The organism is Mariniphaga sediminis (assembly GCF_003573545.1).
GTDB lineage: Bacteria > Bacteroidota > Bacteroidia > Bacteroidales > Prolixibacteraceae > Mariniphaga > Mariniphaga sediminis.
The window spans coordinates 1-57,671 of record NZ_QWET01000013.1; the positions used below are offsets into that span (position 1 = coordinate 1).

Below are 57,671 nucleotides of genomic sequence, written 5' to 3' on the forward strand. Positions count from 1 at the left end.
AAGTGACCTAATCAGTTAAGGACAAAAGAGTATTGCCTGGAGCATGAACATGAAAATTTCAATAACCTAACTGATTGAATTAAAATATTGATTATTAAACTTTATAGATAGATATATTAACATGAAACTAACTCTTTATCAGGCCGACGCTTTTACGGAAAAGGTTTTCAGTGGGAACCCGGCTGCAGTTGTACCGTTACAGGAATGGCTCCCGGATCAAACCATGCAAAACATTGCGGAAGAAAACAACCTTTCGGAAACCGCCTTTTTTATTCCGGACAACCAAGATTTTCACATTCGGTGGTTCACCCCAACCACTGAGGTAAACCTCTGTGGGCACGCTACATTAGCATCGGCACATGTTCTTTTTAATCATTTGGGTTACCCGGAGCCGCAAATCAGGTTTCAGTCGAAAAGCGGCCTGTTAAAAGTTAAAAAGGCGGGCGACCTCCTTGTACTCGATTTCCCTGTCTCTGAATTAAAGGAAACTGACCTTCCTGAGAAAACACTAAAAGCGTTCAACATCAAACCGAAAAAATGTTATAAAGGCCGCGAAGACTTGCTTTTCGTTTACCACGAGGAAAAAGAAATCCAATCCCTCCAACCGGATTTCCTTTCTCTGAAAACTCTGGGTTCGCGGGGTGTTATAGCCACCGCGCCGGCTTCAAACTCAGCGTTTGATTTTGTATCCCGTTTTTTTGCCCCCGGAGCAGGAATTGACGAAGACCCTGTTACCGGATCGGCACACACCATGTTAATTCCCTATTGGGCTAAAAAACTTGGAAAAAATGAAATGGTGGCCAGGCAAATTTCAAAACGGGGCGGCATTATTTATTGTAAGAATTTAGGACAACGGGTAGAAATTGGAGGAAAAGCTGTAACGTTTCTGAAAGGAGAAATTGTAATCTGAGGTATTCTTAAAAAACCTTCAAGGTTTGACCCAAATTGTGAAATACAAAAACAGATAGGACTCCCTTCGGAATCCTATTCTCTATCACGACCAGCGCCAAAATGGCGAAGGCTGTCTCTCCCCACTGTTCGTTGTTATACTTATATAATTTTTCTGAAAATCAGCACATAACCATTTAGTGAAGATAATTTTCAGAAAATGTTGTTTTAACACGTTCTCAAAAAAAAGCAAAAAAACTAACCTAACTCTGATGCAATTTCCTTCTCCAAAAACTTTTTGGTTTTAACGCCTACGTAACGATTTACTTCTTTTCCGTCGCGAAACATAATGAGTGTAGGGATGTTACGCACTTTAAACCTTTGTGCCAGTTGCTGTTGCTGATCTACATTTACTTTAGCTATGGTTACACGATCTTCTGCTTCAGCAATTTCGTTCAAAACGGGCGCTACCATTTTACAAGGGGCACACCACGGCGCCCAGAAATCCACCAGGGTAATTCCCCGGCGGATAACAGGCTTGAAATTTTTATTTCCCAACACTTTTATTTTGTTACTGTCGGCCACTGGTTTCATGTTTTTCATGCGGTAATAATTGAACGTTATTAACCCGACCAGCGCCGCCAGAGATGCAAGAATAATGATTAAGGTAGTTGACATACTTTCTAGTTTTCAATGATTCTAATTTCGGAAGTGAGTCCAATTGCTTTGCGGTACATCGCGCTCACTCCACAATAACGTTCTTCTGAAAGGGTTACTGCTTTTTGGATTTTTTCCACCGGGAGGTTTTTTCCTTTAAATTCATAAATCACATGCATTTGGGTAAATTGTTTGGGATGCTCTTCGGTAAGATCACCTTCAACATATACGTTGAAACCATCTACATCCACCCGCATTTTTTTCAGGATTGAAACCACGTCCATGCCCGTGCAACCCGCCAGTGCTGTTAGCATAAGCGGTTTCGGGCGCGGGCCACGATTCTCGCCACCCACATTTTCTGTGGCATCCAATATAATTTTATGTCCGTTCACCTCGGCTGAAAAAGCCATATTTTCCAGCCAGTTTATTTTAACTTGTTGTTTTGCCATAATACTTTCTTTTTTGGATTAACGTTAATATCTTCCCGACAACGCCGGGATTAACAATCGGATTTCTCAATTTCTTAAATACTCTGCTGCGCTTAACGCTGCAACGGTTCCCTCTGCCACGGCAGTAGTAACCTGGCGGTAGCGCTTGGCAATGCAGTCACCCGCAGCAAAAATACCATCCACATTGGTTTTCATGGCAGTGTCTACTGCAATTTCATTCCGCTCATTCAATTGTATCAACCCTTTCAGGTTTTCGGTGTTGGGCTGGTAACCCACAAAAATAAATGTTCCGTCGGTTTTTAACTCGCTTCTCTTTCCGGTAGGTAAATGTTCAATTTCCACTTTTTGCAAGACACCGTTTCCGGAAAAACCGCGCAATTCCGATTCCATAATAAAATTGATTTTGGGATTCCCCTGCGCTTCTTCCACCGCATGTTTAAATGCCTGAAAATGATCGAACTGGTGCACAATAGTCACTTTGGTTGCATATTGTGTTAAAGCTATCGCCTCTTCCAAAGCCGAATTTCCACCTCCTACCACAACTACTTCTTTCCCGGTAAAAAAATCACCGTCGCAGGTAGCGCAGTACGAAATCCCCTTTCCTTTAAACTGCTCTTCTCCTTCAACATTCAAAGAACGTGGCCTTCCTCCGGGAGTGAGGATTACCGTTTTTGCCCGGAAACTCCTGCCATCTTCCAACTCTACCGTTTTTACTTTTCCTTCAAACTGGTAGCGGGCTATTTTTATATTCGACTTTATTTTACACCCGAAACTTTTGGCCTGCTGTTTCATGGTGTTGGCCAGCATGTATCCTTTTGTGGCAGGCACTCCGGGATAATTAGCTATTTCTTCGGTAAGCACCATTTGCCCTCCAACTGCCCCTTCGTTTAAAATGAGCGTGGAGAGTTTGGCGCGCGAGGCGTAAATGCCGGCTGTTAAGCCGGCCGCCCCCGCGCCAATCACCATTACATCAAACACATCCTCCATTTACTTATACTTTTTCTGCAAACTGTTCGTCTAAAATAGCAGATACCTGCTGCATATTCTGGATGCTACTGGTTGCGTGGGCCACTTTTCCACCTTTGTAGTACATGGTGAACGGTAATCCCATAAAACCGCTGCATTCCGGCGCATTGCGAATAACGGCTGCCTCCGGATTATCAAATGCCATAACCGCAAATTTGATATTGGAGCGTTCTTCCTCCAGCTCTTCCATTACATCGTAAACCGGCATACACATGGGGCCCATCCGCCCGCAACATACCATCACATTCTCGTTTTCTTCTATCATCTTTTTCAGCTCGGAAGCTGTTTCAATTTCCTGGAGATTTGTTTGTAACAATTTCATAATTAATTTATTAAAATTTTAACAATAAGATTAAACATCTATTTTTTTTGTTGAATACGTAATTTCCCTAATAATTTTTTCATCCGATTCCAGTTTTCCCTGCAGGTACTCTTCAATTAACACTTCAGGTGAATTCACGGGCACTCCCACAAAAAGATTCACTTTTTTGGAAGCGAAAAGATGTATAATTTTCGGGTTTACCCTGAATGTAATTACATCGGTAATCCCCATCTCTTCCAACCACCCGGGAAGTTCGGAGGTAGTAGTCCCGGCAGGAAGACTCATTCTTTCCCTGTCGACGATTTTCCCGTCGATTCCGAAAATTTCGTAGTGATTGCACTCTCCGAAAAATTCGCTTAACTGTTCATTTGTCACCGGAATGGCTACCCGTTTTTTCATACTATTAAAGTTGTTTGTTTTCAAAAGTATTGTATGCCTGCCCGGCTTTGGCGGTCAGACGGGAAACTTGCATGTATTTTATCATGCTCCTGGACGTAAATATTTTACATGCTCGTTTCATATTCAAAACTTTTCGACAAAAATAGTCCGGACCTCCTTTCAGGGCAAGAAAAGCGCACTGGCTTATAAAAGGACAGGAACTGAAATATTTCAGTTTTTTTCCTGTCGCCAGACAGATTGGATTGTTTTTATACATTTGTAATGATTTCAGAAAGCGAAAGATGAATAACGAACAATCACAAAAAACAGGGCAACCGGGAGCAATCGAGGGGCTTTTTCAACACCTCCCGGAGGCATTGGCCCAGCTGGCCCAAAACAAAACCCGGATTACTTACCTGAAAGGGGAAACTATTTTCAAACAGGGAGCCTTTGCCCCTTACGTACTTTTTGTGGTGCGTGGTCTGGTAAAAGTTTACCTTCAAACCGGGTTTGAAAAACAGGTAAATATCAGCCTGGAAAAAACCGGCAATTTCCTGGCGTTCTCTTCCATTTTTGGAGAAAACATTCACACCTATTCCACACAGGCGCTGAAAGATTCTGAAATTTGTATGATTGAAAAGGAAAGCCTGAAAGAAGTTCTGCTTGAAAATCCACAGTTTGCGCTGGAAGTCACCTCTAAAAACTACCGAAACGAACGCCACTTACTGGAAATCATAAAAAACCTTTCGTACAAGCAAATGCGTGGAAAGTTGGCTTCCAGCCTGCTCTACCTTTCGCAGGAAGATTTTTTGAAAGAGAATGTATTTGAATTTCTCACCCGGCAGGAAATTGCCGATTTTGCTTCTGTTTCTACCGAAAGTGCTATTAAATTCCTGAAAGAATTTGAGAAGGAAAAAATTATCCGACTCAAAGGAAAAGACATTCTTATTACTGACAGGAAAAAGCTGGAGATAATCAGTAAAACCAGTTAAGAATTTATGATACTTTCCGACTCAAAAAAAGAAAAGCTTTTAACCGAAGTGCAGGTTTCAGCCAGCAGGAGTAGCGGGCCGGGCGGACAGAATGTAAACAAGGTAAATACAAAGATTGAGTTGCGGTTCCCAGTCAGTAAATCGGAAGTATTGAATGAAACCGAAAAAAGGCTTATTCTTTCAAAACTAAACAGCAGAATCAATCTCCAGGGTGAACTTTTGATAACAGCCAGCTCGGAACGCAGCCAATGGCAAAACAGGGAACAAGCCACCCAAAAATTTTTTGAACTCATTGAAAAAGCGCTGACCAGACCGCGCAAAAGAAAAAAAACACAGCCCACTATAGCCTCCCGGCTAAAACGGCTGGAAAGTAAAAAGAAGCGGGGACAAAAAAAACAGTTACGTAAACCACCCGATCTATAGCAAATTGGATATTTCGGATGAATATTGTTTCTTTGCTGTAATTAGGGATAAGTTCAATTTATGAGGAATATTTTACATTTTTTTCGTGTACTCATTATCCGGGTTGTTGACAGCTTTTACTTTCCTTTTCTGAGGTTTGTCCCCATCGAGATTTTCAGGTATGGAGTTACGGGAGGCGCCAATACGGCTTTCGATATTTTTCTCTATTTTATTTTTTACAGGTATATTCTCGACCGTCAAATTCTCGATCTCGGTTTTGTTGCTATCAGCCCGCATATAGCGGCATTCTTAATGGTTTTTCCCATTACCTTTATTACAGGTTTTATTTTGGCCAAATATGTTACTTTCACTGCCTCTGAGCTGCGCGGGCGCATTCAGCTATTTCGCTACGGAGTTACCGTACTGGCATCAATTCTGCTCAATTATGTTTTTTTGAAATTTTTTGTGGAATATGTGGGTCTTTACGCCACTTTATCAAAAATGCTGACTACTGTTATCGTCGTTGCATTTAGTTACCTTTCGCAACGCTATTTCTCTTTCAAAACGGCCACAATTTACAAGACTACTTAACCAAAAAAATGTTTATCTTGTATTGAATATTTGGAGCATGCAGCTATTGAAGCAAACATATTATCCAACCATTATGCAGGCCATTCACCTGCTGATTCTTTATCTGTTTATTCAAACGGTTGTTGATTTCCCCCTGGCTCTGATCGATTATTACCATGGCACCGATTATCTCTACAATCCCGTAAAAAAAATTATTTTAAATACAGGTTCCACATTATTTATCCTTCTGTACGGTTTCCGCAAATCGAAGTCGCCATTGAAGGAAGTTTTTCCTCTCAAGTTTTTTAACCCCCTTGTTTTGATTCCCCTAATTACTTTTTTCTGGGGCGCCCATAATTTACTGGATGAGTTAAACCTAGTCATTGAAAAGGTACTCCCCGCCCCTCCCTGGTTTTGGGAACTGTTTGGCAAAATTTTCGACAGCGATTTTGGCTGGTGGGGTGCTTTTATGAAAGTAGCGGTTATTGCTCCGGTTGTAGAAGAACTGATTTTCAGGGGACTTATCCTGCACGGACTCCGGAAAAACTACCATGCGTTTACGGCAGTTTTTATGTCAGCCCTGCTGTTTTCGTTATTTCATTTAAACCCCTGGCAAATGCCCGCAACCTTTGTTTTGGGCTTGTTGCTGGGCTGGATTATGATTCGTACCCGAAGCATCTTGCTTGCCATACTTGGCCATTCAATTAACAACCTAATGGTTTTGCTTACCATTACCTATTGGCAACAAATTAATACTTATGCACTTTTTCTGATGGAGAAAAATGAAAAGCTCATGGTAAGCAGCCTGCTCGTTCTCCTCTCTTTAATCCTGATTTACTTCTCTTCCTTATGGCCTTCAGGAAAGAAGAAAACAAAATAATCCATTTTGATAAACATTCCGGTTGTTCCTCTGTTATTTTTCTTATATTGACCAAAGCTTTTATTTGAACTTATTCTCATAAAAAAACGTTTAGACAATAAAAAAATAAATTCAATAACAATTTAAATTACTAAAATCATGGAAGAAGAAAAAGTAATGACAATGCCACGTATTGGCGACAAAGCACCTGACTTTAGTGCCAACACCACTTGGGGACCTATTCAGTTTTCAGAATATAACAAAGGAAGTTGGGTGGTTTTATTTTCTCACCCAGCCGACTTTACACCCGTATGTACTACAGAGATGAGTGGTTTTGCCGTTCGCAGCAAAGAGTTTGAAGAAAAAAATACCAAACTCATGGGATTAAGTATCGACAGTATTCATGCGCACGTTGCCTGGGTAAACAATGTTAAGAAAAACACAGGCGTGCTGTTTAACTTCCCGATTATTGCCGACATTGACATGAAGGTTTCAAAATTATATGGAATGTTGCAGCCCAACGAAAGTGAAACTGCCGCTGTAAGAGCCGTATTTTTTATTGACCCACAAGGGAAAATCAGACTGATTATGTACTACCCGCTGAATGTGGGAAGGAATATGGATGAAATCATCAGGGTGTTGACTGCTTTGCAGACAGCCGACAAACACAGCGTTGCCCTGCCACTTGACTGGAAGCCAGGCGAAAAAGTGATCGTACCTCCGCCAAAAACGGTTGCCGAGATGGAAGAACGTGAAAAGAGCGACTATGAAATGGTGGACTTTTATCTCGCCAAAAAAAGTTTATAACGCAAATAATTTCCTGGAAAGGGTTGCAGCAATGCAGCCCTTTTTATTTTGCCCAAACAGAGCCATGTCCAGGAACTATCGTTCCATAAAACAATCCCAGAAAAAACAACTACTCCCTCTACAATTCATTTTTCAGCCTCTTGAAATTACGCTAAACTACCATTGACAGAATATTTCTTTCTTCGCTAAAATTCATCTAAATAGAAGCTATTATTGGTCAAAATCAATTACATTGCAGAAACTAAACTGCATGTATGAAAGAAATAACACATAAACTTAAGTTGCTTTTATACGATTCGAAAAAAGGTATTTTTGAAAATAAAGTCTTTAGTATTGTTACCCTTGTGGGAGCAATCACCTGTTTCGTCACATTCGTCATCAACATAAATATTCTTACCGAAAATTATCTCCTGATAAATTGGGTGATTGCCTTATTAGGAATTACACTAAGTATTTTTTTCTATTTATCTGCTTTTAAGGGCATAACCCAACCTTTGATCTTCCCATTTCAAATATTGGTTTCTCTCATTCTGGTATTCAGTTGGTTCTATTTTCAGGGAATAGAAGGATCAGCTCCCCTGTTTTTCTTTTTAGCCATATTTCTGCTCATCTACAGCGATAACAGAAAAAGATATTGGACTATATCAGTCAGTTTCATTTTTCTTGCCGTTGTGTTAGTCGGCTTATACTTTATTAAGCATGAATGGTTTTTGGATTACATTGATGATGAATCGCGAATAATTGACTTATCTACCAGCTTTATTATTTCCTTTACTGCTTTTAGCTTTACCGTTGTCTGGCTCAAAAAGAAGTTTGATCTCGAACGGGCAAGAACTCAACAAAAAAATATTGAATTAAAAAAATCTAAAACTGAACTTCAGGAACTCATTGCCACTAAAGACAAATTCTTCTCCATCATTTCACACGATCTAAAAATTCCGTTTAGCGGGGTAATCGGTTTTAGCGAGCTTTTGATAGAAAAGGTTCAGGAAAAGAACTATGAAAAAATTGAAAGCTATGCCCGAAACATATACAACTCTTCGCAACAGGCAATGGAGTTGCTTTTAAACCTGCTCGACTGGTCGCGTTCGCAAACCGGAAAAATAAAATTTACCCCAATACCTTTTGAAATGGCCGGGCTGATTGATGAAGTTACTGAGTTGTTTACCGAAACAGCCAAATACAAGTCGATAACCATTTCGAAGGAATTACCGGAAAACACAAACTGCGTGGCCGACCGGGTAATGATTGCCACGGTGCTGCGAAATCTTATTTCAAATGCCATTAAATTTACCTGGCCCGGGGGAAAAATTGTTATTTCGGCCCAACCGAACGATGGCGGGCTGGAAATTTCAGTATCAGATAACGGAGTGGGAATGAAAAGCAGCGATATAGAGAAACTATTCCGGATTGAAGAAAATTTCTCTACTCCGGGAACTCGGGATGAAGGAGGAACCGGACTGGGACTACTGATTTCCAAAGAATTTATATCGAAACACCGAACAAATATCCGGATCGAAAGCCAGCCCGGAAAAGGAAGCAAATTTTATTTTACGGTACCTGTTCGCTAAAAATACGGATAGAGCTGAAATAATCTGCGACAAAGAAAAATAGGCAGATTGCCCATTAATCATCCATTCCCCACCGTTTTGCAGCACAAACTTCCCCGGTAAATCTACCCTATTTTAATTACGTCGATTTTCAAAATCCTCCCCAGCTTTTCAATTTTATTGGCAATATGCCCCACTCCAATAGCGCAATGATGTGCCGGTCCTTGTTTCGACCATTGATTCATAAATTCTTTTGCGCTTAATGCGAATTTATACCTGCTGTTGGTATTTCCAATCTGAAGAATCGGTCCCGCGACTGATTCCCCTTCGGCCACCAATAAAAAAATACCATCTTTCCCCTCAACCACTGAAAGTAACGTAACAGGTCCCTGTTTTACATTCATCTGAATGGAAAGGCCTTTGCCGGGTTTCCCGTGGTAAACAGACAAAGGAACCAGTTTTACTCGCTCTTCGGAAATGGCAAAATGAGCAGGGCCGTCGTGTCCCAGATAAACCACATCATCGGTAAAATCCATCAGGTAAAATTCAGAAAACGATCCTCCGGCGCCAAATTCAGCCATTATTTTCATTGCCTGTGCATTTTTCACTTCACACTCCCCTGCTACCGGAATATCTTTCCCTGTAAGCAGCGTATTTCCTGCAATTACAGAAGTTACAATATGTTCGTAATCATTGCCCGGTTCACCTTCATAATAATAAGCCATGGCGCCCAGGTTGTGGGCTTCTATTAATTTATCAAGCGCGACTGATGTTCGTGCAGCCCGTTCCAACTCTGCCCGTTCACATTCGGGAGACACCTCAAATGTGCTGTTAAACTCTTCTATTTTTGCTACCACTTCGGACTCCTTTATCTCATCCCGGTATCTTTTTAATTCACACATTTCCAGCAATTCAATGTGCGTTCCAAATACGGCGGATTGTTTGGTAATGTCCGTATAAACATCCAGCATTCCGTTATAAAAGTGCCCCAAAATTCCCAACCGGTTATTTCGCATAGCTGCGGCAACTGTTGCTGCTTCCGTCCAGGCTTTAATGTCGGCCCAGGCATCATCGTCCTGCAGGTATCCGGTTACAACATCGTACGGGATTCCCGAACGGTTAAACACACTTGCAATTTCTGGAACTGAACATGCCTGACAATGCTCCAGCCACACTCCGGTCATTTTTCCGCGGTCGCCCAGTTGATTAAAAGCTTCATAATCCAATTGAGCCACCGGCTGAAGATTTAATAATACAATGGGAACTTTTACCTTTTGAGCCACCGGCAAAACGGTTGAAGACAGTGCATAAGTTGAAACATACAGAAATACAATTTCAACATCTTCTGACTTTAAATAATCAGCCGCTTCCCGCGCTTTCACCGGATTATCCACCACTCCGGCATCAACCACATCCACACCAAACCCACCCATTCTGTTTTTAATCTGGCGTTGGTATCCTTCCAGGTTGTTGAGCAACCCTTCAAACTGAGGCCAGTAGGTATCAAGGCCTATTCCAAATAATCCAACTTTAGTCATAGTACGCACTTTACTTAATCGGGTAGTTTTTTAGAATTTCTTTCAAACAATCACCGGAGGCAGGGGCACAATCTGAGGTGCCTTATATTTTTATGCACTGTTAATTCCTCAAGAGTTTAAAAGGTTCCATCAATCCGTAATCATCTATAAAATATTTATCGAAAGTAGGTTGATGCTCCGGCGCATTGTTCCAGCCATGAGGCCCGTAAATCCAGTTTTTATCTTTGCGATAAAATTCGCCGAAGGTATTTTTCAGGCTTCCGACAACCCGGACCGAAATTTCGTTCTCCCCTTCTTTTAACAGCTCTGTTACATTCAGTTCATCGGGCGCCCAGGCAATAATTCCCGCCTTTTTATTATTTACCAGCACCTCGGCCACAGTTCCTTGCCAGTTATTGAGTTTTACCTTAAAATCGGCTGTTCCTTTTTCGATATTGAATTTTTGCGAATAAGACACTTTGTCTGAATAAAAAATATACCCGGAATCTTTCCACGATCCCAGACCGCTGAGGGTTCCGTTTATTATCTCGAAACCTGCTTCCCGCGGCTGAACCTTAAAGTTGCCAAGAATATAAACCGGCATCAGCTCGGCAAATACCGACATACGATTTGCTTTGAGCGAGAGGGTATTTTTACCTGGTTTTAAATGGTTTCCCACTCGAAATACAGGAAAATCTTTGTCAATCCAATATTCTCCGTCCTCCTTTTCAACAGCAGTCCCGTTAATGTGAACCGACCAAAGTTCAGGACGTTCAACCACTGCCTGAACCTCTGAAAACCCGGAAACATCAGCCCCATCTGCCATGTAAAAATGATAGTCAACGGTAAACCCCGAACTCTCCGGGAACTGGTCGAGATCCAGGTAATTCTTTTTGTACTGAATTTTATGCTGCCACGGGTTCCCAAACTCTACACCGTTTTCCTGAAACAGGGAAATCAGTGCAGTCATAAAATAAGTATTCTCCCTGGTTGTTTGAGCGGTTTTCAAATCCAGGTAGTTCAGCACCAAAATATTTTTGGATTCAGCATGTACCTTCATTTCGCCTGCTGCTTCAACCAGCTTCCAATCTGATTTTTCAATAATCGCTTCCGGTTCCTCTTCTTCTTTTTCTGAAACAAAATACAACGCACTTCCTACCGGCTCAAGCTGCAAATCAAAAATAACATGGCCCTTCTCCCTGGTAGACGGAACCAGATGCGTTTGCCCGTTTTCCAAATTCATTTTTACCACACTTTTCCCGGAAGCAGAAATGGTAGCGGCTGCTGCATCTTGTTCATCCGAATTTACAAAAAACAACAACTGGCCGTCCTGTAAAATCCGGCGTTGAAAATACAATTCGCCTGCTTCATCCTTTTCGTCAACTGAAAAATCATTTGTAAAAAACAACGACCGGCATTGCGCGTCATCCATATTTTCAGCCACAATCCATTGCTCCGGATAATCCTGCTGCAACCTGGCGCATGCATCGCTTTCACTTCCATCCACTCTTACAATTTCTTTTCTGAAAGACAATACTTCTCCACCGGAATGTAAAAACGCTTTTAGCAGGTTGAATGTACTGGCATCAATATTCTCCATGGTTTCCGGAATAACCACCAATGTGTAGGCCCTCTCCCCCACAATTAAATTTCCACCGGAAACACTTCCCAGTGTTTTCAATACATTCTCCGATCCCAAATCATATTCCACATGCCTCCTTTCCAGCTGATACACAAAATCCTTAAAGCGGTACTTAATTGTGTCCAGCACCGGATGTTTTTTGGTGCGCGAAAAGTACATCCAGGCTGTGGTGTTGGGCTGAAGAACCAACGTGGAATTAATTTGCTCTCCCGACGACATTGCCAGACTAACACGTCCGATGTAATCGCCCATTTTTGAATAATTTTTCCACCAGGGTTCGTGATACGAAAATGAAGGAGGATAGTCAAATTTCCGGACCCCTTTTAATGTATAATAAGAAAGATGCTGGTTTACAAAATTAACCCCCAAAACGCACTGCCAGTCAACAAGCTGTTTGTATTTTTCAAAATCCATATTCCAGCCTCCGCCGCCATATGTTTCGCTTAATGTTCTGTTACGTCCGGCCTGATTTGCAGCGCTCCTTAATTCACGTACGGCACGGGTATTTCCGAATTGCCCGCCCTGTCCATCATCCACAAACTCGTTGCCCAACATATCAACCCCCGGCATTTGATGCCAGATGTAAAATGCAGATTCATCCATCCCGTCGGTTGGAACAGGCCACCCATGCTCCCAATAATGTCCGGTCCATACCAGATTTTTTTCTTCGCAATATTCCGACCATGGTTTTGCCCACCGTTCAACAAAAAGCTCAACCAGGGTTTCATAATAATCGTGTCGTACTTTTTTCCAGTCTCCTGTTTCTTCTACCAGGGAAGGCAGGTTCACCTTTAAATCATACCCCCAGCGCTGCTCAAAAACGTCCCATAAATCAGGGGTCCAGCGTAAATGTGTACCTCTTGACATGGCTGCTTCCAAATTCGGCTCGTCGGTAAAAATGCCCGGAAGTGTTTTTCCAAAATCAGCACTGTTTCTTTCATACCCTTTGGTCATGGTAAGCTCCATAAACTTTTCGGTTACCCCTTTGTGCAATAAATCAACATAGGTATATCCGCCATACCAAAGCGACCTCGCAGGATAGGTCTTCCTGAATATATAATAGGTTCCCTTTTCTGTTTCTTCCTGCCCCAGCCGGGCGGTAATATTAGTAAACCCGGAATCGGTTTTCTTTAAAACGACAGCAATAGTATCAGAAGGAACAATGTTCAGTTCCTGGCTGATTTCCATTTTTAAACCCGTTCCATTTTGGTAAGAATCGGGCATTTCTGCCGGAACATGTCCCCCTGCAAAACCCGAAGGATACGAATTTTCATCATAAATCCATACTTTCATTCCCAGCTCTTTCCCTTTCTGAACTGTATAATCGAACAAATGAAACCAATCCTCCGAGAGGTATTCAGTAACCAGTCCGGGACGCGGATGCACAAAAACACCCCCAATACCCGCCTTTTTAAACTCTTCCATCTGAAATGAAATTCCTTCTTCCGTAATTAAATCATTCCAATCCCAAAGCGGAGCGCTGCGGTATTCCGGGGGAGGATTAACAAAAAGACTTTTAAGCTGGGAGTAATTGCTGACTGAAGATACTGTTTCTCCTTCGTTAAAAGATGTACAACGTACAAAAAGGAGAGGTAAGATAACCGCTATCAAAAAAATTTTCATCCGGATGTAAGTTTATGGTTTATAATTATTTTTTATCGTAATGCCCTGGTTAAAATTCCCTGGTAACGAGGAGTAACAGAAGAAAACAAGCATTATAATTCCACGCCAACATCAAAAATCATAGCCAAACCAAAATTTTACGTCAATACTATTTGATTTATATTTTTTATAATTTTGAAAACAAATCTACACTACTAATCAATGCATTTAAATAGAGAAAGTGACAAATTCATTGCACAAAATGACATATCAAAAGCCAACTTTAAAAAATACCTTATTATTTCAGAACTGGACCAAAAATGGGGTTTTATTGTCAATGATGCAGGGTACACTATAATACCCAAAGGGTCAGAATATCCTCCCAAAGGACATCCGGGAACCCATATGTTCTCCTGGAAAACCGGGCGCATTATCAACGAATTTCACCTTGTTCTTATTTCTGAAGGAGAAGGACTATTTGAAAGCAAAACGGCAGGAAAACAGAAGATACACGGAGGAGATGCATTTTTAGTATTCCCGGGAGAATGGCATCGTTACAAGCCCAATAAAAAAACAGGATGGACAGAACACTGGGTAGGTTTTTCGGGAGAAATTGCCCATTTAATGATAAAGGAATACTTTTTTAAAAAAGAGAATCCAGTTGCAGGTAAATTTAATAACCAGTTGGTGACAAAACTCTTCCGCTCCATTCACCAGCTCATTAAAGAAGAGCCTTTTGGTTTTCAGCGAATAGCCTCCGGGGTTTGCATGCAACTGATGGCAGAATTTTGTAACACACAACATGGTTCAGGCTTGAAAAATGAATCGCCTGTTTCACGGGCAAAACATATTATGAATGAAAAGATTGGCGAAGACATTAACTTTAAAACACTGGCCCAAAACCTTGGGGTAAGCTACTCAAAATTCAGAAGTGATTTTAAACGCCAAACAGGGCTGCCACCATTACAGTACTTTCTGCTTTTAAAAATAGAAAAAGCAAAAAACCTGCTACTAAATTCGAATACTAACTCTCAACAAATTGCCTACGAACTGGGCTTTGAATCCGATTTTTACTTTTGTCGGTTGTTCAAAATGAAAACAGGTTTTTCGCCTCAAACATTTCGAAAAAATGAATGGGCAAAATTAAATAAGCTGAAATAATAATATAAAAGTTGATGATTCAGGTAGATCCTGAGTCTCCTAAACTTCCCGGTAATCTTATCCGCAGGCATAAAAAGAAAATGTTAAACAAGCAAACGTCCGGCTACTTAAATTTGGACTAACTTTGCAAACAAGAAAAATACGTTACCATGCAGATATTCTATATGCCCGTTGTTTTGGGTAATGAAATTACGCTAGACGAAACGGAATCAAAACATGTTGTAAAATCGATGCGCCTCGGCAAAGGCGACAAGGTACAGGTAGTAGACGGGAAAGGTGGTTTTTATACGGCAGAAATAACAGAGCCCCTTCCCAAAAAATGTAGGCTCACCGTATTGGAAGCACAACAGGAATTTAACAAAAGGGATTTTTGGTTGCATATTGCCATCGCCCCCACCAAAAATATCGATCGGTTGGAATGGTTTTTAGAAAAAGCAACGGAAATAGGAATCGATGAAATTACGCCATTCCTGAGTGAGCACAGCGAACGGAAAACCATAAAACCGGAACGTCTGGAAAAAATAGTAATTTCAGCCATGAAACAATCGGTCAAAGCTTATCTTCCCAAATTAAACCCCCTAACCTCATTTAATGCACTCATTCAAAAAGAAATAGCTTCTCAAAAATTTATTGCTCATTGTCAACAGGGCGAAAAACCGCATTTAAAGGAAGAAATAGAAAGGAAAAACAGCACGTTGATTTTAATCGGGCCTGAAGGTGATTTCAGCCCGGGAGAAGTAGAGCAGGCAAAAGCGCACAACTTCAAAGAAATATCGCTTGGAAATTCGCGTTTGCGCACCGAAACGGCAGGAGTCGTTGCCTGTCATATTGTAAACCTGGCCAACGAATAATGTAAGCTCTGGCCTGTTTAATTTTTTCAATTCCCCGCGGAATTGTATTTTCGCCATAATTGTTGCCATGAAATGACCATAAATAAAAAATATTCATACAAAAGTTTGATGAATCCCGGTAGCTATCAGAAACCGGGAGTTCCCTGTCTTACGACACCGCGCAGACAGGCATCTGTTGCCATTCAAAAAAAGAACAATTTTAATTATATAAAATTCTTTTTATTCTTTTTCATGTTGCTGGCAGGCTGGACCAATGCCCGGTCGCAATCCGTAAAAATTGCACTGCTTAAATACGGTGGCGGTGGCGACTGGTATGCCGATCCGACGGCCCTGCCTAACTTAATTGCCTATTGCAATCAAGAATTGCACACCAACATCCACCCCGAACCATCCACCGTAGAAATTGGCAGCACCGAAATCTTCCACTTTCCGTTTGTACATCTCACCGGTCACGGCAACATTGTGCTTTCGGAAAACGAAGCCCTCAACCTGAAAACTTACCTGGAAGCCGGTGGCTTTTTGCATGTGGACGACAACTACGGGTTAGATGAATTTTTCCGCCGGGAAATCAAAAAAGTATTCCCCAATAGAGAATTAGTGGAATTGCCTCCTTCCCACCCGCTCTTTCATAAAAAATATAATTTCAGCGAAGGATTACCAAAAATTCATGAGCACGCCAATAAACAACCGCAGGCATTCGGAATTTTTATCGAAGAACGTATGGTATGTCTTTACACCTATGAATCAGACCTTGGAGATGGATGGGAGGATCCGGCCGTGCATAACGACCCGCCCGAGGTCCGGGAGAGGGCATTAAAAATGGGAGCGAATATTATTTCCTATGTTTTCAGCCAGTAGTTAAATCCCGTCCTCCCAATAAATATTACAACTAAATTTGCATTTTAAACGTTATAAACGAACACTAGTATTAATTAAAAACAGAAAATGATGAAAAAAGTATTTCTTGCATCCACACTATTTCTTCTTGTTGTGTTGTCAGCCAATGCGCAGGATTATAACACAGGGATTGGTGTAAGGGGTGGCTTGTCAAATGGATTAACCGTTAAACATTTTATCGAAAGCGACAGGGCCATTGAAGGCTTGTTGTCAAGCCGCTGGCGGGGCTTTAACATTACAGGTCTGTATGAAATCCATGCCCAGGCCTTTGACACACCCAGACTGAACTGGTATTATGGTTTTGGTGGTCACATCGGCTTTTGGGATGGATATGATGATCACCCCTGGTTTGATGATAATGACAATTATACCGTTGTCGGTATCGATGGAATTATCGGTATTGAATACAACATTGAACCCATTCCGTTCAACATCAGTCTGGATTGGAAACCGGGATTTAATATTATCGGCTATACCGGCTTCTGGGGCGATGAAATAGCCCTGTCAGTACGTTTTATCTGGTAAATAAAGAATTACAAATACAAAAGCCTTTCTGTTATTATGCAGAAGGGCTTTTTTTATTGAAAAATATCCCCTGCCATTCGGGCATTTAAAACCCGGCAGCCTGACCGTCCTTTCTTGACTCCGAGGCGCCATAATATACTTTATTCTTACTATCCCAAAGAATAGCCTGATACCCGCCATAAGCCCCATAGCCAAAACCAATCCGGTGCCCTTTCTGCATCAGTTTACGAATGCTTTGGTATGAAAAACCTGATTCCAAAGTCACATTTCCGCCATCTGTCATTTTACTGCCCGTGGGCTTACTGGAACCGGTGTGCTGAATCCTGGGGGCATCGCCTGCTTCCTGCAGGTTCATCCCAAAGTCTATGATATTACAAATTATCTGAACATGTCCCTGCGGTTGCATATCACCTCCCATAACACCAAAACTGATAAACGGCTTGCCGTCCTGAGTTATAAATGCCGGAATAATGGTATGGAACGGACGTTTGTGTGGCTCATACACATTAAAGTGCCCTTCCTCTAAAGAAAACAGTTCGCCCCGATCCTGCAAAATAAACCCCAGCTTCCCGGGAGTCATTCCGGAACCCAACCCCCTAAAATTACTTTGAATGAGCGAAACCATGTTTCCTTCCTTATCGGCCGTAGTCAGGTAAATGGTATTCCCGCGCTCCATTTCCCATGCCGGGTACGTGTTGGCCGCCCGGTCCGGGTTAATCATCCCGGCTTGTTTTTTTCCATATTCTTTGGAAATAAGTTCTTCGATGGGCAAATTGTTAAAATCCGGGTCGGAATAATATTTGGCGCGATCTTCAAACGCCAGTTTTTTCGCCTCTATAAAAAGATGCATATATTCCGGCGACCCAAACCCCATTTCTGCAATGTCATAATTTTCAAGAATGTTAAGCATTTGCAGCACCGCAGTTCCCTGGCCGTTGGGTGGAAGCTCCCACACATCGTATCCGCGGTAGTTTACCGAAACTGGGTCCACCCACTCAGAAGTGTGATCTTCAAAGTCTTTCATACTCAGAAAGCCACCCTGCTCCTGCACATATTTTACGATCTTTTGTGCTATTTCGCCCTTATAAAAAACATCACGACCTTCGCGGGCAATATGCTCCAAAGTACCTGCCAGAAAAGGATTTTTGAAAATTTCTCCTTTCCCCGGAGCTTTTCCGCCGGGCATAAAAACTTCGGCAAAGCCAGGGTATTCCTTCAGTATCTCAGCATTCCTCTGCCAGGCGTAGGCAATCACCTCTGAAAGCGGGAAGCCATCACGGGCGTACTGAATGGCAGGTGAAAAAATTTTTTCCATCGGAAGGGTTCCAAATTTAGTGTGCAACTCAAACCACCCGTCCACACAACCAGGCACCGACACAGGAAGCGGTCCAAATGCAGGAATTTTCTCGTAGTTATTTTCCTTAAAATACTCAAGTGTAAGATCGTATGGCGATCGTCCGCTGGCATTCAGCCCATACAACCTTTGGGTTTTGGCATCCCACACAATAGCAAACAAGTCGCCGCCCATTCCACAGCCGGTGGGCTCAACAAGCCCCAGCACAGCATTAGCTGCAATGGCAGCATCAACAGCATTCCCGCCTGACTTTAAAATATCGATTGCAACCTGGGTAGCTAATGGCTGACTGGTGCAGGCCATTCCGTTTTGGGCAATTACTTCGCTGCGGGTGGCAAAATCCCTACCTGTAACCCGATCCTGTGCAACAAGCTGGAAAGTTGTCCAAAACAAAACCATAACAGAAACGGAAATTCTTTTCATCAGATTTGATTTAGATTATTTCCTCTAAAATACGAAAACAGCTTCTTCCATCAAAAACGATGGTGTCCATTTAGATCAACAAAAACAAAATCCGGTCGGTATTTATCTCTTCTTTTATTAAATATTTAGAAGAGAAAGTTCATTGGTTGCTGCGTCTATCTATCATATTGATAATAAAATTTCAAAATGACAAAAAAAATGCCCGCACATGGCAGGCATTTTCTTAATGGTTGGGTTTGTATTTTATATTTAAAGAATTTTAAATCCGACAGTAATCATGAAGGTCTGGTTTTTCCCGTCGATATCCAGCGTGGGATGTTTATACAGTTCCCCTCCATGTTCCATACGGGCATCGATGAAAAAATTTGACACATCCACACCGATACCGTACTGGTAACCAAAATAATTATCTTCATAATACTGTTTATTTAAAAGATCGTTACCATCAATTTTATTCGAAGTCATGACGCTGAACACCGGTCCGGCCATCACCCTGACATTGGCCATTCCTCCATTAATCACCTTCACACCCAGCAATACCGGAATATCAATGTTGTTATAATCGAACCGCCCGGCTCTTTCAGAAGGGGTGCCCTCTTCAAATACCTCGCCTCCTTTGGAACTAAAATAAGCTTCAGGCTGCACATAAATCCTTCCCCAGCCAAGGCGGCCAAAGGCGCCAAAATGCGCTTTTACTATCGACTCAGAGTTATACTCACTTGCCCTAAACGTAACTTTTGAATTGTTTATCCCGGCTTTGATACCTAAATCAAATGTTGGCTGGGCTACCAAAACAACCGAAGACATTAAAAAAAACGTGATAATAATTAACTGTTTCATGGCATAAAATTTTATTCTAAACGTTCACATTATCTATCTAAGTATAATTTCCCGGCATTTTTTCTGCCTGCGTGAAACGTTCTCTGTTTTACTGCCCGTAACCCAATTATTATGCCAACCCGTTTTTCTTCTGCTCGTAACAGGCCTTAAATGAAGCCTTACTTTTGCATCACTGAAAAGAGTATGTCTCCTCCTGGTTAAAAGGTTTGGAAAAAATATGTTTCCTTCCAAAATATATAATAACATGCAGGCATTACCCCAAAATATTGAAAGTTTATAAGGCTGGTTTGCAAAGCAATAATTTGTATATTGGCAGGAATAAAAAACCACAGAAATGGAAAGAAGATCGTTTTTGAAAAAATCGGCAGCATTTGCAGGAACGGCAGTTGTATCAAGCAATTTAAGCGCCCGTAATATTCCTGCTGAAGAAAAAAACCTGTATGAACTGAAGGTGTATCAATTCGCCCGGAGAGGCGGAATCAGTCAGTTGAAAGAGTATTACACACAGGCTGTGATTCCTTTCCTTAACAGCAGAGGGGCAACAGTTGGCGCCTTTGGTGAATACAGCATGGAAGAGCCTCCACGGGTATACATTCTACACATCCACAAAAGCCCTTCCGATTACTGGAATACCGTTCAGGAAATGAAAACCAGCAAAACCTACCTCGAAGCGGCAAAGAGTTATTTCGATCTTCCTGCCAACCAACCGGTTTTTGAACGGCATGAAACTTTTTTAATGGATGCATTCAAGAGCATTCCCCAATTTAAAATGCCGGCCAAAAACCGGGGGTTGTTCGAGCTACGCACCTATGAAAGTTATAACGAAGATGCATTCAGGCGAAAAGTGAAAATGTTCGATACAGAAGAACTGCCGCTTTTTGAAAAAGTAGGACTGCATCCCGTATTCTTTGGAGAAATTCTGGCCGGAAGATTTATGCCGGCACTCATGTACATGCTGTGGTTTAAAGGCATGGAAGAGCGGGATGCCAACTGGGATAAATTCCGTGAAAGCGACGAATGGAATGTTATGCGGGTAAAAGAGGAATACGCAGACACCGTGAGTAAAGTAAAAAAGATATTTCTTACCCCTCTGGAATTTAGCCAGGTTTAAACTTTTACCAGCGAGGCAAATTAAGTATTGAAGAGGGTTTTCTTATTTATAGTATTTTTTAGTTTGGCAGCCAGCCTATTGGCGCAGGATGATCTTTGCCGTAAATCAACAGAAGGCACGGAGTTTTGGTTCGGCTTCATGGAAAGCAGGAACTACCATAATCAGCATTTTGTTGAAATTACGGTAACAGCGCGTGAAACCACAAATTTCCAGGTTTTTACTGGGAAAGATGAAACGCAGTTTAACGGAACATATACTGTTCAGGCAAATAACAGAGTCCGTATTGAAATCCCCTGGCAACTGGTTGAAGCGACCGGCTCTGAGGAGATACAAGACAAAGGAATTCGACTGGTTTCGGAAAAGTCGGTAAATGTATATGCACTGAACTGGGATCGAAACTCAGCAGACGTTGCAGTGATCTACCCGGTAGCTTCGCTGGGCAACGAATACTTTGCAATATGCTATGAACCGCACATTCATGAAAATAATGGTAATTACGGCAATGGAAGAAACAGCCAGTTTCTGATTGTTGCCACAACCGACTTAACTAAGGTGCTGATTGTTCCTTCCAAAGTGACAGATAAACAGGTAAGCGCTGGCGACACCATTGAAGTTGTACTGAATAAAGGGGAAGTATTTCAGGTGCAATCTATGAACCGCGACAACCTTCCTGGGCAGGGAGACTTAACCGGAAGTTACATTCTAGCTGATAAACCGGTGGCATTTTATTCCGGTTCTCTTGCAACTACGGTTCCTGCACAGACAGGGGTTTCGGCATGGGATCATTTGTATGAACAAATTCCCCCCATCCATTCCTGGGGCCGGGAATACTATGTTGTTCCCCTAAAATCGCGTGAGCAGGATCTATACCGCATCATGGCCGCACACGACAATACGATTGTTTATATTGATGGGCTTTCCCCTTTTGAATTAAACCGCGGAGAGTTTAAGGAACTGGTTCTTTATCACAATCAGCCCAAAAGAATATTCTCCGAAAAACCGCTTCTGGTGGTTCAATACAGTCAGTCACAATCGGTTGACAAAGAATACACTGGAGGTAACGGAGACCCGTTTATGATTGTTCTGAGTTCTGTTACGCAGTCAAAAAATGATGTCACTTTTGTTGCATACGACTCGGATCAGATTCAAAAATACTATGTAAATATTGTTACACTAACCGAAGAAACCGGCAATATTTTATTTGACGGAGACCACATCCAAAACGAGTTTACACCATTTTCCGGAAGTAATTATTCATGGGCACAACTTTCGATCGGACCGGGAACTTACCGGATTTTCAATACGAAGGAAGATCGTGGTTTCCTTGCCTATGTTTACGGATTTGGAGGGGTTGAGTCGTATGGCTATGGGGTTGGATTCAATCTCAATCTGGTACTTGATCTTGGTAAAAGTATCGATTTCAACGGAGACACCCTCCTACTCTGCCACGGCGATTCACGGACACTTGACGCAGGCCCTTATTTCGACACGTACACCTGGAATACAGGAGATTCCGGACAAACATTAACCGTAAACCAACCCGGAAGGTATCGTGTAAAAGTGACGACTATAGACGGGTGCGAACTGGAAGATTCCATATACCTTTATGTCAGCCACCCGGAAACAGAGCTGGGTATTGAAACCGATCAAGGGTGCGAACCTTACTCCGTAGAACTTGATGCCAACGATGGGTTTACCGGTTACCTGTGGCAAAATGAACAGGGCGATACCCTTTCTACCTTCCAAAAATTTACCGCGGCGCAAACGGGTGAATTCCGCGTTACCGTTTGGGATCAGTACGGCTGTCCTGCCCGGGACACCATGCAGATGGAGGTTTTTCCGGTTCCCGGCACAGAAATATCCGGCCCGGCGCTGGTGTGCGGAGAAAAATCAGCACACCTTTCAGTTTCAATTTCCGGAGCTCCTAAATCTGTATGGAATTACCCAGGCAGTTTTGAATGGAATACAGACAAAGCTTCACCCCTTATATTTTCCAATGAATCCCACACTTCTGTAAATATTGAAGCAAAAGAATGGGGCAGTTACAAAGTATACTACCAGCTTAAAACAACTGACGGATGTATAAAAAGAGACACCTTTTTTATCCGGTTCCATCCGCAACCCAATTCTGATTTTACTTTTGAAAACGATGAAAAATGTGAAGGTTACAGTAAAAAGCTGCGCTTTAGCGGAGCGGCAACTGACAGTGCCACTTTTTTCTGGGATTTGGATGGCTGTCGGTTCGTTGACACCTTGGGGTGGCAGAATTACCAGGTTTCATTGGGAGCCTTTCTCGAAAATCCACCTCACATCAGTCTTTTTATTAACGACAACGGCTGTTACAGCGACACGACAATAAAACCATTGGGAGCCAAACCCAACTTTACAATGATGGCAAGTCCAACCCGTGGTTGCGATGAGCTGACCGTCGGGTTCTCGGGCAAACTCCTGGTAGAAGACAACGTTGAATTCAACTGGGAATTTGACGACGGCACATCCTCGCAAAACCAGAATGTAACAAAATATTATACGGAAACCGGATTTTACAGCGCAAGCCTGACCATCACCAATCCTGTCACGCAGTGTCAGAACAGCTTTACTATCGACAGTATGGTGAAGGTATTCCCAACACCTGTTGCCACAATATCTGCCGACCCCAGGTTTTGTTATACCGATTCCATCCTCATTTATTATCCGCAAAATACCGACTCTTCCTTTTGTTCCTGGGAATTTGACGGCATGTACCAAACCGGTACGGGAAACGATTCCATCAACGTAATCATTGAAAAACCAGTTGGTACAGTCAGGCTGGTAGTAAACGAATTCGGGTGCCTGAGCAATCCGCTGGAAATGCAACTGAAACGGAAACCACATTTCGATTTTTCCGCAGAGCATTTAGAAGATTGCCAGCCTTTTGTCACAGAAGTTTTTGCTGATCCTGAAGATGAGCACCTTGATTTTTATTGGATTGCCGACAGTATCTCCTCTGCCACCGGACAATCAGGCCTCATTGTTTTTCCTGATTCAGGAAGATTTGATGTGGGTTTAATTACCATTTCTTCAGAAACCGGATGCACCGACACACTCATCAAAGAGGACTGGATTTGGGTTCATCCCAAACCTGAAGCCGTCTTTGATGTGGACTATCCTGTTGCCTTAATAGAAAATGCCCGTATTACATTTACCAATCAATCAGAAAGCGCCGATATTTTCTTCTGGAATTTTGGCGATGGGAACTCGTCCTCAGGTCGGGATGCTGTCCATACCTACACCGAATTGGGCGAATACACCTCATCCCTTTTCGCAGAATCGGAATATGGCTGTAAAGACACTACCGCCACACTGATCACAATACTCCCCTTTTCCGTTTATACTCCCAATGCATTTCGTCCGGACAGTCCCATCGAAAAAAACCGGACCTTCATGCCGGTTGGCGCCGGTGCCGACCTTTCGCGCTTCAAGCTGGAAATTTTTGACCGAAACGGGCACCGGGTATTTCAAACCCATTCGCCCGAAGAAGCATGGGATGGAACCACACCCAACGGAAGCCCCGCCCCCATGGGAAATTACGTGTGGATTTCCCGCTATTTCGACATCCAGGGTTTTAAACACGAACAAAAAGGACAGGTTCTTTTAATCCGGTAAGTTAGAAAAATCACTGAAACCCGAATTTGTCGTCATGAACCTGGTGAAAAGGAAGGTAGCTCCCCAGATCAATCTCTTTAAATAGAAAAACCAGGCTGATTTCACTTGTACCACCTGCTTCTCCGTAAACTCCGGAAACAGCCATATCGTAAGTATAAGTTAACTGCCAGTTCTTTTTCATGAACCCCGCAAGGAGAATCAAGGCATCGTACTTCAGCCCAAAATTTTGCCGGAACCATGTACCGGTTGTAACCCCCCATTTCGAAACCAAAAGCCCGTAATTCATCTGTCCTGAATTTCCCTGATATTGCATAATCATTTGCGGGGAAATATCAAATTTTTTCCGATGCTGCCCATTAAGGTAAACCGGAAGCCGGGCTCCCAGATGAGCAGTATATTTACGATAGAGTTTATTACTATCGTCCTCTTTGCTGGTGTAAAACGACTGGCGCGGTTCTGCCAGATGGTGTGCCGCAACGCCTCCAAAAAATCGTTGACTGTAGAGCAAAACTCCGGTAGAAAAGTCGGCAAAGGAAAAACCGGCATCGGAAAAATATTCCAGCTCTCCCGAAATTCCATGGTTCCCAAAACTGGGGTCCACATTATCCGGAAAAACCAACTTGTTAACATCGAGGGAATGGCGCTTAAAGCCCGCCTGGATTCCCCCATGCATACGAAACCTTTCACTTAACTTTATAAAAACCGAGTAAACTGCGCTGGCCTCAATCGATCGGTAACTGTTACCGGCCTGCGCATCATTCAAAAGAAAAAAACCAACGCCTCCCTTCAATTTTTTCACCGGAAAATCAGCGGCAGCGCTATAAGTGTTGAACGCATTGCTGAAACTGTGCCACTGGTTACGATACTGAAGCGCTATTCTTGGAACCTCCATCGAACCGGCAAAGGCAGGATTTAAATAAAGCGGGTTGGTATAAAATTGAGAAAAAGACACATCCTGCCCGTGTGCACACAACACAGAAATCAGTAATAAGATTACAAACCTTATACGGACGGCAGACTTTTGGCTTTTCATACGGTTTTTTGACAACGCGTAAATATAACATTATACTGAAAGGCACATTCCCGTTTATTAACATTATTTTTGTATGAATTGAGACCGAAAAAACAGAATAATGAAAGCGCTTGTACTGGACGAATACAACCAATTGAATTACCGTGATTTTCCCGAACCGGAAATACATTCCGGAGAGGTTTTAATAGAAATTAAAGCATGCGGAATATGTGGCAGTGACGTGCATGGAATGGATGGCAGCACCGGGCGCCGGAAACCACCGCTGGTAATGGGACATGAAGCGTCAGGTGTGATTATTGAAACGGGAAGTGATGTAAAAAACTGGAAAACCGGTGATCGTGTAACCTTTGACTCCACTGTTTACCCGCTCAACGACTGGTTCACACTGAAAGGGCATTATAACCTGAGCAACAACCGGCAGGTACTGGGAGTCTCGCCCGGAGAATACCGCCGTCACGGGGCTTTTGCTGAAAGGCTGGCCGTACCCCAACATATTCTTCATCGCATTCCGGAGAATGTTTCGTTTGTGGAGGCTGCCATGGTTGAACCCATTGCAGTGGCTGCCCATGCCGTGAATGTTTCCGGGCTGAAACCCGGCAACAGTGCGATGGTTGCCGGCGCAGGAATGGTAGGGGTTTTTGTGGTCCAACTGCTCAAACTTTTTGGCGCCAACCCGGTGGTTGTTATCGATATCGACCATAAAAAACTCAAGCTGGCACATGAATTCGGTGCCGATTTTACTTTCAACCCAAAAGAAAAAGATATAGATGAACGTATCCTGCAACTTACCAAAAGCCGTGGTTTCGATCTGACTTTTGAGGTAGTAGGAATTACAGAAACCGTTCAAACCTGCATTACAAATACACGCAAAGGGGGTACTGTCGTTCTTGTTGGGAACCTCTCCCCGGAAATTCAGTTTCCGCTTCAAAAAGTGGTTACAAGTGAAATTACAGTGCAGGGAAGCTGCGCCATTAAAGGAGAATACGAGCTGGCGCTCGACTTGCTGGCAGCAAAAAAAGTGGACGTTTCAAAACTGGTTTCTGCTGTAGCCCCGCTCTCCGAAGGAGCTGAATGGTTTAAGCGGCTTTACGAAAAAGAACCTGGCCTCAATAAAGTGATACTTATCCCGGACAAATAGCCAAAAAATGCCGTATTTATTCGTTTATAAAATTACAAGGAATGTTCCCTTTCGTTTTGAAAACAAAATAAAAACGGCCATTTTTACCAAAGAATAATTTTCAGGAATGAGACAACTCTTCTATTTTACAGTTTTATTGATAATAACCGCTTGTTCTGGTCAGTCATCCCAAAAAGAAAAATCTACCGGAGGAGAGCAACAAAATGCTACACGGGTTCAAACGGAGACTGCGCCAAAAAAAAATAAAGAGATAGTTACCGGGGAAAAAAAAGTTTCGGAAAGTGAAATGATATTTTTGGAAGGTGGAACTTTTATGATGGGGTCGGAAGACGGACTGCCCAACGAGCGGCCTGTTCATGAGAAAAAAGTTGACCCTTTTTATATGGACAAATCGCCGGTTACTGCGGCACAATTCCGTGAATTTATTGAAGCTACCGGACATAAAACAGAGGCAGAGAAATTTGGAGACTCGGGTGTTTTCAACCTCGACAAGCAGGCCTGGGAGCTTCTGCCCGGGGCTACCTGGCAAAAACCATTTGGTCCGGCAGGCCCTATGGCAGAAGATAGTCATCCGGTTACGCATGTTAGCTGGAACGATGCCATGGCCTATGCAAGTTGGGCCGGCAAGCGGCTGCCTACCGAAGCAGAATGGGAGTTTGCCGCCCGGAGTGGAAAAAACAGCGGACAAAAATTTAGCTGGGGGAACGAAATTTCGGTAAACGGCCAATACTTTGCCAATACATGGCAGGGCCCCATCAATGCTCCGGAGACGAAGGACGGATACCTGTTTACCTCACCGGTGGGAGCATTCGGAGAAAACGAAGCCGGATTAACGGATATGGGAGGGAATGTGTGGCAATGGTGTGCCGACATTTACAAACCCTACCCCGGAAGCAGTGAATCTTACCCTGTTCAATCAAACGTGAAAGTGATTCGCGGCGGATCGTTCTTTTTTGATCAAAATGGAGAAGATAGTTTTTCTGTAAGCGGACGTTCAATGAACTCGCATGAAACTTCGCTATTCAACACCGGTTTCAGATGTACTAAAGATGTAAAATAACTATAAACCAATTAAAGAGTGAATAAAATGAATCGTAGAAATTTTATTGGAAAAGCAGCCGCAGGCGCTGCTGCTGTTACCATTATCCCGAGGCACGTGATGGGAGGAAATGGTTTTGTTGCTGCCAACGACCGGATTAATCTGGGATACATTGGCGTTGGGAAACAGGTTACTACCTTGCTGAAAGGCATTGGTAAATGTGAAGGAACTGCAGTGGTTGCAGCCTGTGATGTATTCAAAAACAAACTTGATTTGTTTGTTGAAAAGGCCAATAAAAACAATTCCGGTAATGGCCTGAATGTAAAAGTGGACGGATACCATTTTTACCGTGAGTTACTCGAACGCAGTGACATCGATGCGGTAGTAATAGCTTCTCCCGACCACTGGCACGCTCAAATGGTAGTTGACGCGGCCAAAGCCGGTAAAGATATTTATTGCGAAAAACCATTATCGCTTACCGTTGCCGAAGGACGGGCTATGGTTGATGCCACCCGAAAATACGACCGTGTATTTCAAACCGGCAATATGCAGCGTTCGTGGCGCGATTTCCGCCATGCTGTGGAACTGGCCCGAAATGGTTACATCGGCGAAATCAAGGAGATTAACGTGAGCGTAGGCGAGCCGGTAAAACAATGCGACCTGCCCACCCAACCGGTACCGGAAGGTCTCGACTGGAACGAATGGATAGGCCCTTCGCTTTACCGGGGCTACAACGAAATACTGGCACCGCCTGATGTAAACGGTCCCTGGGCATGGTGGCGCGGATACCGCGATTTTGGCGGCGGCCTTATTACCGACTGGGGAGCCCACATGTTTGATATAGCACAATGGGCTTTGAACATGGACGAATCAGGGCCGGTACAGTTTCTTCCACCCGAAGAGCCAGCTCAGACGCATGGTTTAACAATGATTTATGAAAATGGGGTGCGCCTGAACCATAAACTTTGGGGAGGAGAAGATGATGGAAATGGTGTACAGATAATTGGAACGGAAGGAAGAATTGAAGTAAGTAGAAGTTTTCTGCGTACCTATCCCAATGAAAAACTGGCCCAAACCGATCTGAAAGAAACCGACAAACGGGTTTATGTCAGCGACAATCATTACCAGGATTGGATTGACGCCATGAGAAACCGTACCAAACCGGTTTCAGATGTAGAAACAGGGCACCGGACCGCTTCGGTTTGTAACCTTACCAACATTGCTTACGAATTACAGCGCCCGTTGCTATGGGACCCGGCAGCCGAAAAATTTAAAGGCGACGATTACGCCAACCTGATGGTAGGCCGTCCTTACCGCGGTAAGTGGGATTATACCGATTTTTAATCCACCTTTTTAATTTAAACCTGACAGGATTTAAATCCTGTCAGGTTTAACCATCCTTTAACCACAGCCTGACTTTATACTTCATTTCACTTTTCAGACTCCCCCACCCAACTGTCCAGGTCCCAATACAAGCGGATTACATAAGAATACAAAAACACCTTTCAGGAAAATCAGCCACCATAAAGTAATTATTGTGAATCTTGTCCTACCTATGGAATTAAATTAATTCTCCATTATTACAGTACAACGTGAAAATAACAGAACCCGAATTCAGGAAAGCATACTTTAAATACTTCAAAGCGCTTTGCCTTGTTTCTTACCGGTGTTTAAATAACATGGATGATGCAGAGGACGTGGTGCAACAGGTATTTCTGGAGCTTTATGAACACCTTGATACAAAATCGATTCAGGGAGATGTATACCCCTATCTAAAGAAAGCGGTCTACTACAAAAGTATTGATCTCATAAAAAAAGAAAAGTCGCAAAAAAAATACATTGAGTCGCTGACAACAGCAGACCAGACTGGTCAGATGGAAAACCTGTTTGATCGCACGGAGCTTGAAAAAACAATATATGAAATTGTTGACACCTTGCCCGGGCAATGCCGGCATATTTTTATAAAAAGCCGGAATGAAGGTAAATCAAATAAAGAAATTGCAGCAGAGCTTAATATTTCTGTCAGAACAGTAGAAGCCCATATTTTCAAGGCTTTAAAGAAGTTAAAGACCGCTTTAAAAGACCACCTGCTACACATTCTATTTTCGTTTTTGTAAAAAAAATCATTTCGCAGGTAAGTAGTACCTGCATTTAATCCGACTAATAATTGAAAGCATGAACAAAAATCATTTAAATATTAGCGATCGTCAGTTATTTAACTATTTAAATAACACAGCTGATGAAAATGAAATCCGTCAGGTAGAAAAATGGATTCAGGAAAGTAACGAACACAGATCTTACTTCAGGAAATTCAAAAAAGCATTCGAAGCTGCCGATTCATACCCGTTATACAACTCTATTGATGTAGAAAAAAAATGGGAAGAATTGAAGTCATCCGGCAAAAAACAACCGGCCAAAGCCACCGTCTTTTTGCGGATGCAACCCCTGGTAAAAATTGCTGCATCTATCCTGTTGATTTTAGCCTCTGCCTATTTGGTTTATTTTTATTCGAGCTCAGCAAAAATTATTTATGATTACACCGAAGCCGGGCCGGTTATACATTTACCCGACTCATCAACCATTTACCTGCAGCCTGGCGCCATGCTTACTGCAAAAAAAAGGTTTAACCGGGAAGTCCACCTGGAGGGGGAAGCATTTTTCGATATCAGCAATGACCCGCAACAACCTTTTACGGTTCATTCGAACCAATCGCAGATCCAGGTACTGGGAACTTCTTTCAATCTAAAATCCGGGATGGAGGTTGATGTAAAACTCTACGAAGGGAAAATCCGGTTTTTGAATCAATCCGAAACGATCATCCTTCAACCCGGGGATGAGATTACCTACAACACAAAAACAAAATTAACGGAGAGCAAACAATTCAGCGATACCGTTACGAAACTTCAGTTCAACGGCACCCCATTTAAAAAGGTCTGTGAGTTACTGGAGAAAAAATACCTGTACAAAATTCAGGTGCCACAGGAAATTGCCGGTGAGGAGGTAACAGGACAGTTTAAAGCGGATGCAACCATTTCCGAAATCCTTCACATTTTAGGCAGTCCCCTTGAATTCAATTACACCATAAACAACCGCTATATCACAATTAAAACAGAAACAATAAAAAATAAAAGTCCGGACGAAAACAATTAAACAATGATGAAAACAGATTACATGAAAACAATGCTACTCTTGTTCCTTTTTTACCTGTCGGCGAAAGTGCATGCACAACCTGACAGTATTGAAATAAGACTAAAAAACTCAACCAACAGCATCGAAGACATTTTAAATGCCGTACAAAAACAGACAGATTATTCTTTCATTTACAAGACGTCTGACATTGCTACGGATCGGGAGGTTCAACTTTCTTCCGGCAAAATTAGTTTATCACAACTTTTAAAAGAGGTGTTTCCTGAAAGTATGTTCACGGTTGATATTGAAAGCCATTCGATTATAATAAAAAGAAAAAAAGGAAACTCCTCAAAAACAGAGCACAAAGGTACCTATACAGTAAATGGGTATGTAACCAGTTCTCAAACCGGAGAGGCGCTTGTTGGGGCAACGGTAGCCATACCCGGAACCTACAAAGGAACAGTAACCAACGCTTACGGATTCTATTCCCTCACACTGGAAAACACGGAAAAACAGCTTACCGCAAGCAACATGGGGTATAAAAGTCAAAAAGTTGTCGTTGTTCAGACAGAAGATCAGACACTCAATATTGAACTGGAAGAAAAGGCCATTACCATCAATGAAATTGAGATAACAGCTGAAGACAACACCAGGGCATTAAGGTCGGTTAACATGAATACCAAACGTTTAACCGCGCTCGATATCAAGCAGGTGCCAACTCTTGCCGGCGAATCCGACTTAATAAAAACGGTTCAACTTTTACCGGGCGTATCCACAAAAGGGGAAGGTGCAACCAGTTTTAATGTGCGGGGCGGGGCCGCAGGGCAAAACCTTATTTTGCTCGATGAAGCCACAGTTTACAACCCATCGCACCTGATGGGATTTTTTTCGGTGTTTAACTCCGATGCCATTAACAGCCTGACATTTTACCGAAACGATTTTCCTGCCAATTACGGCAGCCGCCTTTCATCGGTACTGGATATTCAAATGAAAGAAGGAAATATGGAACGGTTTTCTGTATCGGGAGGGGTAGGAACCGTCTCTAGCCGGTTAATGCTCGAAGGTCCTTTGGCAAAAGACAAATCTTCCTTTCTGATAACAGGACGACGAACTTACGCTGACCTGGCATTTAAGCTTTCGGCAGATGAATACACCAGAAAATCAAAACTCTATTTTTACGATTTCAACCTGAAAACAAACTATAAATTCAACGACAGAAACAGGTTATTCCTTTCCGGTTATTTTGGGCAGGATGCCATAAAAATCACCCCGCTTAACTATCACATTTTTTGGGGAAATGCAACCGGAACACTCCGCTGGAACCACATTTTCAACAGTCGCCTTTTTTCAAATACCACACTGATTTACAGCAATTATAATTACGAAATAAACTTTCCAAGGGCAACAAGCCCGGTTAACTGGGAAGCCGGTGTCACTGATTTAAAAGCGAAAGTTGATTTTACCTGGTATCCTAATTCTAATAATACCATAAAATTTGGGATTCAGTCTTCGTTCAAAAAATTAAACCCCGGCAAGCCTTTCGATAAAAATTCAGTATTTAAAGAAGTGCCGCAGGCTAATACCAACCTGAACAGTTTTTATGTTTCCAACGAGCAAAGGGTAATGCAAAAACTTACGCTAAGTTACGGACTAAGATGGAACCTGTATCATTTATTGGCACCCTACGAAGAATTAAATTTTAACGGCAATGAAGTTACATCGACACAACACAACCAGGGTATTGTAACGACTAAATTCGGGCTTGAACCCCGATTGGGATTAAGTTATCTGACCGGAAAAAATGCTTCATTAAAATTCAATTTCACCCGCACCCTGCAATACCTGCACCTGTTATCAAATTCTGCGACTTCGTTTAGTGTACTTGATGTATGGTATCCAACCAATAATAATATTGCCCCGGCGTCCAGTACCAATTTCAGTATGGGTTGGTTTTTGAAATTTGCCCAAAACAGATACCGTTTCTCCAGCGAGGTTTATTACCGGAAATTAAACAATCAGCTCGAATATGCCGACCATTCATTGCTGACGATGAACCGCAATGTGGAAAAGTTACTTAAACCGGGAAAAGGTGAAGCTTACGGCTTAGAGCTTTCGCTGGAAAAAAACAGCGGAAGATTAAACGGGGCAGTATCCTATTCCTATTCCCGGATATTCTATAAAATTCCCGGAATAAACAACGGCAAACGGTATCCGGCTGCACACGACCAACCCCACCGGATTACATTTAATGGCAGCTATCAACTTTCCAGGCGTAGCTCATTTTCGGCAAACTGGATTTACAGCAGTGGTTATGCAACCACATTGCCCGTGGAAACATTTGTTTTCGATAAATACATTGTCCCGGTATATGGCGAAAAAAACAGCGACCGTATTCCCGATTACCATCGTTTGGATTTGGCATTTACGCTAAAAAACAAGGAAAAACCCAACCGGAATTGGGAAGGGAGTTGGGTATTCTCCCTTTACAATGCTTACGGACGTTTGAATGCCCTTACCGTATTTGTTGGTCCTCAAATGCAGGATATTAATGTGGTTCAAGACCCCAATAAAATTGCGTATCAGAAATTCTCTTTGTTCTCGGTACTGCCAAGTGTAACCTATAATTTTAAATTTTAAAGTCATGATAAGAATACCCTATATATTTCTTTCTTTACTAATGCTCACTCAAATTTCATGTATAACTGAAATAAAATGGGAAGGCGCGGATACATCAACCCACAACCTGGTTGTGGAAGGGTTGTTAACCGATGTTGAGCAGGAACATATTGTAAAATTAAGCCGCACATTACCTGTGGTAGGAAATAAAAACCCCGAAACTGTTTCCGGTGCACAAGTAACCATAAACGATGGAACAACAACCTTTGAATTAGCAGAAAAAGAACCGGGTATTTACGCAACAAATAATAATGTCAAAGGCGAGATTGGGAAAAAATATACGTTACATATTCGTCTGGAAGGAAAGGATTATTACGCTTCCGATTCCCTGGTAGCTGCTCCGTCAATTGAACCCGTTGAATACACCACATCCCAGTTTAACGATGATTTTTACATGTTTACTTTGCGAGGTAATTTTGGTTCGGCAGTGCCATACAAATACCGGATGGTTTACCAGATTCCGGATGATGCATCTGAATATTACCCTCCGGGCTGGGAAGCGCCTGACTGGTACACCAGAAGAATTTCAGAAAATGACCGGATTCTGTTAGACTCCACATTTTTTATTCATGGCGCAGTAGAACCCGCTGCCCTGCTAATTTATGGCGAATACACCCGCAACGGAATTTTAAGAGGAACAATGATTACTGAATATGTACATTCGATGAGCAATTCCTATTATCAGTTTATCAGAGCCATGATGTCGGAAACCGAATGGCGGGGAGTTGGCGTAGTTGGAAGTATTCCGGCCAATGTACCGGGCAACATCTCAAATGGAGCTTATGGCTTTTTTGCCGTCTCTTCCATAAAAATAACAGAAACACTCATAGAATAACCATGCCCATTACCAAACCACCCATTCATAAAGATTTGCATTTGGGGAGAACAGATTAAACAACCTAAGTTAGCGCGAGTTTGGCACAAAAAATATTTCCCGCGATCCATATCCCTGAACAAATCAGGTTTTTCCCTTTCCGTTGCCTATATTTGAAACATGAAACTTGGAATTTTACGGGAAGGGAAACTCCCTCGGGACAGGCGGGTACCGCTAACACCCGACCAGTGTGTGGAAGTACAGGAAAAATTTCCTGGAGTGCAGGTAATAGCGCAGTCAAGTACAGTAAGATGTTTCAGCGATGAAGCATATCGTCTGGCAGGTATCCCGGTTCAGGAAGACGTAACGGATTGCGACATACTGCTGGGAGTAAAAGAAGTGCCGGTACCGGATTTGGTTCCCGGGAAAATCTGTTTTTTCTTTTCGCATACCATTAAAAAGCAGGAGTACAACAGGAAACTGCTTCAGGCCGTACTTCAAAAAAATATCCAGCTGGTAGACTACGAAGTGCTTACCGACCGGAACGGGTTCCGCATCATCGGGTTTGGTCGCTTTGCCGGATTGGTCGGCGCATACAACGGCCTCCGGGCATTGGGGCTGCGTAACCGCATCTTTGAACTGAAACCGGCGCACCAATGTGAAGGGCTGGAAGAAATGCTGCATCAGTTAACTGAAATAAACCTGCCTCCAACGAAAATAGCGCTTACCGGCGACGGGCGGGTGGCCGCCGGGGCGGTAGAAGTACTTGATTTTATGAAAATCCAACGGCTTTCTCCAGAAGATTTCCTGGAAACGGAAAAACCGTCCCAACCTGTTTACACACAGCTTTTACCCGGGGATTACGCAAAGCGGAAGGATGGAAATATTTTTGACCTGATGCACTTTTTTAATCACCCGGAAATGTATGAGAATGCATTTTTACCCTTTGCACGTTCCGCTGACCTGCTAATCGCCGCTGCCTTTTGGGACCCCAAAGCGCCGGTCCTTTTTACGGCAGAGGAGATGAAACGCCGGGATTTTCGTATCCGTGTCATTTCCGACATTACCTGCGATATTGAAGGTTCCATCCCTTCTACCAAAAGGGCAGCAACTATCGACAATCCGTTTTATGACTACAATCCCGAAACCGGGGAAACTGCGCCACCCTTTTCTTCCGGAAAGAATGTGACGGTGCAGGCTGTAGATAATCTACCCTGCGAATTGCCCAAAGATGCCTCATTTGACTTTGGCCGAAATCTTATCGATAAAGTGTTTCCCCACCTTTTGGGAGAAGATCCGGATGGCGTTATTGACCGCGCTTCCATTACAAAAAACGGAAAGTTGACCGAACGTTTTTCTTATTTACAGGACTTTGCTGAAGGGAAATAACCAACAATACATATTTACAGATTCCCGGATTCAGTTTGATACTGACTGGAATAAAGTGTAATAATAATTACATGCGGATATTAATTTTTTTACCAGGTTCTGCAATTTAACTTTCTGTTTCTCTGTCAGAAACTTTTCTTTTTTACTTTTGCACGCCACTTTCACAGTCCTCCATAACCTCTCTGCAAGAGATGAAAGAGGAAAAAGGAGAAGCAGGAAATAACAACTAAAATGGATTAAAAATGACTGAAATACGAAATATAGCTATCATCGCCCACGTTGATCACGGGAAAACCACACTGGTTGACCGTATGTTGCACCAGGTGAAATTGTTCAGGGAAAACCAGGATATAGGGGAACTAATTCTCGATAACAATGATCTGGAAAGGGAGCGTGGAATTACCATTCTATCCAAAAATGTATCCATTCGGTACAAGGAAACTAAAATAAATATCATAGATACTCCCGGTCACTCCGATTTTGGCGGTGAGGTGGAACGAGTACTCAATATGGCAGATGGGGTGTTGCTCATCGTTGATGCGTTTGAAGGCCCCATGCCGCAAACCCGGTTTGTGCTGCAAAAAGCCCTGGAGTTGGGACTGAAACCCATCGTGGTAGTGAATAAAGTGGACAAACCCAATTGTACGCCCGATATCGCACAGGAAAAAGTGTTCGACCTTATGTTCAGCCTTGATGCCACCGAAGAGCAACTTGATTTTCCAACAGTTTACGGTTCCGCAAAAGCCGGGTGGATGGGCCCAGACTGGAAAGAAGAAGCCCAAGACATCAGCCATTTACTTGATGTGATTCTGGAACACATTCCCCCGGCCAGCCACAAAGAGGGTACTTTACAAATGCGCATCACCTCACTTGACTATTCGTCTTACACAGGAAGGATTGCTGTAGGGAAAATAACCCGGGGACAACTGATTCCAGGCTCACCGGTTTCACTGGTAAAACGCGACAGAAGTACGGTAAAATCAGTTGCCAAAGAGGTATATCTTTTTGAAGGGCTTGGCAAGGAAAAAACCAAAGAACCGGTTCCATCCGGAGAAATATGTGCCGTGCTGGGCCTTGAAGGGTTCGATATTGGCGACACCATTGCCGACGCGCTGGAGCCCGAAGGCCTGGAGCCTATCCGGGTAGATGAACCTACTATGAGTATGCTGTTTGTGGCCAACAATTCTCCTTTCTTTGGAAAGGATGGAAAGTTTGTTACTTCCCGTCAATTACGCGAACGGTTGTTCAAAGAAACAGAAAAAAACCTGGCATTGCGGGTGCAAGAAACCAACTCGGCCGATTCGTTTCTTGTGTTCGGTCGCGGAATTCTGCACCTTTCCATCTTAGTGGAAACCATGCGTCGCGAAGGATATGAAATGCAATTGGGACAACCCAAAGTTATCATAAAGGAAATCGACGGTGTTAAAAACGAGCCGGTGGAATATTTGACGGTTCAGGTTCCCGAAGAATTTTCGGGGAAAGTGATTGAGCAGGTTACCCAGCGCAAAGGTGAAATTATAAACATCGACATGAAAGGAGACCGGGCACATCTGGAATTCTCCATTCCCGCACGCGGTATTATCGGGTTACGAAACCAGATGCTTACCGCCACGGAAGGAGAAGCGATTATGGCCCACCGGTTCAAAGGATATGAACCCTGGAAAGGAAACCTGGGTGTGCATCGTAACGGGGCGCTTATTTCTCTGGAGACGGGAACAGCCATCGCCTATTCCATCGACAAAATGCAGGATCGCGGTCGCTTTTTTGTTGACCCTGGTCAAGATGTGTATGCAGGTCAGGTAATTGGCGAAAACACTCGGCAGGACGACCTGACCATCAATATTATCCGTACGAAAAAGCTCACCAACATGCGGGCGGCCGGATCTGATGACAAAACGAGTATTGCTCCGGCCATCAAATTTTCGCTTGAGGAAGCCATGGAATATATCCGAAATGACGAATACCTCGAGGTAACTCCAAAATTTATGCGTATCCGAAAAATTCTGCTGAATGAGCACGACCGGAAACGGCAGGCAAAAACATTGACGGATGAATAATTATATGATCTGACATATCATATTCTGAATCCCCCAAAAAAGTTTTACCATACATCCGGTATAGCTTAAAATTATTCATGATGGCCCCGCAAACTTGCCAAATATGGGGCTGAATCAATTTTTAATAATACACAGGGAACAAACTTTCTTTTTCTCAAAGTGTCTTTGCATGGAAATCAAAAAGCATTATTAAACGGAATGTTAAATTCGTTTCAAAAAAAGTTCCGGATACATATTAAAAAATATTATCCCAAAAAATATGATGATTGGCTGTAAAAAGTAGTTAATCAACTCTTTTGAAAAATCAGCTCAACTACACTAAATAATTCTTCTGTAAAGAAGAAGGTTTAACACAGTAAAAAAACGGTTGCGATAATTTAATGTGCCATTTTTTTCTTAAGTTTACGCCTGTTAAAAACCAAGTCTCCTGAAACTTACAATATGTAGCCCGTAGCAGGATACAAACGGTAACCTTTATAGACATAAAAAAACCAATATGAAAAGACTGATGACTAACAGCTGCATGAAAGAGGTAGATACTGTGGCTACACGTATTTGCAAGGTGTATGAAAAAACCGGTATAAAAAACGATATATATCTGGATGATATGATAACCGGTCTCAGGGAAAAAAGGACACTGCTGTCGAAAGCCATTAAGTATGCAAAATCAAAATTCTATCTCAAAGAAAAAGTCGAGATGCGCAACTATTACCTTCGGTCGCTCATTTATCTCGCACAGGGTTACTCCCGCCACCCTGACCCAACGGTAAAGCTCGCTGCGCAAAAAATAGAAAATGTAATTAACCGTTACGGATTGTCTGTAACCGGTGAAAGTTACCCAACCAAACCGTCCTTATTTAATTCCATGCTGGCCGATTTGGTTCAATCCGACATGCAGGATGCCGTGTTGTCGCTTTCAGGATGTATTGAGCTGATTGCCTCGCTTCATGCAGCACAGGAGGAACTCGAACAAGCCCAGATTGATTATGAAAAGGAAAAATCCCAGGAAAGGATTGATGCGAAGGTCACGGACTTAAAGGAAGAAGTAACAAACATAATCAATAACCAACTGGTGGTGTACCTTAACGCCATGATGTTGGTGGATGAGGCCACTTACAGCGACTTTGGCCATATTGTAGCAGAAATTATTGAAGACAACAACGAGGCGGAGAAGAAACGCCAGAAAGAACCGGAATTTGCTGAATAGGCTGTAAATGCAATATGGAAGCGGTTCGGGAACTGCCACTTTTGCCGATTTATTCAGAGTTTTCCATCCTCAGGAGCAGGTCCTTGATTCTTTGTTCGCACTCTTGAAAAATCCAGGTTGAGTTTCTTGCCTCCAATTTCCAGTAACCAATAAAAATTCACCGGATGGAGATGTATTCCGGTAAAAATCAATCCGAACCGGCCCTTTTGGATTTCTCCCAGCTTGCCGGCTGCTTTCCTCTAAAATATCTGAAAATACCCTGAATGGCGGCATAATGAATGGAAACAAAATAGTAAGGAACGAAAAGTATCTTCAACCGGAGCCTGCGGTTTTCCAGATACCAGCCCATTGCGGCGAAGAGGTAAAATAAAAGCTGAAGGCCAAAAAAAGTAAGATAAAAATCCATCAGGCCGGAAAATCCGTTTTCCCAAACAATGATTCCGTTAACCAGTACCAAAAGAAAAAGTGAAACCGGTGCCAGTGTCCAGCGCAGTACTTTATGCGAAAAATACTGCCAGGTAAGCACCCCGTAGCGAAAAGGGTTCAGCAATTTTCTCAAACGGAACAGCGCCTGCATTCCTCCGGCAGCAATCCTGACCTTTCGTTTCAACTCCTCCTTCACATTCAGGGAAGCGGTTTCTTCAGCATAAGCATTGGGGGTATAGGCAATTTTATATCCTCTTTGGGCTATCCGGAGAGAAATAATAAAATCGTCGAGAATTGTATCAGGTTCCACCTCTTCAAAAAGTTCACGACGAATGGCAAACAACTCCCCCACCGCTCCCACTGCCGAGTTGAGTTCTGCATCCATCTTTTTTACCCAAGATTCAAATTTCCAGTAGAACCCTTCACCGGCGGCAGCAGCCGAGTCGGCTTTGTGCTCTACAATACGCTTCTCCCCTGCCACGCATCCGATACGGGGATCGCTGAAACAGGCCACAATCTCCCGAATAGCTTTTTTATTCAAAAAAGTATTGGTATCGGAAAAAATAACAACAGGTGCTTTTACAAACTGTATTCCCCGGTTCATTGCATGCATTTTACCCTTTCGGGCAGCTTCATGAAATACTTCCAAATGTTCGTACTTCTGTAATAAATCCGGGGTTCCGTCGTCTGAACCGTCGGTTACCCAAATATACTGCACCTTTTCCTTCGGATAATCCAGTTGGAACGAGTTCTCCACCTTTCCCCGGATAAAATCCTTTTCATTGTAAGCTGTCACAAAAAGACAAACTTCCGGTTCATATTCGGTAACTACATCCTTTTTGTCCATCCGGAAAAACTTTTTAATTCCGGTAATCAGAAATAAAATAAAAGGGTATCCAAAATATGTATAAACAAGAATAAAAAGGAATATCCAGAAAAAAAGCTTCAAAATCATTCAATATGTTTTTTGTAAAAACCGGTAAGCGCACCGGCCAGGGCTAAGTTATCAAATTTTTCCTGGATATACTCAATGGCATTTCGCCCGATATTATGAAAAAGCTCTTTGTCGGTAATCAGCCGTCCGATGTCTGAAATAAATTCCTGTTCATTGTCGGCAATCAGAATATTCTTCCCCGACTGGGTTGCAATTCCTTCCGTACCGATAGGGGTTGAAACAATGGGTTTCCCCAGCGCCATTCCTTCAATAATTTTGATACGCATACCACTCCCTGAAAACAAGGGAACTACCATGATTGATTTGGAGTTCATAAACTCGTAGGCATCAGGAATTTCGCCCATAAAAACAATGTTTGGTGCCCTAAACCGGCGCACCAGCCACTCGGGCGCTTTTCGTCCGGCAATATAAAATTTCAGTTCAGGAAACTTTTTTAAAATCTTCGGCCAACATTTTTCTACAAACCAAAGCAATCCTTCCTGGTTAGGCGCCCACTCCAACGAACCAATATGAAACAGCGACGGATGTTCCAGGTTTTTCGCATGAGGAATCAATACCTGTGAGTCAATCCCGGTTGGTGATACATGGGCCGGACGGGAATTCCCCATTTTATTAAGAAGCATTCCGTCACGCTCTGTAATAGGGACGAGTAAATCATACTGATTGAGGAAACTCTTCTCGAAAGCTCGTATACGTCTGGTGAGAACCTTCAGGTAAAACTTTTTTAATCCTTTTGACAAGGCAGCACTTCTATCCCATATTTCATGCTCAATATTATGCGCCCGGTAAACAATTTTTGCTTTTGAATATTTCCGGATAAGCGGAATATAGGGGCAAACATACAATCCTTCCAATTGTACAATGTCGAAATTTTTTTCAGTCAGCAACCTTTGAAGCTCCCGGGCAAACTGTTTTGAAATAAACCGGACGGCATTGTATGGTTTTCCTGAAAATAAAAAATTTACGATAGCGGCATAGAATGTAATACGCGCAGGCACTCCCACCAGTCTGAATTCCGCCCAGTCCTTTACAAATTCCGGGATGTCCGAAAGGTCGGTATGATGTTTTTTTGTGTTCATTGCAAGGACAGTAACTTCATGGCCCAGCAAAGCAAACCCCCGGGTCAGGTTCATACAAGCAATAGCGCCTCCATCGTTGGCAGGATAAGGAACTTTATTTGTAACCTGCAAAATTCTCATTTTCGCTTTTTTAATTTATTGTTCAACTTTTCAATGCCCAGTTTTTCCAGCAACTTACTATAGGTTTCAGCACTCATCAATGCTGCGTCAGTTGCAGCCTTGTATGAAAGCCAGATTCCCACCGGTAAAAAGATAAAGGATGAAAACCACATTCCGGCAAACATATCCCAAACATCTTCACGGGCCGATTTTTCTCCGGTCATGGAAACGATATAATATGCAATGAACAATAAAATAGATACAACTACCGGCATACCCAGCCCGCCTTTCCTGATAATAGCCCCCAAAGGCGCTCCGATAAAAAAGAAAATAAGCACGGCCAGCGAGAGGGTGTATTTCCGGTGCCGTTCCATTGTGTATTTGTTCAGGTGTTTTTTCCGGTTATACAACTCATCGTCATACATATTGAGTGTTTGAACATTGTTGCGGGCATCCTCCAAAGCAGCCTGGGTAATCTCTGCCTTTACCCATTTATCCTGCACGTCAAAATACTGATCAAAACTAAACAACGAATCGGGCTGAATGTCCACTTCCCGTTTCAGGGAATCATGCGGAGCTGTAAGATTGTGTATCCTCCTGGTTATGGGATAATTCAACTTTATCTGAACCATAAAATCCCGGAGCCGGATATGATAGTCCGCCCCCAGCGAATCCTCCATAAAACGAAGTTGTTCCGTATTCAGCATCCGGTAAGTATTGCGAAAAATATTCTCATCTCTGCGGTTAAAATCAAATCCCCGCACCTTTGCTCTGATAACCTGTTCATCAAAATTATCGCGCTGAAAAGGATATGTCTGGTCCTTCGATCTCCGGGATTGTTCAGTTCCTTCCGAGTAATTTACACCATTGTACAGATTTAAAACCATATACTTTTTATCTTCTGTAATACGAAGAAGGCCTGAATCAGCCACTGTCACTATCTCATTGGTTTTATTCCGGGTATGATCATAAATAAGCAAGTCGTAAAGAACGTTGGTCTTTTTATTTTTACGGCCAATCCGGATACTATATCCGTCAATTTCATTCGTAAATACTCCTTCCTGTAAAACCAATTCGGGACGCTGTTGCTTTACACTCCAAAGCAAAGTTGTAAACCGGAGGTTGGTATGCGGCAGGATATAATTGGCAAAATAAAAAGCTGTAAACGTTACCAGTATCGCGATAAACATAAGAGGTTTCATAATACGGTAAAGCGAAATTCCGGAAGACTTCATCGCCACTAACTCGTAGTTTTCACCGAAAGAACCAAAAGTCATAATGGAGGCCAGCAGCATGGCCAATGGGAAAGCATAAGGCAACAAACCGAAGGAGGCGTAAAACAACATTTCACCCAGCACTTTAATGTCGAGTCCCTTGCCTACTAAATCATCTACATACTTCCACAGAAACTGCATAAGCAAAACGAACACAACAATAAAAAAGGTCATAAAAAATGGCCCTAAAAACGATTTTATAATATACCAATGCAACTTCCTCATTGACAGCCCCAATTATTTAGACAGATACAAAACTAAATTATTTTAAAGATTTGTAAAGCAAAAAAAGGTTAAGAAGCTCATTTAGAACCTCCAAATTTATTATTAAATAAAGAAATGGAAAGAGTACCACAGAAAAATATGGCATCAGGAACCAAGAACATGTTTCAGATCAGCAATTTGTGTATTCCAAAGCTCACGCGCTTCGTCGGTTTCATCTTCTTCGGCAAAATCAATTATAATGAGCGAGACATCACCGGTAAGTTCATCCTGCGTAATTTTAAACTCAAAATAGAGGTCTTCATCCTCAAGCCAGTTAAAACGAACCAGGCGATTTTCTTTACGCAACGTCATTTCAGCAACCTGCTCCGAATCTTCCCAAATAAAAGTAAACCGTTTTCCCTGAACACGTACATCGTCGGCAAACCACTCTGCCAAACCAGAAGCAGAACTGAGCCTGTTATATAAAACCTTTGGTGAGCAGTTAATTACATACTCGAACTGGACTTTTACCTTCTCTGACATATTCTGTTTTTCGGCAATATAGGTATTCTGTTTTTAACTTACAACAAGTTTCAAAAAACCACTGCAACTTTCAGCCAAATTTTTCACGATTCAGCATGCTGAAAAAAAATAAATACTATATTTGCACCTCGAATTTCAAAGGGTATAGAGAAAAGCTCTGACGGAAAACGTTCTGACAGATTATTGAGGAGGTTACAAAAAGAAATTGAAATAATGGCGAGGTAGCTCAGCTGGTTAGAGCGCATGATTCATAATCATGAGGTCGGCGGTTCAAGCCCGCCTCTCGCTACTTAAAATAAAGGAGTTACAAAGTTTAAATTTGTAGCTCCTTTTTATTTGCATGTAACTGTTTAGCCCATTTCCCACGCTATATTCCAATTAAGGATCAACAGAGAGGTGATTAGAATTCGCCTTGGTATACTGAAACACAAGAGATTGAAAAAATATAATGTTATCCCATTCTATTTTAGAGTATGGTTCCCCATGCATAAATTGAATATAGCGGAAAGCTATTGAGAGAAGATGTGGTGTCCAAACTGCCAAAGGCCTGTTTAATTGAACGCGTAGGTACCATCCAAGTTTAGGGGTTGAGCCAGACAAAAGGAAACGGAATATAAATAATGATTGAAAAAATGGCTTTGTGCAGTAGTCTTTTTGCGGCTTCACTCCCCGAGACTTATATTTCGGAAGCGGGCAAATAGCCGTCTTGTCTATTAAACTTTATTGGTCAGTTAATCAGCGGATTTGCAACTTAAATCTAGGGGGGGGCAAATGAATTATCGAAAGTTATTCTGGATGTGCGATTTTCATGTTATGTGCAACTGAAAGCTATCCTGTTGTTCCTCCTGAGATGTTGCAATTGAGGTCACATTGAGAAATATATTGCGATGAATATTTTAGGATTTCTGGGGCATACTCAGTATCAATGCCTTTATGAGGTAGGTTTCGTTAGGAAATTCGTAGCTGGCCGCTATTTGAATGAGTCTCTTGACTTTTTTTTGTAATAATTGTTTATTAGTAAGGATCATTATAAATAGAAAATGGAAACCATGCAAGAAATCAAACCTCTGATAGCATACATCAACCATTTTGTGGTGATGTCGCCAGAAGAAGAATTCATCCTATCTCAACATGTTACTGTCAGGAATTACCTCAAGAAGCAATATGTGTTGCAACAAGGGGACATATGTACACACGAGTCATTTGTGATTAAGGGATGTTTAAATACATTCTTTGTGAATAGTGAAGGTGATAATTTTGTTGGAAGTTTTGCCGTTGAAAACTGGTGGGTGGTCGATTTAGAAAGTTTTATTAACCAGACTCCCGCCGATTTCAACATTCAATGCCTGGAGAATTGTACACTGGCACAGATAAGTCGTCAGAATTCACAACTGCTGTATGAGAAAATCCCAAAACTGGAGCGGGTTTTCAGGATGATGCTTCAGCAGGCATTTTGTTTTTCACAAAAGCGGATCGTTAATAACCTAAGTAAGGCTGCCAAAGACAGGTACTTAGACTTTAAAAATCAATTTCCTGAAATTGAGCGACGTGTTCCACAATATCTCATCGCCTCTTATTTAGGTATCACAAGGGAGTTCTTAAGTAAAATCAAGGCTCAAACGATTTTCGACTGACATGTGTGAACTAGTTCACTAATATTTTGTGAACCACTTCATTTTTTCACCTTGACTTATTGCGGAAATTTGTCCAGAGAAAGAGAATGAAGGTATTAAATGTATGACACTGGAAATTATGGAAATACAACATATCAGAAATGCAACAATAAAGTTAAAGTACGGCGGAGCAACATTTCTTATTGATCCTTATTTTGCCGAAAAATACACGCAGTTATCATTTGCGGGTAGGTCAAACAACCCAATATCTGATCTTCCTGTTAGTGTCGATTCGATATTAGAGGGGGTGGAGTACATCATGATCTCACATCTACATCCTGATCATTTTGACAATGCAGCCCAAAGTCTAGTTCCGAAAGATATGCCTATTTTCTGTCAGCCAGAAGATTGTCAGTCAATAGAAAGTGTTGGTTTTCAGAATGTGACACCTGTCGAAAGTGCAATAGTTGTAGGTAAAACCACAATTTATCGAACAAAAGGGCAGCATGGGAGTGGCTCTATTTTGAAATACATGGGGCCTGTGTCTGGTTATCTTTTTCAAAGTTCAGCAGAGAAAACACTTTATTGGTTGGGCGATACGATATATTGCCATTTGGTAAGAGAGTCCATTGATGTTCACCAGCCGGAAATAATGATTTGTCATGCAGGCGGTAATAAGTTTTTTAAACAGCATGATGTTTTTTGCGCCGACTTGCAAGAAGATACAGAACCAGTAATCATGAATGCTGAACAAGTGCTGAGTTTACTTCAGTATTGGCCTGAAAGCAAGGTGATTGCGACACACTTAAACGCCCTGGATCATGAAACAGAAACCCGAGAGAGTATATTACGCGCGGCTATTCAGAATAATATTGGAGATGGTCAGCTATTCATTCCAAATAACGGAGATATTTTGAAATTTTAATTGAAATGAAGAACAACCGCATGACCACGGAAACAGTCATAAAACGGCTGAATCAACTGGGCTTTGCCTTGCCATCAGCATCCATTCCCGGAGGAAACTACGTTTCTGTAAACGTCAGGGGAAAGGTCGCTTATATTTCCATTCAATTCCCAATTATTAATGGTGAATATTTTTACCAGGGTCGGTTGGGGGAAACTCTTTCTGCAGAAGACGGATACAAGGCCATGCAACTTTGCGGACTGAATGTACTCTCGCAAATCCAGCATAAGCTTGGCTTTCACAAGGTATTGGGATTAAATCATATTGATGCTTACTTCCAGTCCGGTGATAATTGGGATAGTGCGCCCGAAGTCGTAAACGGCGCTTCCGACTTGTTCGTCAATGCCCTTGGTGATGCAGGATTACATTCCAGGTCTATATTGGGTGTTCAGCACCTCTCGCGTAATTTTTCGGTTGGCCTATCTGCATCTTTAACGCTAATTTAATTGGTTGTTTTGTATTCTTTCAAATTGGATGGTTTAAAAATCAAACGAGCTGCATATCAACTAGGTCACAAATAAATAAGCAAGCATATGGCAACAATCTTAAAAAGAGACAAAAGGGATTTTAAAGAGGATCCAAATAAAATCGATAATTTCAGATTGTTTTCGGACATTTCAAGGGTTAAAATGGGCATTAGGCCACAGAACTTGAATTTTGATTTGAGGTTATTAAATCCCGGGCAATTTTCCGCTCCGTATCATTTTCATCGACATGCCGAAGAATTATTCATGGTTGTGTCTGGGACGATGACGCTAAGAACCCCAGAGAGACTTGAGATCGTAAATCGTGGCGATATCATATTTTTCGAGATGGGCGTGACTGGTGCCCATCAATTTTATAATCATGGCTCAGAGCCTTGTATTATTTGGATGTTCGAACCTTCATCGGCTATGATGTGTGCGAATACCCTGATTCCGGGAAACTGTTGTTGGCTCCTTCGTATGAGATATTCCACAAAGGATCCGAATTGAAATTATTCGACGGAGAAGAGAATTTCATGAAAAAATGGCATCAAATAGAAAATGGAAACGTTTCATATTCCGGCTTCGTCGGTCGCTATTATCGAAGATGGTCAGGTTGCGATGATGAAAGCTTATGGTTTGGCCAGCGTTGAGCATCAAATCCTCAATACCAAAGAAACGGCTTTTCAGCTGGCATCAGCAACTAAATTAATTTCGGCTACTGCCATCATGACCTTGGTGCAGGAGGGGCGGCTTGACCTTAACCAAAAAATAAGACACTATCTTCCTGAACTGCCTGAGAGGCGGAACGATATGGAAGTACTGGATCTGCTTGCTCACCAGTCTGGAATTGTTGGCAGCACATCAGTGCAGCATTTCGGTAACTCCGGAAGTCGAGCTACAGATGGGATTAGGCTTGCCGGTAACTGGGAAAGCTTTGAAATACGGAATCGCTTGTGGTTTAGGGGTTGATGTGGTGTCGGCAACATCAGGAAGCCTGTTTGACCAGATGAAAGTGGCGTTGCAAGCCGAACGCGCCATACAAAATGAGCGACTGTATCAATCAGGTAGCATGCCTGAAAAGTTGACGATCCACGATTCGGACATCCTGAAAGTGGCAACCATTGGTGGGGCAAAAACATTGGGGCTGGACCGTACGACCGGATCACTGGAAGTAGGAAAACAAGCCGATCTAATTTTGATCGACATCAAAAATATTTCCTTATCACCTTCCATTAACCCGGTCTCTTCAGTGGTCTTGTATGCCAACGAAAACCATGTTGATACAGTGATGATTGCCGGGAAGATATTGAAACGCCAAGGGAAACTCTTGGATGCAAACCTTGAGAATTTGATAGAAAGAGCACATAGGTCGATTGAGCGGATCCTAAAAGAAAGGCGATAACGACTATCCCTTAAATTTCAGGATAGCCAAAAAGCAGGGATCCGATCTTCAAAATTAGAAGATCGGATCCCTTTTTGTTTCCTGGCTTGCAAAAACAATATGTTACCAGGCGTAAATTGTACTGCCCGGAATTGAAGTAAAACTAATATTGTCATCAGCCAGGTTTTCGCGTTTATCGTTGACAACCGAAATCCCATGCTGTCCGCTGTAACCGACAACTGAATTAAGGATCGTCAGTTTACCTTCGGGACTATTGTCGACCACAATGTTGGCCGAAAAGCTGTTGTCAACAGTTTTGCCACCGTGTAACACCTGGACATGATCGAAATAGTTTTTGGTATTCAAACTGGAAAAGGTAATCCCGTGCCATGAACCGGGCACCTCATCAACAGCCTTAAAGACAATGTTTTTAGCATCATTTCCTATGGCGTACAGGTAGCCCTGCCTGTTGTTGGCATCTTCGACCACAATTCGCGAACCGGGCTCCATTTCCAGGACGACCCCTTCGTTCAGCTTCAAGCCAGACCAAACAACCAGGTCGTTGCTTAATCCGCGGACATGATAACTGAAATCTGTCTGGCGGAAGCCTTTCCAAATGGTTTCCTGATCGTTGGCAATGGGAAAGTTCCCGTCAATCCGGACCTGACTTTTTCCATTGTTTACAAAATGGCTCCATTCGTCAATCACAGCAACATTTTGGGTTGAAACAGCCAGCGGATATCCCTGGTGTTCACGCACAACGTTCGAACTAAAACTTAACAAGGTAGCTCCGTCCGATGTTGCCTCTATGCCATCCCCAGCTCCCAAACCAAGCGAAGTGTTGTCAATGGCTGCCTTGCCGTTAACACCCAGATGGATCGTTGCCGGCTGGTCACCTGCCAGCGGTGTACTGCCTGCATACCGGATATTGACATACTGAAACTTGCTGGGATTATTGCCACTGTTTTCAATAAAAATACCTTTCCAATAGCCAGGGGTTTCTCCCAGGCCTGAAATAACAATGGGATTGGCGTCACGACTAACTGCTGTGATTGAACCGCCGGAAAGCGCAGCAATCCTTTCGTTTTCGTTGACATAGATGCGGGCCTGTTCAGCAATTTTCAGCCGGGTGCCGTGGGTCACTTCCAGCCCGCTGAGCAGTGTGTAATTATATGACCCCCATTCGATGGTAGCTCCGTTGTTCAGATCAGCAGTCAACACGGCAATCCCGGCATTCCAAAACTGACAATCGGGTGCGATCTTGCCAACTTCCGAAGCGGGAAGGGCAATAACGAAATTGTCTTCTTCATTCCCCATCATGTAGTTGGATGAAAAACCGGCCAGTTCGCTCCCCGGCGCAGCAAAAAGTCCCATCCCGGCATTCTTGGTGAACGACGAGTGGCTGATGCTGATCTTGCTTCCACTGTCAAGGTACATGCCGGCCGAAAAAGCATTTTGATCCGGGTTTGCACCAGCGCACGAAAGTGAAGTGTAATTCATCTTGTTGTCGACATCAGCCGACTGCAAAAGCAAACCGCCCCAAAATCCGATGGTTTCGGTTTCACCCGTCAGGTAGATCCGGTCTCCTTCAGCCTCGCCTCCCTCCGATACGAACGAGCCGGTTGATGAGATCATCAAACCAGTATTTTCAGCAAAAGCGACTTTCACACCAGGTTTGATCGTTAGGCGGGCATCAACATTGATCACGTTTGTCACCAGATAATCGACTTTGGTCCAGTCTTCAGTAAAAATATCTTCCAGAACCAGATCCACGACAATATCTTCCGATATCTCCACCATTTGGGGACCGCTTGCTTCCGAAACGGCAATTTTTACTTCATCTTTTGCAGTCCATTGATCTTTGCTGATGATGAGCTCAATCAAAAATACACCAGCTTTATCGGCAACAAAACCGGGAGTTGCGCTGCTTCCATCGTCGAGCGATGCCGCACTTCCGGCAGGTTTACTTTTGATACTCCATGAATAGTTGAATGTTCCGCCTTCAGCATCTGTTGAGGCGCTGCCATCCAGGACAACGGCAGAGCCGGTTGTAGTTTGTTTGTCCTCGCCGGCATTGGCAGTTAACGGATTAACCGCCGGGATCGAATCGTCTTCTTCGTCACACGAGAAGATGACCAGGGATGACACGATTAGGATCATCCAGATCAGGTATTGTTTTTTCATTTTTATACTAATTTTTGAATTGGTTAATTGTATTTGTTTCTCATATATTGGGTTTGCGACCCGTCTGGAGCAGTTAGTGTCAGCACTTCAAACGCTTGTCCGGCGTTGTTACTGGTTGACGACAAAGCATAAGAGAGGCTGAAGCTGTTTTGATCTTCACTCCGGTCGAAATTATTCCCCGGATTGCATACACTGTGGTATTTCATCTGGTGGGTTGCTGTTGAAAAGATCAGCGAGTCACCCTCGCTTTTGACTTCTCCTTTCAGATACCGGGCAGTGTATATCTGGCATCCGCCCGTGCTTGTGCTGGCAACAACTGCCCAGATGAAGCTACCGTCCTGCCTAAGTTGAATCCCAAAGCCAGGAACCGGGTCCATCGACCACGGATCATAACTTCCTCTGAACCAAACATGGGTTTGCGGATTATAGAGTAGCGAATCAAACTCATGCGCCATAGACAGGCTCCAGCTTTCTAGCCAGTTTCCGGCAAGATGGCCTGGCAGCTTGCTTTCCGGTTCCGGCGGATCAACGCCAGGCTCAATCTCCCGGCAACTTAAAAGAACACAGCCCAGAAGCACAAACATCAAGGCTGGTTTGAAATTGTTGTTCTCTGTTTTCATAACATTGTAAATTAAATTCATAGATGGCTATTAAAATTCAATAATGGCGCAAAGTAAGGGGGAATTCGGGCTTATTAACTTGATTCAAATCAAGATCGGATCAAGGCGCGAATGAAAAGCATATAAAGGAAATGCCAGAGATTTTTCAAGAGCCTGATTTCAACAATAATGATGGACAGATTTGCTTGGCTATTGGTGCGGCATCTGCTTGGTCGTATGGTCCGCTGATTCGTGTCTGAAAAGACAATCCTTTAAAGATATAATTGAAAACTATATATTTCTAACTCCGCAGAAGTAGTAAAAAAGGAAATGAAGCTTGGGGTTCTCTAGTCTTCATTCTCTTGATCCATCTTGCTTTCATACTTGCCCATCCGCTTCCGAATTTCTCTAATCAACTCTTTGTCCTTATCCTAGTGAAAAATATCTTCCAATTTGGAAAGCTCCTCAGCGTTAATCCCACCGACCATTTTGATGTACCGGTACTTGAGATCATTATCGCTCACGCGCGTTAGTTCATTTCTTTGATAAATATTCCCGATTAGCGAAACAGTAAATAAGAGGAAAAGGAAGACGAAAGCCATGATCACATTCCTTGATTTTAGTTTAAGCTGGCGCTTGTGGCGGGCGATTCGCTCGTTTTCCTGGTCTTTTAAAGTTGAAAGAACGCTTTCAAACCCTGAACGAATTTGATCTTCTGACTCTTGAACAGATACTGAGAGCTGGTTAAGTTTTTGATCCAAGACCGATAAATTACGGGATGTTTGCAGGAAAGCCTTTTCAATGGCAATCTTTTCGCTTGTAAGGTCTGCTTTGGTGGCAGCATCTTCCAGCTTTTGGTGCTGAGCGTTGATTTTCTGGTCAATGGTCTTCAGTAGGGTGTTGACCTCTTCAAACAGGACCGCCTCTCGCTACGAAAAGGGAGAGTAATTCAGGTTACTTTCCCTTTTTTAATTTGCTTTTTTCTGACCACAAACCAATTTGCAGCATAACTCAGACTTCCCCTGAAAGCCAGAAAAACTGACATTCGTCATTTTTTTTCTATATTTGAACTCGCCAAAAAAAAACTATTCAAAGATTGGAACTTTTGCTGATTTTTATTGTTAATTTTTGTGAGATTTTTAGGTAAGGTAAAATTCATAAAAAAAAATATATAAACATGTTTGATGCGGACTTAATTAAAAAAGTTTATGAGCAAATGCCCAATCGGGTAGAAAAAGCCAAAAAAAAATTGAAACGACCCCTTACATACGCGGAAAAGATTTTATATGCCCATCTGTTTGAGACTCAAACACTGGAGACATTTGGACGTGGGAAAGACTATGTTGATTTTGCCCCGGACCGTGTTGCCATGCAGGATGCCACCGCCCAGATGGCGCTGCTTCAGTTTATGAATTCGGGAAAGGAGACTACATCAGTTCCATCCACGGTACATTGCGACCACCTGATTCAGGCGCATATTGATGGTAAAACAGACCTCAGCACCTCATTCAATGTAAACAGGGAAGTGTTTGATTTTTTAGAATCAGTTTCGAATAAATATGGTATCGGATTCTGGAAACCCGGCGCCGGAATTATTCACCAGGTTGTACTGGAGAATTATGCTTTTCCCGGAGGAATGATGATTGGTACCGACTCGCACACTCCGAATGCCGGAGGATTGGGAATGATAGCCATTGGTGTGGGTGGAGCCGATGCAGTAGATGTAATGGCCGGGATGCCCTGGGAACTGAAAATGCCCAAGCTGATTGGAGTTAAACTTACCGGAAAGCTGAATGGCTGGACCGCCCCAAAAGATATTATACTGAAAGTGGCCGGTATTCTCACAGTAAAAGGAGGTACAGGAGCCATTGTAGAGTACTTTGGTGAAGGAGCTGAATCACTTTCGGCCACCGGAAAAGGTACCATATGTAATATGGGAGCCGAGGTGGGAGCCACCACCAGTATTTTTGCTTATGACGACAGCATGGAACGTTACCTGCAAGCTACCGGCAGGGCGGAAGTAGCTGAAATGGCCAAAGAATTGAAAGATGTTCTTTCTCCCGACCCGGAAGTTTATGAAAACCCTGAAAAATATTATGACCAGTTAATAGAGATTAATCTCTCTGAACTGGAACCACATATTAACGGACCATTTACCCCCGACCTGGCAACCCCGGTTTCTGAAATGAAAAAAGTAGCAGAAAAGAACGGCTGGCCTCTTGATGTTTCGGTAGGACTCATCGGAAGTTGTACAAATTCATCTTACGAAGATATTTCACGTGCATCGTCTATTGCCAAACAGGCAGTTGACAAAGGATTGAAAGTTAAATCAGAGTTTACCATTACTCCCGGGTCCGAACAAGTGCGTTATACCATCGAACGCGACGGATATATCAATACTTTTGAACAAATGGGTGGTAAAGTATTTGCCAATGCCTGTGGTCCGTGTATCGGACAATGGGCGCGGCCTGGTGCCGAAAAAAACGAGAAGAACACCATTGTACATTCATTCAACCGGAACTTCTCAAAAAGAAACGATGGCAATCCAAATACCCATGCGTTTGTAACGTCGCCTGAGCTGGTTACTGCCCTGGCAATTTCCGGAAGGCTTGATTTTAACCCGATAGAAGATACGCTTGTTAACGATAAAGGAGAAAAAGTAAAACTTGATCCCCCAACGGGTTTTGAATTACCTGTAAACGGGTTTGAAGTAAAAGATGCCGGTTATCAGGCTCCGGCCAAAGACGGGTCCCAGGTTAATGTTTCGGTTGAGCCTGACTCAAAAAGGTTACAATTGCTTGAGCCTTTTGCCGCATGGAACGGTAAAAATATAAGTGGGGCCAAACTGCTCATCAAAGCTCTTGGGAAATGTACTACCGACCACATTTCGATGGCCGGACCATGGCTTCGTTTCCGGGGACACTTAGACAATATTTCGAATAATCTGCTCATAGGTGCTGTAAACGCTTTCAATAATGAAAGCAATAAAGTAAAAAACCAACTTACAGGGGAATATGGTGAAGTGCCTGCGGTTCAGCGCGACTATAAGGCGAACAATATTCCCACAGTCATTGTGGGCGATCATAATTATGGAGAAGGTTCTTCCCGCGAGCATGCTGCAATGGAGCCCCGGCATCTTGGTGTGAAGGCTGTGATTGTAAAATCATTTGCGCGCATTCATGAAACAAACCTGAAAAAGCAGGGAATGCTTGGGCTTACCTTCGCCAATGAAGCGGATTATGATCTGATTCAGGAAAATGACACATTCAATTTTGTTGACTTAGAGTCATTTGCTCCGGAAAAACAACTTACAGTTGAAGTCGTTCATGCAGATGGTTCCAAAGATGCCATCAAATTGAACCACACATATAATGCGCAGCAAATTGAATGGTTTAAGGCCGGATCAGCCCTGAATCTGATTAGAAAACAAAATATTTGAATACAGCCGGGATTTCATTCCGGCAAAATGACAATCCCGAATTTTTATTTACAAAAATTACAGGACTGACCTTTTTATATAGAGTCGAACTGTACCTGATTCTTACCTCCCTTAATTGACAGGCAAAGACGGGCGTAGCTCAACAAAGAATTATAATATGTAAAAAATAAAAAATAGTTTCATGCAAAAAATCAAAGTTCAAAATCCTGTGGTAGAACTCGACGGAGACGAGATGACCCGGGTAATCTGGGATTTTATTAAACAAAAGCTGATCTTACCTTACCTTGATATCGAATTAAAATATTTCGATTTGGGTATGGAGCACCGGGATGCAACGGACGATCAGGTTACGGTTGACGCCGCACACGCCATACAAAAATACGGTGTGGGTGTAAAATGCGCCACCATTACCCCCGACGAAGTGCGCCTGGAAGAATTCGGGTTGAAACACATGTGGAAATCACCCAATGGTACTATCCGTAATATTTTGGGAGGAACGGTTTTTCGTGAACCCATTCTCATCAAAAATATTCCCCGTTTAGTGCCGGGCTGGAAGCAACCGATTTGTATCGGGAGGCATGCTTTTGGAGACCAGTATCGTGCTACAGACTTTGTGACCAAAGGCAAAGGTAAACTGACCATCACATACACTCCTGACGATGGCAGCGAACCTATTTCACACGAAGTGTATCATTTTGAAGGAGATGGCGTGGCAATGGCGATGTACAATACCGACGAGTCTATCCGCGGTTTTGCACGTTCCTGCATGAACCAGGCCATTCTAAAAAAATGGCCGCTTTACATGTCGACAAAAAATACGATTCTGAAAAAATATGATGGCCGTTTTAAAGATATTTTCCAGGAAATTTACGAGAACGAATACAAAGACAAGTTTGAAGAAGTTGGGATTACTTACGAACACCGTCTGATTGATGACATGGTGGCCGCTGCATTGAAATGGGAAGGGGGCTTTGTGTGGGCCTGCAAAAACTACGACGGAGATGTGCAGAGCGACACCGTAGCACAGGGTTTCGGTTCGTTGGGACTGATGACTTCAACGCTGGTTACTCCTGACGGCAAAACGATGGAAGCCGAAGCGGCTCACGGAACCGTTACGCGCCACTTCCGACAGCACCAAAAGGGAAATCCCACATCAACCAACCCCATTGCCTCCATTTTTGCGTGGACACGTGGCCTCGAATTCAGGGGGAAACTAGATGAAAATGAAGATCTCATCAATTTTGCCAATACACTGGAACAAGTGTGTATAGAAACCGTAGAATCTGGAAAAATGACAAAGGATCTGGCGCTTATCATTCATGGTAAAGGTCTGAAAGAAGAACATTACCTTACCACTCAGGGATTCCTGGAAGCATTGGATCAAAATCTGCAAAAGAAACTCGGCGTATGAAACGATCATGCATAAATATATTTACGCAAAAGCATGGTTATGATTTTTATGAAAATTCCCTGCCTTCCTACATGGGCGGGCAGGCATCTGTTACCATTAAAAAAGAACAATTGTAAACAGATGAAAAATGGATAAAATAAAAAACATAAACGGAAAGCTACAGGTACCCGACAATCCGGTCATTCCATTCATTGAAGGAGACGGTATTGGGCGGGATATTACCGGCCCTTCCCAAAAGGTAGTTGATGCCGCAGTGGTGAAAGCTTACGGAAAAAGCCGTAAAATTACCTGGAAAGAAGTTCTGGCTGGTGACAAAGCCTTTCGAAAAACCGGGAATTACCTTCCGGATGAAACGATCAATGCTTTTAAAGAATATCTCGTGGGAATAAAAGGGCCGTTGCAAACGCCCGTAGGTGAAGGAATCCGCTCACTTAATGTAGCACTGCGACAATCCCTCGACCTGTTCGTATGTCTCCGTCCGGTACGCTGGTTTAAAGGAGTCCCCTCGCCTATCCGGTATCCGTCGCTGGTGGACATGCATATTTTCCGCGAAAACACGGAAGATATTTATGCAGGAATAGAATACATGGCCGGCGAGTTGGATGCTCAGAAACTGTGTGATTTCCTTGTAAAAGAAATGGGGGTAGACAAAATCCGATTCCCCGAATCTTCATCTTTTGGTATTAAACCAGTGTCAAAAGAAGGTTCTGAAAGGTTAATCCGGGCTGCCATTAAATATGCAATCCAAAGAGGATTGCCTTCTGTTACGCTGGTGCACAAGGGAAACATCATGAAATTTACAGAAGGAGCTTTCAAAAACTGGGGATACGACCTGGCCGAAAGTGATTTTGCTGAAAAAACCTTCACATGGAGGCAATTCGAAAAAATAAAAACGGAAAAAGGCCGTCTTGATGCAGAAAGCGCTCTGGAGAACGCGCAAAAAGAAGGAAAGGTTATTATAAAAGATGTTATAACCGATGCCTTTTTGCAGGAATCGCTTTTAAAGCCTTATGATCATTCGGTAATTGCCACGATGAACCTGAACGGTGACTACATTTCCGATCAGTTGGCAGCAATGGTTGGCGGCATAGGAATCTCGCCCGGAGCCAATATCAACTTCATGAATGGCTACGCAATTTTCGAAGCAACCCATGGTACAGCTCCGGATATTGCAGGTTCCGGAAAAGCAAACCCCAGTTCGCTTATCCTTTCCGCCGTAATGATGCTCGAATATATGGGATGGTACGAAGCAGCTGAGCACGTTTACGATGCTATGGAGCACGTGTTTGCCAAACGTAAAGTTACATCTGACCTTTATGCGCAGATGGAGGGAGCCAGACTGCTCACCACTTCAGCTTTTGCAGATGAGATAATTAAAAACATTCATTGATAAAAAACTAAAAAACATAAAGAAATGGAATACATTAAGTACCGGTTTTTTCAAAAAGCAAGTAAATGCTCCAAAGAATTTCAGCGGATAAAAAATGAACACGCTGATAAAGTCATAGCAAAGGTTACTTTGGGACAGGTGTTTTCAGGAATGAAAGGCATCCCGTTATTGGTAACCGACACTTCGAAACTAGACCCCAACGAAGGCATTCGGTTTAAAGGATACTCTATCCCGGAGCTGCGGGAGAAGCTGCCTAAAATTTCTCCGGAAGGAGAACCTTTACCAGAAGGTCTTTTTTATTTAATGCTGATTGGGGAGATTCCCACGCAGGATGATGTGAATAACCTGTCGAAAGATTTTGCCACCCGGGCGCATGTACCGCAGCATGTTTTCGACGTTATTGATGCCATGCCAAAAAATTCGCGGCCGATGACACAATTCAGTGCTGCCATTTTATCGTTGGCTACTGAATCCATCTTCCAAAAGGCTTACCGTGCAGGAGTAAACAAAAAATATTTCTGGGATTCGACGTACGAAGATGTAATGAACCTGATTGCCCGGTTACCGCATATTGCAGCATACATTTACAGGCGCAATTTTTACAATGAACAACATATTGAGCCCAACCCACGTCTCGACTGGGCCGGAAACCTGGCACACATGATGGGATTCGACTCCGAAGACATCCGCCGG

The 57,671-nt window shown here is 42.8% G+C and carries 50 protein-coding genes and 1 tRNA gene (1 of these 51 running past the window's edge); 34 read left to right on the plus strand and 17 right to left on the minus strand.

The genetic code is table 11. The features are described 5' to 3' along the window. Window positions 1-121 precede the first annotated feature (121 nt). On the plus strand, window positions 122-910 hold the full coding sequence (locus D1164_RS15905; RefSeq protein WP_119350887.1) for a PhzF family phenazine biosynthesis protein: 789 nt from the start codon (window positions 122-124) through the stop codon (window positions 908-910). Between the two features lie 236 nt (window positions 911-1,146). Here the strand turns inward: D1164_RS15905 and trxA are convergent, their stop codons facing one another. The 5 genes from trxA to D1164_RS15930 all read right to left on the minus strand — a co-directional run bounded on the left by trxA (window position 1,147) and on the right by D1164_RS15930 (window position 3,741). Beyond that, window positions 1,147-1,566, minus strand: a complete 420-nt coding sequence (gene trxA / locus D1164_RS15910; protein ID WP_206611030.1) for a thioredoxin — start codon at window positions 1,564-1,566, stop codon at window positions 1,147-1,149. A 5-nt stretch (window positions 1,567-1,571) separates the two neighbouring features. After that, a complete protein-coding gene (locus tag D1164_RS15915) occupies window positions 1,572-1,994 on the minus strand; it encodes an OsmC family protein (RefSeq protein WP_119350888.1) in 423 nt (140 codons plus the stop codon). Between the two features lie 66 nt (window positions 1,995-2,060). After that, window positions 2,061-2,981 carry an NAD(P)/FAD-dependent oxidoreductase gene (locus tag D1164_RS15920; protein WP_119350889.1) on the minus strand — a complete coding sequence of 307 codons (921 nt, stop codon included), beginning with the start codon at window positions 2,979-2,981 and terminating at the stop codon, window positions 2,061-2,063. A gap of 4 nt (window positions 2,982-2,985) precedes the next feature. Then, window positions 2,986-3,342 (minus strand): thioredoxin family protein, encoded by a 357-nt coding sequence (locus D1164_RS15925; protein ID WP_119350890.1) that lies wholly within the window; start codon window positions 3,340-3,342, stop codon window positions 2,986-2,988. Window positions 3,343-3,372: 30 nt separating this feature from the next. After that, window positions 3,373-3,741 carry a NifB/NifX family molybdenum-iron cluster-binding protein gene (locus D1164_RS15930; RefSeq protein ID WP_119350891.1) on the minus strand — a complete coding sequence of 123 codons (369 nt, stop codon included), beginning with the start codon at window positions 3,739-3,741 and terminating at the stop codon, window positions 3,373-3,375. A gap of 281 nt (window positions 3,742-4,022) precedes the next feature. On the opposite strand from D1164_RS15930, the gene D1164_RS15940 reads away from it, so the two are divergent. The 6 genes from D1164_RS15940 (at window position 4,023) to D1164_RS15965 (ending at window position 8,921) form a co-directional block, all read left to right on the plus strand. After that, window positions 4,023-4,712 carry a Crp/Fnr family transcriptional regulator gene (locus tag D1164_RS15940; protein ID WP_119350893.1) on the plus strand — a complete coding sequence of 230 codons (690 nt, stop codon included), beginning with the start codon at window positions 4,023-4,025 and terminating at the stop codon, window positions 4,710-4,712. 6 nt (window positions 4,713-4,718) lie between these two features. After that, window positions 4,719-5,135 (plus strand): alternative ribosome rescue aminoacyl-tRNA hydrolase ArfB, encoded by a 417-nt coding sequence (gene arfB, locus D1164_RS15945; RefSeq protein ID WP_119350894.1) that lies wholly within the window; start codon window positions 4,719-4,721, stop codon window positions 5,133-5,135. 60 nt (window positions 5,136-5,195) lie between these two features. Then, a complete protein-coding gene (locus D1164_RS15950; RefSeq protein ID WP_119350895.1) occupies window positions 5,196-5,705 on the plus strand; it encodes a GtrA family protein in 510 nt (169 codons plus the stop codon). Between the two features lie 37 nt (window positions 5,706-5,742). Next, complete coding sequence (locus tag D1164_RS15955) at window positions 5,743-6,564, plus strand: CPBP family intramembrane glutamic endopeptidase (protein WP_119350896.1); 822 nt, start codon at window positions 5,743-5,745, stop codon at window positions 6,562-6,564. A gap of 138 nt (window positions 6,565-6,702) precedes the next feature. Further along, a complete protein-coding gene (locus tag D1164_RS15960) occupies window positions 6,703-7,350 on the plus strand; it encodes a peroxiredoxin (protein WP_206611031.1) in 648 nt (215 codons plus the stop codon). Between the two features lie 254 nt (window positions 7,351-7,604). Further along, window positions 7,605-8,921, plus strand: a complete 1,317-nt coding sequence (locus D1164_RS15965; protein WP_119350897.1) for a sensor histidine kinase — start codon at window positions 7,605-7,607, stop codon at window positions 8,919-8,921. A gap of 104 nt (window positions 8,922-9,025) precedes the next feature. Here D1164_RS15965 and D1164_RS15970 read toward each other — a convergent pair whose 3' ends face one another. Beyond that, the gene (locus tag D1164_RS15970) at window positions 9,026-10,438 is read right to left on the minus strand and encodes an L-fucose/L-arabinose isomerase family protein (protein WP_172594486.1); all 1,413 of its coding nucleotides are present in this window, start codon (window positions 10,436-10,438) and stop codon (window positions 9,026-9,028) included. Between the two features lie 100 nt (window positions 10,439-10,538). Beyond that, on the minus strand, window positions 10,539-13,682 hold the full coding sequence (locus D1164_RS15975) for a glycosyl hydrolase (protein ID WP_119350899.1): 3,144 nt from the start codon (window positions 13,680-13,682) through the stop codon (window positions 10,539-10,541). A gap of 201 nt (window positions 13,683-13,883) precedes the next feature. Between D1164_RS15975 and D1164_RS15980 the strand changes: the two genes are divergently transcribed. The 4 genes from D1164_RS15980 (at window position 13,884) to D1164_RS15995 (ending at window position 17,095) form a co-directional block, all read left to right on the plus strand. Next, window positions 13,884-14,822, plus strand: a complete 939-nt coding sequence (locus tag D1164_RS15980) for an AraC family transcriptional regulator (protein ID WP_119350900.1) — start codon at window positions 13,884-13,886, stop codon at window positions 14,820-14,822. 149 nt (window positions 14,823-14,971) lie between these two features. Continuing rightward, window positions 14,972-15,673: a 16S rRNA (uracil(1498)-N(3))-methyltransferase gene (locus tag D1164_RS15985; RefSeq protein ID WP_119350901.1), complete on the plus strand. Its 702-nt coding sequence runs from the start codon at window positions 14,972-14,974 to the stop codon at window positions 15,671-15,673. Between the two features lie 72 nt (window positions 15,674-15,745). Continuing rightward, on the plus strand, window positions 15,746-16,531 hold the full coding sequence (locus D1164_RS15990) for a DUF4159 domain-containing protein (protein ID WP_206611032.1): 786 nt from the start codon (window positions 15,746-15,748) through the stop codon (window positions 16,529-16,531). A gap of 87 nt (window positions 16,532-16,618) precedes the next feature. Continuing rightward, a complete protein-coding gene (locus D1164_RS15995; protein WP_119350902.1) occupies window positions 16,619-17,095 on the plus strand; it encodes a hypothetical protein in 477 nt (158 codons plus the stop codon). Window positions 17,096-17,180: 85 nt separating this feature from the next. Here the strand turns inward: D1164_RS15995 and ggt are convergent, their stop codons facing one another. After that, a complete protein-coding gene (gene ggt, locus D1164_RS16000; protein ID WP_119350903.1) occupies window positions 17,181-18,872 on the minus strand; it encodes a gamma-glutamyltransferase in 1,692 nt (563 codons plus the stop codon). Window positions 18,873-19,121: 249 nt separating this feature from the next. Continuing rightward, window positions 19,122-19,712: a porin family protein gene (locus D1164_RS16005; protein ID WP_119350904.1), complete on the minus strand. Its 591-nt coding sequence runs from the start codon at window positions 19,710-19,712 to the stop codon at window positions 19,122-19,124. A 334-nt stretch (window positions 19,713-20,046) separates the two neighbouring features. On the opposite strand from D1164_RS16005, the gene D1164_RS16015 reads away from it, so the two are divergent. Together D1164_RS16015 and D1164_RS16020 are read left to right on the plus strand one after the other, a co-directional pair. After that, complete coding sequence (locus D1164_RS16015; protein ID WP_119351011.1) at window positions 20,047-20,823, plus strand: NIPSNAP family protein; 777 nt, start codon at window positions 20,047-20,049, stop codon at window positions 20,821-20,823. Between the two features lie 63 nt (window positions 20,824-20,886). Beyond that, window positions 20,887-24,468 carry a PKD domain-containing protein gene (locus D1164_RS16020; protein WP_119350906.1) on the plus strand — a complete coding sequence of 1,194 codons (3,582 nt, stop codon included), beginning with the start codon at window positions 20,887-20,889 and terminating at the stop codon, window positions 24,466-24,468. 10 nt (window positions 24,469-24,478) lie between these two features. Here D1164_RS16020 and D1164_RS16025 read toward each other — a convergent pair whose 3' ends face one another. Beyond that, a complete protein-coding gene (locus tag D1164_RS16025) occupies window positions 24,479-25,501 on the minus strand; it encodes a PorP/SprF family type IX secretion system membrane protein (RefSeq protein WP_119350907.1) in 1,023 nt (340 codons plus the stop codon). A gap of 100 nt (window positions 25,502-25,601) precedes the next feature. Between D1164_RS16025 and D1164_RS16030 the strand changes: the two genes are divergently transcribed. The 10 genes from D1164_RS16030 to D1164_RS16075 all read left to right on the plus strand — a co-directional run bounded on the left by D1164_RS16030 (window position 25,602) and on the right by D1164_RS16075 (window position 38,950). Then, entirely contained in the window at window positions 25,602-26,639 is a 1,038-nt protein-coding gene (locus D1164_RS16030) for a galactitol-1-phosphate 5-dehydrogenase (protein ID WP_119350908.1), read from the plus strand. A gap of 106 nt (window positions 26,640-26,745) precedes the next feature. After that, the gene (locus tag D1164_RS16035; protein ID WP_119350909.1) at window positions 26,746-27,699 is read left to right on the plus strand and encodes a formylglycine-generating enzyme family protein; all 954 of its coding nucleotides are present in this window, start codon (window positions 26,746-26,748) and stop codon (window positions 27,697-27,699) included. Window positions 27,700-27,726: 27 nt separating this feature from the next. Then, entirely contained in the window at window positions 27,727-29,022 is a 1,296-nt protein-coding gene (locus tag D1164_RS16040) for a Gfo/Idh/MocA family protein (RefSeq protein WP_119350910.1), read from the plus strand. Window positions 29,023-29,270: 248 nt separating this feature from the next. Next, window positions 29,271-29,795 carry an RNA polymerase sigma-70 factor gene (locus tag D1164_RS16045; RefSeq protein WP_172594487.1) on the plus strand — a complete coding sequence of 175 codons (525 nt, stop codon included), beginning with the start codon at window positions 29,271-29,273 and terminating at the stop codon, window positions 29,793-29,795. A gap of 58 nt (window positions 29,796-29,853) precedes the next feature. Continuing rightward, window positions 29,854-30,828: a FecR family protein gene (locus tag D1164_RS16050; RefSeq protein ID WP_119350912.1), complete on the plus strand. Its 975-nt coding sequence runs from the start codon at window positions 29,854-29,856 to the stop codon at window positions 30,826-30,828. 3 nt (window positions 30,829-30,831) lie between these two features. Next, on the plus strand, window positions 30,832-33,444 hold the full coding sequence (locus tag D1164_RS16055) for a TonB-dependent receptor (protein ID WP_119350913.1): 2,613 nt from the start codon (window positions 30,832-30,834) through the stop codon (window positions 33,442-33,444). A gap of 4 nt (window positions 33,445-33,448) precedes the next feature. Then, window positions 33,449-34,318, plus strand: coding sequence for a DUF4249 family protein (locus tag D1164_RS16060; protein ID WP_119350914.1), 870 nt, complete (start codon window positions 33,449-33,451; stop codon window positions 34,316-34,318). A 159-nt stretch (window positions 34,319-34,477) separates the two neighbouring features. Then, a complete protein-coding gene (locus D1164_RS16065) occupies window positions 34,478-35,686 on the plus strand; it encodes an NAD(P)-dependent oxidoreductase (RefSeq protein WP_119350915.1) in 1,209 nt (402 codons plus the stop codon). A gap of 242 nt (window positions 35,687-35,928) precedes the next feature. Next, window positions 35,929-37,743 (plus strand): translational GTPase TypA, encoded by a 1,815-nt coding sequence (gene typA, locus D1164_RS16070; protein ID WP_119350916.1) that lies wholly within the window; start codon window positions 35,929-35,931, stop codon window positions 37,741-37,743. A 496-nt stretch (window positions 37,744-38,239) separates the two neighbouring features. After that, a complete protein-coding gene (locus tag D1164_RS16075) occupies window positions 38,240-38,950 on the plus strand; it encodes a DUF6261 family protein (protein ID WP_119350917.1) in 711 nt (236 codons plus the stop codon). Window positions 38,951-39,137: 187 nt separating this feature from the next. On the opposite strand, the gene D1164_RS16080 is transcribed toward D1164_RS16075, so the two are convergent. The 4 genes from D1164_RS16080 to D1164_RS16095 all read right to left on the minus strand — a co-directional run bounded on the left by D1164_RS16080 (window position 39,138) and on the right by D1164_RS16095 (window position 43,530). Next, the gene (locus tag D1164_RS16080; RefSeq protein WP_119350918.1) at window positions 39,138-40,331 is read right to left on the minus strand and encodes a glycosyltransferase family 2 protein; all 1,194 of its coding nucleotides are present in this window, start codon (window positions 40,329-40,331) and stop codon (window positions 39,138-39,140) included. After that, window positions 40,328-41,530: a glycosyltransferase family 4 protein gene (locus tag D1164_RS16085; protein ID WP_119350919.1), complete on the minus strand. Its 1,203-nt coding sequence runs from the start codon at window positions 41,528-41,530 to the stop codon at window positions 40,328-40,330. Before D1164_RS16085 ends, D1164_RS16080 begins: the two co-directional genes overlap by 4 nt. After that, entirely contained in the window at window positions 41,527-43,008 is a 1,482-nt protein-coding gene (locus D1164_RS16090; protein ID WP_119350920.1) for an LptF/LptG family permease, read from the minus strand. The genes D1164_RS16085 and D1164_RS16090 overlap by 4 nt, the downstream gene beginning before the upstream one ends. 144 nt (window positions 43,009-43,152) lie before the next feature. Further along, on the minus strand, window positions 43,153-43,530 hold the full coding sequence (locus D1164_RS16095; protein ID WP_119350921.1) for an START-like domain-containing protein: 378 nt from the start codon (window positions 43,528-43,530) through the stop codon (window positions 43,153-43,155). Between the two features lie 215 nt (window positions 43,531-43,745). Between D1164_RS16095 and D1164_RS16100 the strand changes: the two genes are divergently transcribed. The 7 genes from D1164_RS16100 (at window position 43,746) to D1164_RS16130 (ending at window position 47,976) form a co-directional block, all read left to right on the plus strand. Further along, window positions 43,746-43,819: transfer RNA gene (locus tag D1164_RS16100), tRNA-Met, on the plus strand. 751 nt (window positions 43,820-44,570) lie between these two features. After that, window positions 44,571-45,164 (plus strand): Crp/Fnr family transcriptional regulator, encoded by a 594-nt coding sequence (locus tag D1164_RS16105; RefSeq protein ID WP_206611033.1) that lies wholly within the window; start codon window positions 44,571-44,573, stop codon window positions 45,162-45,164. Window positions 45,165-45,267: 103 nt separating this feature from the next. Continuing rightward, window positions 45,268-46,068 carry an MBL fold metallo-hydrolase gene (locus D1164_RS16110; RefSeq protein WP_119350922.1) on the plus strand — a complete coding sequence of 267 codons (801 nt, stop codon included), beginning with the start codon at window positions 45,268-45,270 and terminating at the stop codon, window positions 46,066-46,068. A 5-nt stretch (window positions 46,069-46,073) separates the two neighbouring features. Next, window positions 46,074-46,553 carry a RidA family protein gene (locus tag D1164_RS16115; protein WP_206611034.1) on the plus strand — a complete coding sequence of 160 codons (480 nt, stop codon included), beginning with the start codon at window positions 46,074-46,076 and terminating at the stop codon, window positions 46,551-46,553. A 183-nt stretch (window positions 46,554-46,736) separates the two neighbouring features. Then, window positions 46,737-47,081 (plus strand): cupin domain-containing protein, encoded by a 345-nt coding sequence (locus tag D1164_RS24250; protein WP_394340403.1) that lies wholly within the window; start codon window positions 46,737-46,739, stop codon window positions 47,079-47,081. Window positions 47,082-47,132: 51 nt separating this feature from the next. After that, window positions 47,133-47,543: a serine hydrolase domain-containing protein gene (locus D1164_RS16125; RefSeq protein ID WP_147372203.1), complete on the plus strand. Its 411-nt coding sequence runs from the start codon at window positions 47,133-47,135 to the stop codon at window positions 47,541-47,543. Further along, a complete protein-coding gene (locus D1164_RS16130; protein WP_172594488.1) occupies window positions 47,425-47,976 on the plus strand; it encodes an amidohydrolase family protein in 552 nt (183 codons plus the stop codon). Before D1164_RS16125 ends, D1164_RS16130 begins: the two co-directional genes overlap by 119 nt. Before the next feature lie 102 nt (window positions 47,977-48,078). Here the strand turns inward: D1164_RS16130 and D1164_RS16135 are convergent, their stop codons facing one another. The 3 genes from D1164_RS16135 to D1164_RS16145 all read right to left on the minus strand — a co-directional run bounded on the left by D1164_RS16135 (window position 48,079) and on the right by D1164_RS16145 (window position 51,499). Continuing rightward, on the minus strand, window positions 48,079-50,139 hold the full coding sequence (locus D1164_RS16135; protein ID WP_119350924.1) for a PKD domain-containing protein: 2,061 nt from the start codon (window positions 50,137-50,139) through the stop codon (window positions 48,079-48,081). 23 nt (window positions 50,140-50,162) lie between these two features. After that, window positions 50,163-50,759, minus strand: a complete 597-nt coding sequence (locus tag D1164_RS16140) for a hypothetical protein (protein ID WP_147372204.1) — start codon at window positions 50,757-50,759, stop codon at window positions 50,163-50,165. Window positions 50,760-51,169: 410 nt separating this feature from the next. Further along, on the minus strand, window positions 51,170-51,499 hold the full coding sequence (locus D1164_RS16145; RefSeq protein WP_119350926.1) for a hypothetical protein: 330 nt from the start codon (window positions 51,497-51,499) through the stop codon (window positions 51,170-51,172). Between the two features lie 455 nt (window positions 51,500-51,954). Between D1164_RS16145 and D1164_RS16150 the strand changes: the two genes are divergently transcribed. From D1164_RS16150 to D1164_RS16165, 4 genes are all read left to right on the plus strand, one after another. Continuing rightward, window positions 51,955-54,177: an aconitate hydratase gene (locus D1164_RS16150; RefSeq protein WP_262707168.1), complete on the plus strand. Its 2,223-nt coding sequence runs from the start codon at window positions 51,955-51,957 to the stop codon at window positions 54,175-54,177. 181 nt (window positions 54,178-54,358) lie between these two features. Next, entirely contained in the window at window positions 54,359-55,588 is a 1,230-nt protein-coding gene (locus D1164_RS16155) for an NADP-dependent isocitrate dehydrogenase (RefSeq protein ID WP_119350928.1), read from the plus strand. A 127-nt stretch (window positions 55,589-55,715) separates the two neighbouring features. Next, window positions 55,716-56,978: an NADP-dependent isocitrate dehydrogenase gene (gene icd, locus D1164_RS16160; RefSeq protein WP_119350929.1), complete on the plus strand. Its 1,263-nt coding sequence runs from the start codon at window positions 55,716-55,718 to the stop codon at window positions 56,976-56,978. A 24-nt stretch (window positions 56,979-57,002) separates the two neighbouring features. Further along, window positions 57,003-57,671: the 5' portion of a citrate (Si)-synthase gene (locus D1164_RS16165; protein ID WP_119350930.1), read on the plus strand. It continues 663 nt past the right edge of the window; the window shows 669 of its 1,332 coding nt (coding positions 1-669); it begins with the start codon at window positions 57,003-57,005; its stop codon lies beyond the right edge, outside the window.

Excerpts from the sequence above, each read along its gene's own strand:
- D1164_RS15905 (WP_119350887.1), top strand. The coding sequence starts at position 122 with ATGAAACTAACTCTTTATCAGGCCGACGCTTTTACGGAAAAGGTTTTC.
- trxA (WP_206611030.1), bottom strand. The coding sequence starts at position 1,566 with ATGTCAACTACCTTAATCATTATTCTTGCATCTCTGGCGGCGCTGGTC.
- D1164_RS15915 (WP_119350888.1), bottom strand. The coding sequence starts at position 1,994 with ATGGCAAAACAACAAGTTAAAATAAACTGGCTGGAAAATATGGCTTTT.
- D1164_RS15920 (WP_119350889.1), bottom strand. The coding sequence starts at position 2,981 with ATGGAGGATGTGTTTGATGTAATGGTGATTGGCGCGGGGGCGGCCGGC.
- D1164_RS15925 (WP_119350890.1), bottom strand. The coding sequence starts at position 3,342 with ATGAAATTGTTACAAACAAATCTCCAGGAAATTGAAACAGCTTCCGAG.
- D1164_RS15930 (WP_119350891.1), bottom strand. The coding sequence starts at position 3,741 with ATGAAAAAACGGGTAGCCATTCCGGTGACAAATGAACAGTTAAGCGAA.
- D1164_RS15940 (WP_119350893.1), top strand. The coding sequence starts at position 4,023 with ATGAATAACGAACAATCACAAAAAACAGGGCAACCGGGAGCAATCGAG.
- arfB (WP_119350894.1), top strand. The coding sequence starts at position 4,719 with ATGATACTTTCCGACTCAAAAAAAGAAAAGCTTTTAACCGAAGTGCAG.
- D1164_RS15950 (WP_119350895.1), top strand. The coding sequence starts at position 5,196 with ATGAGGAATATTTTACATTTTTTTCGTGTACTCATTATCCGGGTTGTT.
- D1164_RS15955 (WP_119350896.1), top strand. The coding sequence starts at position 5,743 with ATGCAGCTATTGAAGCAAACATATTATCCAACCATTATGCAGGCCATT.
- D1164_RS15960 (WP_206611031.1), top strand. The coding sequence starts at position 6,703 with ATGGAAGAAGAAAAAGTAATGACAATGCCACGTATTGGCGACAAAGCA.
- D1164_RS15965 (WP_119350897.1), top strand. The coding sequence starts at position 7,605 with ATGAAAGAAATAACACATAAACTTAAGTTGCTTTTATACGATTCGAAA.
- D1164_RS15970 (WP_172594486.1), bottom strand. The coding sequence starts at position 10,438 with ATGACTAAAGTTGGATTATTTGGAATAGGCCTTGATACCTACTGGCCT.
- D1164_RS15975 (WP_119350899.1), bottom strand. The coding sequence starts at position 13,682 with ATGAAAATTTTTTTGATAGCGGTTATCTTACCTCTCCTTTTTGTACGT.
- D1164_RS15980 (WP_119350900.1), top strand. The coding sequence starts at position 13,884 with ATGCATTTAAATAGAGAAAGTGACAAATTCATTGCACAAAATGACATA.
- D1164_RS15985 (WP_119350901.1), top strand. The coding sequence starts at position 14,972 with ATGCAGATATTCTATATGCCCGTTGTTTTGGGTAATGAAATTACGCTA.
- D1164_RS15990 (WP_206611032.1), top strand. The coding sequence starts at position 15,746 with ATGACCATAAATAAAAAATATTCATACAAAAGTTTGATGAATCCCGGT.
- D1164_RS15995 (WP_119350902.1), top strand. The coding sequence starts at position 16,619 with ATGATGAAAAAAGTATTTCTTGCATCCACACTATTTCTTCTTGTTGTG.
- ggt (WP_119350903.1), bottom strand. The coding sequence starts at position 18,872 with ATGAAAAGAATTTCCGTTTCTGTTATGGTTTTGTTTTGGACAACTTTC.
- D1164_RS16005 (WP_119350904.1), bottom strand. The coding sequence starts at position 19,712 with ATGAAACAGTTAATTATTATCACGTTTTTTTTAATGTCTTCGGTTGTT.
- D1164_RS16015 (WP_119351011.1), top strand. The coding sequence starts at position 20,047 with ATGGAAAGAAGATCGTTTTTGAAAAAATCGGCAGCATTTGCAGGAACG.
- D1164_RS16025 (WP_119350907.1), bottom strand. The coding sequence starts at position 25,501 with ATGAAAAGCCAAAAGTCTGCCGTCCGTATAAGGTTTGTAATCTTATTA.
- D1164_RS16030 (WP_119350908.1), top strand. The coding sequence starts at position 25,602 with ATGAAAGCGCTTGTACTGGACGAATACAACCAATTGAATTACCGTGAT.
- D1164_RS16035 (WP_119350909.1), top strand. The coding sequence starts at position 26,746 with ATGAGACAACTCTTCTATTTTACAGTTTTATTGATAATAACCGCTTGT.
- D1164_RS16040 (WP_119350910.1), top strand. The coding sequence starts at position 27,727 with ATGAATCGTAGAAATTTTATTGGAAAAGCAGCCGCAGGCGCTGCTGCT.
- D1164_RS16050 (WP_119350912.1), top strand. The coding sequence starts at position 29,854 with ATGAACAAAAATCATTTAAATATTAGCGATCGTCAGTTATTTAACTAT.
- D1164_RS16055 (WP_119350913.1), top strand. The coding sequence starts at position 30,832 with ATGATGAAAACAGATTACATGAAAACAATGCTACTCTTGTTCCTTTTT.
- D1164_RS16060 (WP_119350914.1), top strand. The coding sequence starts at position 33,449 with ATGATAAGAATACCCTATATATTTCTTTCTTTACTAATGCTCACTCAA.
- D1164_RS16065 (WP_119350915.1), top strand. The coding sequence starts at position 34,478 with ATGAAACTTGGAATTTTACGGGAAGGGAAACTCCCTCGGGACAGGCGG.
- typA (WP_119350916.1), top strand. The coding sequence starts at position 35,929 with ATGACTGAAATACGAAATATAGCTATCATCGCCCACGTTGATCACGGG.
- D1164_RS16075 (WP_119350917.1), top strand. The coding sequence starts at position 38,240 with ATGAAAAGACTGATGACTAACAGCTGCATGAAAGAGGTAGATACTGTG.
- D1164_RS16080 (WP_119350918.1), bottom strand. The coding sequence starts at position 40,331 with ATGATTTTGAAGCTTTTTTTCTGGATATTCCTTTTTATTCTTGTTTAT.
- D1164_RS16085 (WP_119350919.1), bottom strand. The coding sequence starts at position 41,530 with ATGAGAATTTTGCAGGTTACAAATAAAGTTCCTTATCCTGCCAACGAT.
- D1164_RS16090 (WP_119350920.1), bottom strand. The coding sequence starts at position 43,008 with ATGAGGAAGTTGCATTGGTATATTATAAAATCGTTTTTAGGGCCATTT.
- D1164_RS16095 (WP_119350921.1), bottom strand. The coding sequence starts at position 43,530 with ATGTCAGAGAAGGTAAAAGTCCAGTTCGAGTATGTAATTAACTGCTCA.
- D1164_RS16105 (WP_206611033.1), top strand. The coding sequence starts at position 44,571 with ATGGAAACCATGCAAGAAATCAAACCTCTGATAGCATACATCAACCAT.
- D1164_RS16110 (WP_119350922.1), top strand. The coding sequence starts at position 45,268 with ATGACACTGGAAATTATGGAAATACAACATATCAGAAATGCAACAATA.
- D1164_RS16115 (WP_206611034.1), top strand. The coding sequence starts at position 46,074 with ATGAAGAACAACCGCATGACCACGGAAACAGTCATAAAACGGCTGAAT.
- D1164_RS24250 (WP_394340403.1), top strand. The coding sequence starts at position 46,737 with ATGGGCATTAGGCCACAGAACTTGAATTTTGATTTGAGGTTATTAAAT.
- D1164_RS16125 (WP_147372203.1), top strand. The coding sequence starts at position 47,133 with ATGGAAACGTTTCATATTCCGGCTTCGTCGGTCGCTATTATCGAAGAT.
- D1164_RS16135 (WP_119350924.1), bottom strand. The coding sequence starts at position 50,139 with ATGAAAAAACAATACCTGATCTGGATGATCCTAATCGTGTCATCCCTG.
- D1164_RS16140 (WP_147372204.1), bottom strand. The coding sequence starts at position 50,759 with ATGAAAACAGAGAACAACAATTTCAAACCAGCCTTGATGTTTGTGCTT.
- D1164_RS16150 (WP_262707168.1), top strand. The coding sequence starts at position 51,955 with ATGCCCAATCGGGTAGAAAAAGCCAAAAAAAAATTGAAACGACCCCTT.
- D1164_RS16155 (WP_119350928.1), top strand. The coding sequence starts at position 54,359 with ATGCAAAAAATCAAAGTTCAAAATCCTGTGGTAGAACTCGACGGAGAC.
- icd (WP_119350929.1), top strand. The coding sequence starts at position 55,716 with ATGGATAAAATAAAAAACATAAACGGAAAGCTACAGGTACCCGACAAT.